The 57671-nt window shown below is 72.1% G+C and carries 42 protein-coding genes and 1 riboswitch (1 of these 43 only partly in view); of the genes, 28 read left to right on the top strand and 14 right to left on the bottom strand.

Annotated features, from left to right (window positions below; genetic code table 11):
- Positions 1 to 101: 101 nt before the first annotated feature.
- On the top strand, positions 102 to 2996 hold the full coding sequence (locus FGW31_RS08325; RefSeq protein ID WP_142192733.1) for a vitamin B12-dependent ribonucleotide reductase: 2895 nt from the start codon (positions 102 to 104) through the stop codon (positions 2994 to 2996).
- Between the two features lie 139 nt (positions 2997 to 3135).
- On the opposite strand, the gene FGW31_RS08320 is transcribed toward FGW31_RS08325, so the two are convergent.
- Positions 3136 to 3669: a TerD family protein gene (locus FGW31_RS08320; protein ID WP_142192732.1), complete on the bottom strand. Its 534-nt coding sequence runs from the start codon at positions 3667 to 3669 to the stop codon at positions 3136 to 3138.
- 157 nt (positions 3670 to 3826) lie between these two features.
- Here FGW31_RS08320 and FGW31_RS08315 point away from each other — a divergent pair, with 157 nt between their 5' ends.
- The 3 genes from FGW31_RS08315 (at position 3827) to FGW31_RS08305 (ending at position 6151) form a co-directional block, all read left to right on the top strand.
- The gene (locus FGW31_RS08315) at positions 3827 to 4432 is read left to right on the top strand and encodes a YdbC family protein (protein WP_142192731.1); all 606 of its coding nucleotides are present in this window, start codon (positions 3827 to 3829) and stop codon (positions 4430 to 4432) included.
- 119 nt (positions 4433 to 4551) lie between these two features.
- Positions 4552 to 5211, top strand: coding sequence for a histidine phosphatase family protein (locus FGW31_RS08310; RefSeq protein WP_142192730.1), 660 nt, complete (start codon positions 4552 to 4554; stop codon positions 5209 to 5211).
- A 31-nt stretch (positions 5212 to 5242) separates the two neighbouring features.
- On the top strand, positions 5243 to 6151 hold the full coding sequence (locus tag FGW31_RS08305) for an ADP-ribosylglycohydrolase family protein (protein ID WP_142192729.1): 909 nt from the start codon (positions 5243 to 5245) through the stop codon (positions 6149 to 6151).
- Between the two features lie 310 nt (positions 6152 to 6461).
- Here FGW31_RS08305 and FGW31_RS08300 read toward each other — a convergent pair whose 3' ends face one another.
- On the bottom strand, positions 6462 to 8009 hold the full coding sequence (locus FGW31_RS08300; RefSeq protein WP_142192728.1) for an MFS transporter: 1548 nt from the start codon (positions 8007 to 8009) through the stop codon (positions 6462 to 6464).
- A gap of 186 nt (positions 8010 to 8195) precedes the next feature.
- Between FGW31_RS08300 and FGW31_RS08295 the strand changes: the two genes are divergently transcribed.
- The 3 genes from FGW31_RS08295 (at position 8196) to FGW31_RS08285 (ending at position 10292) form a co-directional block, all read left to right on the top strand.
- Positions 8196 to 8819, top strand: a complete 624-nt coding sequence (locus FGW31_RS08295) for a TetR/AcrR family transcriptional regulator (RefSeq protein WP_142192727.1) — start codon at positions 8196 to 8198, stop codon at positions 8817 to 8819.
- An 82-nt stretch (positions 8820 to 8901) separates the two neighbouring features.
- The gene (locus FGW31_RS08290) at positions 8902 to 9603 is read left to right on the top strand and encodes a ribonuclease HII (RefSeq protein ID WP_142192726.1); all 702 of its coding nucleotides are present in this window, start codon (positions 8902 to 8904) and stop codon (positions 9601 to 9603) included.
- Between the two features lie 68 nt (positions 9604 to 9671).
- Positions 9672 to 10292 (top strand): hypothetical protein, encoded by a 621-nt coding sequence (locus tag FGW31_RS08285; RefSeq protein ID WP_142192725.1) that lies wholly within the window; start codon positions 9672 to 9674, stop codon positions 10290 to 10292.
- Positions 10293 to 10520: 228 nt separating this feature from the next.
- Here FGW31_RS08285 and FGW31_RS08280 read toward each other — a convergent pair whose 3' ends face one another.
- A complete protein-coding gene (locus tag FGW31_RS08280) occupies positions 10521 to 11135 on the bottom strand; it encodes a hypothetical protein (protein ID WP_142192724.1) in 615 nt (204 codons plus the stop codon).
- A 211-nt stretch (positions 11136 to 11346) separates the two neighbouring features.
- A complete protein-coding gene (locus tag FGW31_RS08275; RefSeq protein WP_142192723.1) occupies positions 11347 to 13512 on the bottom strand; it encodes a RecQ family ATP-dependent DNA helicase in 2166 nt (721 codons plus the stop codon).
- Between the two features lie 162 nt (positions 13513 to 13674).
- Between FGW31_RS08275 and FGW31_RS08270 the strand changes: the two genes are divergently transcribed.
- The 6 genes from FGW31_RS08270 to FGW31_RS08245 all read left to right on the top strand — a co-directional run bounded on the left by FGW31_RS08270 (position 13675) and on the right by FGW31_RS08245 (position 22650).
- Complete coding sequence (locus FGW31_RS08270; protein WP_142192722.1) at positions 13675 to 15474, top strand: DUF4192 domain-containing protein; 1800 nt, start codon at positions 13675 to 13677, stop codon at positions 15472 to 15474.
- A gap of 299 nt (positions 15475 to 15773) precedes the next feature.
- Positions 15774 to 16532, top strand: a complete 759-nt coding sequence (locus FGW31_RS08265) for an NUDIX hydrolase (RefSeq protein ID WP_142192721.1) — start codon at positions 15774 to 15776, stop codon at positions 16530 to 16532.
- A gap of 104 nt (positions 16533 to 16636) precedes the next feature.
- The gene (locus FGW31_RS08260; protein WP_142192720.1) at positions 16637 to 18655 is read left to right on the top strand and encodes an ABC transporter ATP-binding protein; all 2019 of its coding nucleotides are present in this window, start codon (positions 16637 to 16639) and stop codon (positions 18653 to 18655) included.
- A gap of 163 nt (positions 18656 to 18818) precedes the next feature.
- Positions 18819 to 19706: a FadR/GntR family transcriptional regulator gene (locus FGW31_RS08255; RefSeq protein ID WP_142192719.1), complete on the top strand. Its 888-nt coding sequence runs from the start codon at positions 18819 to 18821 to the stop codon at positions 19704 to 19706.
- A 425-nt stretch (positions 19707 to 20131) separates the two neighbouring features.
- Positions 20132 to 21661 (top strand): RNA polymerase sigma factor, encoded by a 1530-nt coding sequence (locus tag FGW31_RS08250; RefSeq protein WP_142192718.1) that lies wholly within the window; start codon positions 20132 to 20134, stop codon positions 21659 to 21661.
- A gap of 155 nt (positions 21662 to 21816) precedes the next feature.
- Entirely contained in the window at positions 21817 to 22650 is an 834-nt protein-coding gene (locus tag FGW31_RS08245; protein WP_142192717.1) for a S1 family peptidase, read from the top strand.
- 398 nt (positions 22651 to 23048) lie between these two features.
- On the opposite strand, the gene FGW31_RS08240 is transcribed toward FGW31_RS08245, so the two are convergent.
- Positions 23049 to 23279: a DUF7455 domain-containing protein gene (locus FGW31_RS08240; protein WP_142192716.1), complete on the bottom strand. Its 231-nt coding sequence runs from the start codon at positions 23277 to 23279 to the stop codon at positions 23049 to 23051.
- Between the two features lie 440 nt (positions 23280 to 23719).
- On the opposite strand from FGW31_RS08240, the gene FGW31_RS08235 reads away from it, so the two are divergent.
- The 3 genes from FGW31_RS08235 to FGW31_RS08225 all read left to right on the top strand — a co-directional run bounded on the left by FGW31_RS08235 (position 23720) and on the right by FGW31_RS08225 (position 27991).
- The gene (locus tag FGW31_RS08235) at positions 23720 to 25843 is read left to right on the top strand and encodes a DNA gyrase/topoisomerase IV subunit B (protein WP_142192715.1); all 2124 of its coding nucleotides are present in this window, start codon (positions 23720 to 23722) and stop codon (positions 25841 to 25843) included.
- Positions 25844 to 25946: 103 nt separating this feature from the next.
- Positions 25947 to 26402 carry a DUF485 domain-containing protein gene (locus FGW31_RS08230; protein ID WP_142192714.1) on the top strand — a complete coding sequence of 152 codons (456 nt, stop codon included), beginning with the start codon at positions 25947 to 25949 and terminating at the stop codon, positions 26400 to 26402.
- The gene (locus FGW31_RS08225; RefSeq protein ID WP_142192713.1) at positions 26399 to 27991 is read left to right on the top strand and encodes a solute symporter family protein; all 1593 of its coding nucleotides are present in this window, start codon (positions 26399 to 26401) and stop codon (positions 27989 to 27991) included. Before FGW31_RS08230 ends, FGW31_RS08225 begins: the two co-directional genes overlap by 4 nt.
- Positions 27992 to 28072: 81 nt before the next feature.
- Here the strand turns inward: FGW31_RS08225 and FGW31_RS08220 are convergent, their stop codons facing one another.
- The 4 genes from FGW31_RS08220 to FGW31_RS08205 form a co-directional block, all read right to left on the bottom strand.
- Entirely contained in the window at positions 28073 to 28753 is a 681-nt protein-coding gene (locus tag FGW31_RS08220) for a response regulator (RefSeq protein WP_142192712.1), read from the bottom strand.
- Positions 28750 to 30441, bottom strand: a complete 1692-nt coding sequence (locus tag FGW31_RS08215; protein ID WP_142192711.1) for a sensor histidine kinase — start codon at positions 30439 to 30441, stop codon at positions 28750 to 28752. The genes FGW31_RS08220 and FGW31_RS08215 overlap by 4 nt, the downstream gene beginning before the upstream one ends.
- Positions 30442 to 30637: 196 nt before the next feature.
- Positions 30638 to 31576 (bottom strand): sucrase ferredoxin, encoded by a 939-nt coding sequence (locus FGW31_RS08210; RefSeq protein WP_142192710.1) that lies wholly within the window; start codon positions 31574 to 31576, stop codon positions 30638 to 30640.
- A 24-nt stretch (positions 31577 to 31600) separates the two neighbouring features.
- Positions 31601 to 32992: a citrate synthase gene (locus FGW31_RS08205; RefSeq protein ID WP_142192709.1), complete on the bottom strand. Its 1392-nt coding sequence runs from the start codon at positions 32990 to 32992 to the stop codon at positions 31601 to 31603.
- A gap of 118 nt (positions 32993 to 33110) precedes the next feature.
- Here FGW31_RS08205 and FGW31_RS08200 point away from each other — a divergent pair, with 118 nt between their 5' ends.
- Together FGW31_RS08200 and FGW31_RS08195 are read left to right on the top strand one after the other, a co-directional pair.
- Complete coding sequence (locus FGW31_RS08200; RefSeq protein ID WP_142192708.1) at positions 33111 to 34277, top strand: citrate synthase; 1167 nt, start codon at positions 33111 to 33113, stop codon at positions 34275 to 34277.
- 320 nt (positions 34278 to 34597) lie between these two features.
- On the top strand, positions 34598 to 35767 hold the full coding sequence (locus FGW31_RS08195) for a CobW family GTP-binding protein (protein ID WP_142192707.1): 1170 nt from the start codon (positions 34598 to 34600) through the stop codon (positions 35765 to 35767).
- A 156-nt stretch (positions 35768 to 35923) separates the two neighbouring features.
- Here the strand turns inward: FGW31_RS08195 and FGW31_RS08190 are convergent, their stop codons facing one another.
- Positions 35924 to 38380: a DNA gyrase/topoisomerase IV subunit A gene (locus FGW31_RS08190; RefSeq protein ID WP_142192706.1), complete on the bottom strand. Its 2457-nt coding sequence runs from the start codon at positions 38378 to 38380 to the stop codon at positions 35924 to 35926.
- 520 nt (positions 38381 to 38900) lie between these two features.
- Here FGW31_RS08190 and FGW31_RS08185 point away from each other — a divergent pair.
- The 4 genes from FGW31_RS08185 to FGW31_RS08170 all read left to right on the top strand — a co-directional run bounded on the left by FGW31_RS08185 (position 38901) and on the right by FGW31_RS08170 (position 43765).
- Complete coding sequence (locus FGW31_RS08185; RefSeq protein WP_182675083.1) at positions 38901 to 40292, top strand: M16 family metallopeptidase; 1392 nt, start codon at positions 38901 to 38903, stop codon at positions 40290 to 40292.
- Complete coding sequence (locus tag FGW31_RS08180) at positions 40289 to 41677, top strand: M16 family metallopeptidase (protein WP_142192704.1); 1389 nt, start codon at positions 40289 to 40291, stop codon at positions 41675 to 41677. Before FGW31_RS08185 ends, FGW31_RS08180 begins: the two co-directional genes overlap by 4 nt.
- Before the next feature lie 203 nt (positions 41678 to 41880).
- Positions 41881 to 42044, top strand: a riboswitch (cyclic di-AMP (ydaO/yuaA leader).
- A gap of 12 nt (positions 42045 to 42056) precedes the next feature.
- Complete coding sequence (locus FGW31_RS08175; protein ID WP_142192703.1) at positions 42057 to 42830, top strand: M23 family metallopeptidase; 774 nt, start codon at positions 42057 to 42059, stop codon at positions 42828 to 42830.
- 239 nt (positions 42831 to 43069) lie between these two features.
- Positions 43070 to 43765 carry a GntR family transcriptional regulator gene (locus FGW31_RS08170; protein WP_142192702.1) on the top strand — a complete coding sequence of 232 codons (696 nt, stop codon included), beginning with the start codon at positions 43070 to 43072 and terminating at the stop codon, positions 43763 to 43765.
- Between the two features lie 171 nt (positions 43766 to 43936).
- Here the strand turns inward: FGW31_RS08170 and FGW31_RS08165 are convergent, their stop codons facing one another.
- Positions 43937 to 44218, bottom strand: a complete 282-nt coding sequence (locus tag FGW31_RS08165) for an HPr family phosphocarrier protein (RefSeq protein WP_014675499.1) — start codon at positions 44216 to 44218, stop codon at positions 43937 to 43939.
- 176 nt (positions 44219 to 44394) lie between these two features.
- On the opposite strand from FGW31_RS08165, the gene FGW31_RS08155 reads away from it, so the two are divergent.
- From FGW31_RS08155 to FGW31_RS08140, 4 genes are all read left to right on the top strand, one after another.
- On the top strand, positions 44395 to 47253 hold the full coding sequence (locus tag FGW31_RS08155; protein ID WP_142192701.1) for a bifunctional acetate--CoA ligase family protein/GNAT family N-acetyltransferase: 2859 nt from the start codon (positions 44395 to 44397) through the stop codon (positions 47251 to 47253).
- Between the two features lie 195 nt (positions 47254 to 47448).
- The gene (locus tag FGW31_RS08150; protein ID WP_161174614.1) at positions 47449 to 48045 is read left to right on the top strand and encodes a DUF5998 family protein; all 597 of its coding nucleotides are present in this window, start codon (positions 47449 to 47451) and stop codon (positions 48043 to 48045) included.
- A 50-nt stretch (positions 48046 to 48095) separates the two neighbouring features.
- A complete protein-coding gene (locus FGW31_RS08145; RefSeq protein WP_142192786.1) occupies positions 48096 to 49307 on the top strand; it encodes an alkaline phosphatase family protein in 1212 nt (403 codons plus the stop codon).
- Between the two features lie 79 nt (positions 49308 to 49386).
- Entirely contained in the window at positions 49387 to 50037 is a 651-nt protein-coding gene (locus FGW31_RS08140) for a thymidine kinase (protein WP_142192699.1), read from the top strand.
- A gap of 10 nt (positions 50038 to 50047) precedes the next feature.
- Here FGW31_RS08140 and FGW31_RS08135 read toward each other — a convergent pair whose 3' ends face one another.
- A complete protein-coding gene (locus FGW31_RS08135) occupies positions 50048 to 50923 on the bottom strand; it encodes a PhzF family phenazine biosynthesis protein (RefSeq protein ID WP_142192698.1) in 876 nt (291 codons plus the stop codon).
- Positions 50924 to 51066: 143 nt separating this feature from the next.
- Complete coding sequence (locus FGW31_RS08130) at positions 51067 to 52080, bottom strand: EcsC family protein (protein ID WP_142192697.1); 1014 nt, start codon at positions 52078 to 52080, stop codon at positions 51067 to 51069.
- 325 nt (positions 52081 to 52405) lie between these two features.
- On the opposite strand from FGW31_RS08130, the gene FGW31_RS08125 reads away from it, so the two are divergent.
- On the top strand, positions 52406 to 55825 hold the full coding sequence (locus FGW31_RS08125; protein ID WP_142192696.1) for a HelD family protein: 3420 nt from the start codon (positions 52406 to 52408) through the stop codon (positions 55823 to 55825).
- A gap of 112 nt (positions 55826 to 55937) precedes the next feature.
- Here the strand turns inward: FGW31_RS08125 and FGW31_RS08120 are convergent, their stop codons facing one another.
- Positions 55938 to 56741 (bottom strand): VOC family protein, encoded by an 804-nt coding sequence (locus FGW31_RS08120; RefSeq protein WP_142192695.1) that lies wholly within the window; start codon positions 56739 to 56741, stop codon positions 55938 to 55940.
- A gap of 206 nt (positions 56742 to 56947) precedes the next feature.
- Here FGW31_RS08120 and FGW31_RS08115 point away from each other — a divergent pair, with 206 nt between their 5' ends.
- Positions 56948 to 57671, top strand: partial view of a sulfurtransferase gene (locus FGW31_RS08115; protein ID WP_142192694.1) — the 5' portion only. The gene runs 128 nt beyond the window's last position; 724 of the gene's 852 nt are visible here — the first part of the coding sequence; it begins with the start codon at positions 56948 to 56950; its stop codon lies beyond the right edge, outside the window.

Below are 57671 nucleotides of genomic sequence, written 5' to 3'. Positions count from 1 at the left end.
GTTGCGGGCAGGCGAGTGGGCGCCCGCAGCATCAGACAGAACACCGTGTCTCGGGAACATCGGGGCACTTCAGGGCGTTTTCGCCCGTACAGGGAGGCGGCATGACAGAGACGGCGAGCGGTCCGGCACGGAGTTCCCGAGCCAAGAGCAACAAGGCCGGCAAGGGACTGCGTGTCGAGCGCGTCCACACCACTCCCGGAGTCCACCCCTACGACGAGGTGGCCTGGGAGCGCCGTGACGTCGTCATGACCAACTGGCGCGACGGCTCGGTCAACTTCGAGCAGCGCGGCGTCGAGTTCCCCGACTTCTGGTCGGTGAACGCGGTCAACATCGTCACCAGCAAGTACTTCCGCGGTGCCGTGGGCACCCCGCAGCGCGAGACCAGCCTCAAGCAGCTGATCGACCGCATCGTGAAGACGTACCGGAAGGCCGGTGAGGACAACAAGTACTTCGCCTCGCCCGCCGACGCCGAGATCTTCGAGCACGAGCTGGCGTACGCCCTCCTGCACCAGATCTTCAGCTTCAACAGCCCCGTGTGGTTCAACGTGGGCACGCCTCAGCCCCAGCAGGTGTCCGCCTGCTTCATCCTGTCCGTCGACGACTCCATGGAGTCGATCCTCGACTGGTACAAGGAAGAGGGCATGATCTTCAAGGGCGGCTCCGGCGCCGGCCTGAACCTGTCCCGGATCCGCTCCTCCAAGGAACTGCTGTCCTCCGGCGGCAACGCCTCCGGTCCGGTCTCCTTCATGCGCGGAGCCGACGCCTCCGCCGGAACGATCAAGTCCGGTGGTGCCACCCGCCGCGCCGCCAAGATGGTCGTCCTCGACGTGGACCACCCGGACATCGAGGACTTCATCGAGACCAAGGTCAAGGAAGAGGAGAAGATCCGCGTCCTGCGTGACGCGGGCTTCGACATGGACCTGGGCGGCGACGACATCACGTCCGTCCAGTACCAGAACGCCAACAACTCGGTCCGCGTCAACGACGAGTTCATGCAGGCGGTCGAGCAGGGCGGCAAGTTCGGCCTGCGCGCCCGGATGACCGGCGAGGTCATCGAGGAGGTCGACGCCAAGGCGCTCTTCCGCAAGATCGCCGAGGCCGCCTGGGCCTGCGCCGACCCCGGCATCCAGTACGACGGCGTCATCAACAACTGGCACACCTGCCCCGAGTCCGGCCGGATCACCGCGTCGAACCCGTGCAGCGAGTACATGCACCTGGACAACACGTCCTGCAACCTGGCCTCGCTGAACCTGATGAAGTTCCTCAAGGACGACGGCAAGGGCAACCAGTCGTTCGAGACCGAGCGCTTCCAGAAGGTCGTCGAGCTGGTCATCACCGCGATGGACATCTCGATCTGCTTCGCGGACTTCCCGACCCAGAAGATCGGCGAGAACACCCGCGCCTTCCGCCAGCTCGGCATCGGCTACGCCAACCTCGGCGCCCTGCTGATGGCGACCGGCCACGCCTACGACTCCGACGGCGGCCGCGCCCTCGCCGGTGCCATCACCTCCCTGATGACCGGCACGGCCTACCGGCGCTCCGCCGAACTCGCCGCGATCGTCGGCCCGTACGACGGTTACGCCCGCAACGCCGACGCCCACAAGCGCGTCATGCAGCAGCACGCCGACGCCAACGGCACCGCCGTCCGCATGGACGACCTGGACACCCCGGTGTGGGCGGCCGCCACCGAGGCCTGGCAGGACGTGGTCCGCCTCGGCGAGAAGAACGGCTTCCGCAACTCCCAGGCGTCCGTGCTCGCCCCGACCGGCACCATCGGTCTGGCGATGTCCTGCGACACCACCGGTGTCGAGCCCGACCTGGCGCTGGTGAAGTTCAAGAAGCTCGTCGGCGGCGGCTCGATGCAGATCGTCAACGGCACCGTCCCGCAGGCCCTGCGCCGCCTGGGCTACCAGGAGGAGCAGATCGAGGCGATCGTCGCCCACATCGCCGACCACGGCAATGTGATCGACGCCCCCGGTCTCAAGCAGGAGCACTACGAGGTGTTCGACTGCGCCATGGGCGAGCGCGCCATCTCCCCGATGGGCCACGTCCGCATGATGGCCGCGATCCAGCCCTGGATCTCCGGTGCCATCTCCAAGACGGTCAACATGCCGGAGACGGCGACCGTCGAGGAGGTCGAGGAGATCTACTTCGAGGCCTGGAAGCTGGGCGTCAAGGCGCTCGCCATCTACCGCGACAACTGCAAGGTCGGCCAGCCGCTCTCCGCCAAGACCAAGGAGAAGGAGAAGGCCGAGATCACCGAGAAGGCCGAGGAGACGATCCGTACCGCGGTCGAGAAGGTGGTCGAGTACCGCCCGGTCCGCAAGCGTCTCCCGAAGGGTCGTCCCGGCATCACCACTTCCTTCACGGTCGGCGGCGCCGAGGGCTACATGACCGCCAACTCCTACCCGGACGACGGTCTCGGCGAGGTCTTCCTGAAGATGTCCAAGCAGGGCTCCACCCTCGCGGGCATGATGGACGCCTTCTCCATCGCCGTCTCGGTCGGCCTCCAGTACGGCGTGCCGCTGGAGACGTACGTCTCGAAGTTCACCAACATGCGCTTCGAGCCGGCCGGCATGACGGACGACCCGGACGTGCGGATGGCGCAGTCGATCGTCGACTACATCTTCCGCCGCCTGGCGCTGGACTTCCTGCCCTTCGAGACGCGCTCCGCGCTCGGCATCCACTCCGCCGAGGAGCGCCAGCGCCACCTGGAGACCGGCTCGTACGAGCCGGCGGACGACGAGGTCGACGTCGAGGGTCTGGCCCAGTCGGCGCCGCGTGCCCAGGAGCTGAAGGCGGTCGCCACGCCGAAGGCCGAGGCCGAGGCGGCCAAGCCCGCCCCGAAGCAGGCGCACACCAGCGCCGAGCTGGTGGAGATGCAGCTGGGCATCCAGGCCGACGCCCCGCTGTGCTTCTCCTGCGGTACGAAGATGCAGCGGGCCGGTTCCTGCTACATCTGCGAGGGCTGCGGCTCGACGAGCGGCTGCAGCTGACGCCTCCGGGCGGCGACGCCCGGTGCGCGGTGCGTGAATGAATGAGGGCGGTGGTGCCGGTCAACGGCACCACCGCCCTCGACGTCGCTCGACGTCCGGCACCGGCGTCAGGCGAAGGCCCGGCGGCGCCCGTCCGGTGTCACGACCGGCGCGCCGCACCCATCGCGCGCGGGAACTCCGCCGGATCGCCCTCGAAGCCCTGGACCCCGGAGCGGAACTCCCAGGCACCCGAACCGTCCCGGACGAACTCGGCGACCGTCGCCGCCGTGGCCCCGGGGACCCCGCCGAAGTCGTCCTCGGCCAGGACCGTGTAGCCCTCGCGGATGCGCAGACCGGGGTTGCCCACACCGGAGAACGTCCGCTCCGCCTGGTGCTGCTGTATGACGACACCGACCACCACACGCGTGTACCGCCGGTCGAGCCGGTCCAGCTCCAGGATCATGACCTCGTCATAGCCGAAGCCCTTGCCGTCCTGGCTGTCCCGGCTGAGCGTGATGGTGCCGTCCGGGGAGCGACTGTCGAAGTGCACCACATAGGCGGGATCGCCATGCGGGTCGTCCGCCGTATAGGGCGCTGCCACAAGGTCCAGGTCGGTGGAGGGCTGCCCCGCCGGACTCGGGTCCCACCTCAGCGCGATCTCGACCTTGCGGATGCCCTTGTTCAGGCCGTTCACCAGTCTTCCCCTTCCCCGTGACCGTACTGTCGGCACACCCCAACTGCCGGAGCACCCCGGCAGGTTGTCCATCCTGCCACGCGCAAGGTCCGGGGCGCCGGGAAGCAGTCCGGCCGAGGGCGACCGGCGCCGCGCTCCCTGGCCTTACGATGGCGCGGTGCTGGTCAAGTGGATTCGCTGCACCGTGGTGAACCGCCGCGGGTTCGAGCGGGGGCAGCGAAAGTGGGCGGGGCTTCTGGGGGAGCCGGGGTTTCGCGGGCAGGGCGGAGGATGGAGCCGGGGGCGGCCGGACGTGGCGCACATCTTCTCGTTCTGGGAGAGCCGCGCCTTCTACGACTCCTTCATGGCACGCTCCCACGACCGGCTGGCCTCGGCGCAGGCGGGCACTTTCAAGGACGCCCAGGTCAGACTGTTCGACCACCGTTTCGACGTGAAGACCGGCTTCGAACCGCGCTTCACGGACGCCGACCTGCTCAGGGTGGCGCTGTGCCGGGTCCACGAGGAGCGGGCCGAGCACTTCGTGCGGATGCAGGAGAAGGTCTGGAACCCGGCCATGGCGGGCTCACCGGGCATGATCAGAGGGCTGTTCGGCGAGGCGCCGGGAAACGAGTTCCTGGTGCTGTCGATGTGGCGATCGGCCGCAGAGCACGGCAAGTACCGCACCGAGCGGGTCGAACGCCTCGCCCTGCGGGCCCAGACGGAGGCCGACATCGCGGCGCTCGCCGGGGACGTCGTGGACATGGAAGCGGCCTGGACGGTGTGACTGCCGGACGCGCAGATCGTGCGCCCACGGGTGGCATCCGGTGCGGGAGATGTGTGACCTACGCCGTACGAGGCCCGCGCGAGTGCTCGCCGGGCCGTCACCCGATCTAGGGTTTCGGCATGGCACGACCACGGCGCATCGTCCTTGTCCGGCACGGCGAATCGACGGGCAATGTCGACGACTCCGTCTACGAACGCGAACCCGATCACGCGCTGGCCCTGACCGAACGGGGCAGGCGGCAGGCGGAGGAGACGGGGGAGCGGCTGCGGGCACTGTTCGGCCGCGAGCGCGTCAGCGTCTACGTCTCTCCCTACCGCCGCACGCACCAGACGCTCACCGCCTTCGGCCTCGACCCGGCGCTGATACGCGTGCGTGAGGAGCCCAGGCTGCGCGAGCAGGACTGGGGCAACTGGCAGGACCGCGAGGACGTGCGCCTGCAGAAGGCCTACCGTGACGCGTACGGGCACTTCTTCTACCGCTTCGCCCAGGGCGAGTCCGGAGCGGATGTCTACGACCGGGTCGGCGGCTTCCTGGAAAGCCTGTTCCGCAGCTTCGAGGCCCCCGATCACCCGCCGAACGTCCTGATCGTCACCCACGGCCTGGCGATGCGGCTGTTCTGCATGCGGTGGTTCCACTGGACCGTGGCGGAGTTCGAGTCGCTGTCCAACCCGGGGAACGCCGAGATGCGGATGCTCGTCCTGGGGGATGACGGCAAGTACACCCTCGACCGGCCCTTCCAACGCTGGCGGGATCCGGAACCGTACGGAATCACCGGGTAGACCGCGGGCCACCGGATAGAGTGGCAGGGCGATGACCGCTGATTCCTCTTCCGCCGGGCGCCTGGACCGCGCCCTGGCCAGCCTGCGCGGACTGTCGGTGGGTGACGCGCTCGGCTCACAGTTCTTCGTTCCCGTGAACTACCCGTTGCTCAAGCGACGCGAGCTGCCGTCCGGCACCTGGCAGTGGACCGACGACACGGAAATGGCGTGCTCGGTCGTCGCCGTCCTGGCCACGCACCACCGGATCGACCAGGACGCCCTCGCCCGCTCCTTCGCCGAGCACCACGACTTCGACCGCGGCTACGGACCCGCGGTGGGCCGGCTGCTGCGCCTGGTCCGCGAGGGCGGTGACTGGCGGGAACTCGCCGCGGCGCTGTTCAACGGGCAGGGGTCGTGGGGCAACGGAGCGGCGATGCGGATCGCGCCGCTCGGCGCCTGGTACGCGGACGATCCCGAGCAGGCCATCCACCAGGCCGAGATCTCCGCCTACTGCACCCATCAGCACCGCGAGGCCGTGGTCGGCGCCATGGCCGTCGCCGCGGCGGCCGCGCTCGCCGCCGGACCCGACGGACCGCCCCCGGCCAAGGCCCTGCTCGACGGCGTCATCGCGCTGGTGCCCGCGAGGAGCGCGGTCGGTGCCGGGCTGCGCCGGGCCCGGGACATGCTCGACTACGGTGACGCCGGCACCGTGGCGGCCGTACTGGGCTGCGGACGGCGTACGACGGCGCACGACACCGTGCCCTTCGCTCTCTGGTCGGCCGCCCGGTCCCTCGGTGACTACGAGCGGGCCTTCTGGACCACCGCGCAGGTGGGCGGGGACGTGGACACGAACTGCGCGATCGTGGGCGGGGTGATCGCGGCCGGCACGGCGGGGACGCCGCCCGTCGAGTGGGCCGACCGGGTCGAGCCGCTCCCGGGCTGGATGACCGCCGCGCTCTGAGGAAACCCGGTTCGGAACTCTCCGTACATCCCGGGAACTCTGCGTGACCACCCGTCCGTTGTCGAAGCATCCACCGCCTGGATCATGAGGCGTGACACGTGTACACGCGGTGGGGAGTCGGGCGGGACTTTTGTGAGAGAGGGGGACCGCGGTGGGAGTGGTGGCGACGCTGTCCCTGCTGGCGCTCGTACTGGCGATGCTCGTGCTGCGGGTTCCGGTGTTGCGGCTCGCAGGGCGGCCCGGTGCGCCCCTGGCGACGCCTGGGACGTCGGCCGGAGGGCTGCCGGGCCGCACCTGCGGAATCCGCTTGTCAGCCGATACCCGGTCCGGCAGAGCCGGACAGCGCCTCCAGGTCGCTCTTGCGGACCCGGATGACCAACCATGCCGTGGCCAGGGCGAGTACGGCCATCGCGGCGGCCGGGACGAAGGCCGTCGAGATGCCCTGCGCGAGCACCTCGTGCCCCCAGGGAGCGGGCAGCTGGTGCGTCTGGGCGAACTCCGCCTTCTGCTCCGGCGTCGCCTCGGCGAGGAAGTGCGCCACCTGCTTCTCGCCCTCGTCCCTGCTGGCCGTCCCGAACACCGTCGTCAGCAGGGCCAGGCCCACCGAGCCGCCCACCTGCTGGGTGGCGTTGAGCAGCCCGGACGCGGCACCGGCCTCGTGCTGGGCCACCCCGGAGACCGCGGTGAGCGTCAGCGTCACGAAGTTCAGGCCCATGCCGAAGCCGAAGACCAGCATCGGGCCCAGGATGCCGCTGACGTAGGAGCTGTCGGAGCTGATCAGCGTCTGCCAGGCCAGTCCGACCGCGGCGAGCGTCGAACCGATGAGCATGAACGGCTTGGGACCGAAGACGGGCAGGAACCGCTGCGACAGCCCCGCTCCCAGGGCGATCACGACCGTCACCGGAAGGAAGGCCAGGCCGGCCTCGATCGGGCTGTATCCGAGCACGTTCTGCACGAAGAGGACGATGTAGAAGAACATGCCGAACATCGCCGCGGCCAGGCTGAGCATGATCACATACGTGCCCGAGCGGTTGCGGTCGGCGAACATCCGCAGCGGGGTGATCGGCTCCTTGGCCCGGGACTCGATCAGCGCGAAAGCCGCGAGCAGCACCACGGCGGCCGCGAAGGAACCGATGGTCAGGCTGTCCCGCCAGCCCTCCTCCGCCGCCCGGATGAAGCCGTAGACGAGCGAGGCCATACCGGCCGTCGAGGTCACCGCGCCCGCGATGTCGAATCGGCCGGTGTGGCGCTCGGACTCGTTGATGTACATCGGCGTCAGCACGGCGATCAGCAGGCCGATCGGCACATTGACGAAGAGCACCCACCGCCAGTCGAGCCACTCGGTGAGCATGCCGCCCGCGAGCAGTCCGATGGCGCCGCCGCCCGCGGAGACGGCGGCGAAGACGCCGAAGGCGCGGTTGCGCTCGGGTCCCTCCGGGAACGTGGTGGTGATGAGTGCCAGGGAGGTGGGCGAGGCGATCGCACCGCCCACGCCCTGGAGGACACGTGCGGCGAGCAGCTGCCACGGCTCCTGGGCGAGCCCGCCGAGCAGCGAGGCGAGGGTGAACAGCAGGATGCCGCTCAGGAAGACGCGGCGGCGGCCGAGGATGTCGCCCGCCCGGCCGCCGAGCAGCAGCAGACCGCCGAACGTCAGGGTGTAGGAGCTGACCACCCAGGTGAGGTCGGTGGTGCTGAACTCGAGAGCGTTCTGGATGTGCGGCAGCGCGATATTCACAATCGTCGCGTCGAGTACCACCATGAGTTGGCAGGCCGCGATGACCGCGAGTGCGATGCCGGGGTGTCCGTCCCGGCGGGCCGCACCTGGCTTTTTGTCCTGGATCAAAGGAGAGGTTGTCACTATGGGTCCCCCACGAGTGCGTCAGTGAACGCTCGCGTTCACTGTTGCGTCAACGGTAGGAGTCCCCGACAGTGAACGCAAGCGTTCACTTATTGGGCCGTCGCCCGGTGCGTCCCCCTCAGTCGCCGCGCGGCAGGTGCTCGATCCCCGAAATGCCCGCTTCCACTGCTCGTTGGAGAGAGTCAGATGGTTACTTCGAGCTGGGTGGCCGCCCACGCTCAGACCGCCGCGTCCCGTCGCCGTGGTCCCGTGCTGGAACGCGCCATCCTGGACGCTGCCCTGGAGCAGCTCAGTACGGTCGGCTGGAACGGTCTGACGATGGAAGGGGTCGCCGCGGGAGCCCAGACCGGGAAGGCCGCGGTCTACCGGCGCTGGCCGTCCAAGGAGGACCTGGTCGCCGACGCCCTGCGGGCCGGCCTGCCCCGTTTCGACGCCGTACCGGACCTGGGCAACGTGCGCGACGATCTGCTGGACCTGTGCCGGCGGGCGCGTGACGCGATGTTCTCGCAGTCGGGACTCGCCGTCCGTTCGGTAATTCACGAATGCGACGCCGCGCAGGCTGAGCGTTTCCACGGCGTCATCTTCGCGGGGGTCGTCGAGCCCACCATCGAGATGCTGCGCCAGGTGATCGAGCGCGGAATCGAGCGGGGAGAGGTGCGCGCCGATGCGGCGAACGGATACGTCTTCGACGCCATCCCGGCGATGATGATGTACCGATCGAAGATGTGCGGCAGCGAATGGTCGGACATTGATCTGGAGGAGATGATCGACCAGTTGATGGTTCCGCTGCTGCGCCGGAGCGCATCCTGAGCCGGGCGGGACACGGACACCGATGTCACTCGGGGAACCGGGGTGTCGCGGGCTGATCCCGGCGGCGTACGCTAAGGGCGCCATGCCGTACGAACCACCTACTCACACCGTCGAGCGCTCTCTTCGCGCCACGACCGGGGCGAAGATCGTTGCAGGTGTCGACGAGGTGGGGCGTGGCGCGTGGGCCGGCCCCGTCACCGTCTGCGCGGCGGTCACCGGACTGCGCCGGCCCCCGGAGGGTCTCACCGACTCCAAGCTCCTCACCGTCAAACGGCGCACCGAACTCGCCGAGGTGCTCCAGGGATGGGTCACCTCCTACGCCCTGGGGCACGCCTCCCCCGAGGAGATCGACGACCTGGGGATGACCGCGGCCCTGCGGCTGGCGGCCGTACGGGCGTTGGAGGAACTGCCGGTCCGTCCGGACGCGGTGATACTCGACGGCAAGCACGACTATCTCGGAACCCCCTGGAAGGTCCGCACGGTGATCAAGGGCGATCAGTCGTGCGTGGCCGTGGCGGCGGCGTCCGTGATCGCCAAGGTTCAGCGCGACAAAATGATGGCCGAACTGGGCATGGACCATGCAGACTTCGGTTTCGCGGACAACGCCGGGTATCCGTCGCCCGTGCACAAGGCCGCACTGGAGGTCCGGGGCCCCACCCCGTACCACCGGTTGTCGTGGGCGTATCTTGATGCGCTGCCCCAGTGGCGGCACCTCAAGAAGGTCCGCAGCTGGACGGGCAGCAGCGTTCCGGAAATCGAAGGTCAGCTCGGCTTCGACTTCTGACCGAACGGCTCGTACTGATGTGCCACCCGGCAGTGCGAGCCGCACCAGCGTTTGATAAAAATCAGCCCATGCCTCTCATTCCCGAGGAGCCTCAGATTCACGAGAGTGCCCAGGGTCCCCGCGCCACGCCGGCCAGCGGCCGCACCGCGCCGACCCCTCGCCCCGTACCCGGTCCCCGCCCCGCGGCTCCGTCGCGTCCCGGTCGTCCCGGCCCGCCGCGGCCCGCGCCGCCGGTGCAGCGCGCGGCGCGTGACGCGGCCGAGCCCGGCCCCTCGGGCCCGTCCGCGCCCGCCAAGGCCACCCCGCAGATCCAGTTGATCCCGGCCTCGGTCCAGGGGGCGCTCGACGCCGCCGAAGAAGCCGTGGACCTGCTGCTGGACTCCGGTCGTTCCCCCGGTGACGTGCTGGTGATCACCACCGGCGAGCCTCACCCGTGGGCCACCCACGAACTGTCCTTCGGCGAAGCCTCCTACTGGGCCCAGCACGACGCCGGCGACGACATCTTCTACGCGGACGCCCAGGTCGCGGACCGCGCCGGTGAGCGGCCCGTCGTCGTGGTCGCCGTCAATGGCGGACCGGAGTCCGTGACCGCATCCGCCCTGGCGGTGGCGCACGCACGGGCCGGCGCCCTGCTGATCGTCTGCGGTGACCCGCAGCGGATCAACTCGGTGCTGGGCGCGGGAGTCTGAGCCGGACTCCTCGGCGTCCGGGCGGACACCAGGGGTGACGTGAGCGCCGCCACCGCGGCGGTCGTCGACTCGGATGCTCCGCGTGCCCGGGACCGGAGGCGCCGGTGTCTCACGCCGTCGCTCCCGTGCCGGGCCGGGTCCGGTGTCGTGCGGACATCTCGTGCCGTCACGCCACCCGGGAGGCACGTCACCGCGAAGCACTAAGGGACCAGCGGCACTTCCGTGACCTCAGCGTGCCGCCGCGCGGCGCAGGACCTCCGATGCGGCGCCACCGGTCCGGGGTATCCGGGGCGGCGCCTCGGACATGGCGAACGGCTCCGGTACGGAGCCGGCGCTGGGATGACGGCCGCCGCGTCCCTCACCGAGGACCTGCCAGCCGTCACGCGTCAGCGTGATGTACGCCCCGCAGCGCAACCCGTGCAGCGTGCAGGCGTCCCGCAGCCCCCACATCCACGCGCCGTCCTCCTCCGTCCAACGCGCCTCGCCGTCACGGCAGTAGAGCAGCACGGCGGTGCGCACCGGCGTGCGGCGCCGCAGGTCGTGCGGGATGACCCGGCGCAGTTGGGCCAGCAGCGCGTTGCGGAACATCCAACCGTCCGCGGGAGTGTCGCGCCGGGTGAACGAAGCGCTCGCCCGCAGGCGTTCGTCCGGGTCGAGCACGGCGACGACCGCGGTCGCGGGCCCGGGGCGATGCCGGGCGTGCAGCCCGCTGACGACCTCGCGCGGACTGCGCAGCAGCGGGATTCCCGCCGCGGCCCACTCCGCGGGTTCGAGCACGCGGCTGGCGGAAGCGGCGGGCGTCGACAACGATGCCGCCGAGGACGGAGCGAATCCGAAGGTCACGGTCCTCCCTTCGGCTACGCCCAGACTGCGGGCGGGGTCGGATTCGGGGGAGCGCGCACGCAGGAGCCCAACCTGATCGACGGGCGGGCCGTGCGGGTGCGGGCTTCAATTCTTCCTGTCGAACTTGGATGCGGCAACGAGCAATTGGGGCAGCACGGCGGTATCGGGCGATCTGCGGCTAATGTCCCACCCGTGCGACGCGCCGGTGCGATCAGCCCTGCACGGCCAGCACCAGGGGCAGCACGTCCTGGGCGCCGGCCCGGCGGAGCAGCCGCGCCGCTACGGCCAGGGTCCAGCCCGTCTCCGTGTAGTCGTCCACCAGGAGCACCGGGCCCTGCGCCTCCGCCAGAGCCGCGGCGAGGTCCGGCGGCACCATGAGCGCCCCGTCGAGGGCCTTCAGACGCTGTGCGCTGTTGCTTCTGGAGGCCGAAGGCGCCTCGTCCGTGCAGGCCACCGTGCCCAGCAGCGGCAGGCGTCCGACCTCCGCGATGCGCACACCCAGCGACTGGATCAGCCGGGGCCTGCTGCGGGAGCCGAGGGTGACCACCCCGACCGGCCGGGGCCGCGCGTCCGCGACCCCGGGAGCCCAGCCGCCCGGTCCCTTGGCCCAGTCGGCCAGCACTCCCACCACGGCCCGGGCCACATCGTCCGGCACGGGCCCGTCCGGCGACTGGGGCGCGAACAGGGGGCGCAGCCGGTTGCCCCAGCCGATGTCCGACAGGCGGCCCAACGCCCGGCCCGAAGCTGCCTGTTCACCGGCCGGAATACGCCCCTTGAGATCCATGCCGACGGCCGCGAGCCCGGTGGGCCACATCCGCCGGGGCTCCACCTCGACGCCCGCCCGGCCCAGGTCCACACGGGCAGCCTCCAGCGAGGCAGCGGAGGCGTCGGCGGTGTGGCGCGCTCCCGCGCAGTTGTCGCAGCGGCCGCAGGGCTTGGCGCCCTCGTCGTCCAACTGGCGCTGGAGGAACTCCATCCGGCAGCCCGTGGTCGTCGCGTACTCGCGCATCGCCTGCTGTTCGGCCTTGCGCTGGCGCGCCACCCACGCGTACCGCTCGGTGTCGTACGTCCACGGCTGTCCGGTCGCGATCCAGCCGCCCTTGACGCGCTTCACCGCCCCGTCCACGTCGAGCACCTTGAGCATCGTCTCCAGTCGGGAGCGGCGCAGCTCCACCAGGGGTTCGAGGGCCGGCAGCGACATGGGCCGCTCCGCGCGGGCGAGCACGTCCAGCGTGCGGCGCACCAACTCCTCCGAGGGGAAGGCCAGCGATGCGAAGTACTCCCAGATCGCCTCGTCCTCCTTGCCCGGCAGGAGCAGCACCTCGGCGTGCCGGACGCCGCGTCCGGCGCGCCCGACCTGCTGGTAGTAGGAGATGGGGGAGGAGGGTGAGCCCAGATGCACCACGAAGCCCAGGTCGGGCTTGTCGAAACCCATGCCGAGCGCGGACGTGGCGACCAGCGCCTTCACCTTGTTGGCGAGCAGGTCCTCCTCGGCCTGCTGGCGCTCGGCGTTCTCCGTCCTGCCGGTGTACGAGGCGACCGTGTGCCCGCGCTGCCTGAGGAAGGCCGTGACCTCCTCGGCGGCGGCCACGGTGAGGGTGTAGATGATTCCGGAGCCCGGGAGGTCGTCCAGGTGGTCGGCGAGCCAGGCCATCCGGTGCGCGGCGTCGGGCAGGTGCAGCGCGCTGAGGCTCAGGCTCTCCCGGTCCAGGGGCCCGCGCAGCACCAGGGCGTCCGACGAGCCACCGGTGCCGAGCTGCTCCGCGACGTCCGCGGTGACGCGCGCGTTGGCGGTGGCGGTGGTGGCGAGGACGGGAACGCCGGCCGGGAGCTCGCCGAGCATGGTGCGCAGGCGCCGGTAGTCGGGGCGGAAGTCGTGTCCCCAGTCGGAGATGCAGTGCGCCTCGTCGACCACGAGGAGGCCGGTGGCGGCGGACAGCTTGGGCAGCACCTGGTCGCGGAAGTCGGGGTTGTTCAGCCGCTCCGGGGACACGAGCAGCACGTCCACGGCACCCGAGGCGATCTCTCCCTGGATGGAGTCCCACTCCTCGCTGTTGGAGGAGTTGATGGTGCGGGCGTGGATGCCGGCTCTGGCCGCGGCCTCCACCTGGTTGCGCATGAGCGCCAGGAGCGGCGAGACGATCACGGTGGGGCCGCTGCCCTGCGACCGCAGCAGCGAGGTGGCCACGAAGTAGACCGCGGACTTGCCCCAGCCCGTGCGCTGGACGACCAGGGCGCGGCGCTTGTCGGCGACCAGCGCCTCGATCGCCCGCCACTGGTCCTCGCGCAGCCGGGCCTCGCCCGAGGGGTCCCCGACGAGGCGGGAGAGGACCGCGTCGGCGGCTTGCCGGAGTTCCGCGTTGTTCGTGTGCTCCATGGGTTCCATACAACAGGACGGCACTGACAAGTGGGCGACCGCGGGGGACGGGCACGGACTCGTACCGGCCCGACCGGGATGAACGGAGAGGGATGACATGTTCCTGATGCCACTTATCCACAGGTTGAAGCGGAATGTCGCACTCCGCGAGATCGTCTTCGCATGACGAACCACAGCGAGACGACCGGATCCTCCGAGAACAGCGACATCTTCGGGTCGGACGGCCCCGAAGAGTCCGGTACCCCGCAGCCGGACACAGCCGTGACCCGCACCGGAACCGCCGACAACCCGTCCGCCGCCTCCCGAACCGGCGACGGCGGGAGGGGCGGCAGTGCGGGCCCCGCGGACCTCACCTGCACCGCGTACGACAGCCACGGTGAGGGCGCACAGCAGGTCACCCTGCGCACCCCCGCCGAGCTGGCCGACGCCCTGCCCTACCTGCTCGGTTACCGCCCCGAGGACAGCATCGTGCTGGTCGCCCTGCACGACAAGGACGGACGGGGCCGGTTCGGTGGCCGCGCCCGCCTCGGCATCCCCGCCAGTGCGGACGACTGGCCCTCCGCCGCCCGGCAACTGGTCCACGGCCTGGTCAAGGGCAGCGAGCGCCGGGGTGCCAGGCCCGAGCAGATGGTCGTCTTCCTCTGCCTCGAGCCGCAGCAGGGCGAGACCGGCCGGCAGGTCAAGGAACGGCTGGGTCCCCTCGCCCACGCCCTCCGGCTGGAGTGCGGCGCCCTGGACATCCCGGTCGTGGAAGCTCTTTGCGTCTCGGACGGCCGCTTCTGGTCCTACTGCTGTGACGACGAGGGCTGCTGTCCGGCCGCGGGGACACCGATGGGCCTGCCCGGCACCTCGGTGCTGGCCGCCGCGGCCACCTATGCCGGGCTCCAGGTCCGCGGCACCCTGCGCGAGCTGCGCGCCAGGCTCCTGCCCTGGGAGCACTCCCGGGTCCTGGATCAGGAGGCGGCGCTGGACGCCGCCAGCATGGCGCTCGTCCCCAGGATCCTCGACGCGGAGGGCCGGCAGCAGGTGGCCCGGGAGACGTTGCGGCTGGCCGAGCGCATCATGGGCCGCCTCGCCGAGGCGCCGCCCGTCCCCGGCATGCTCCCGGCCGACCTGCGGGACGACGAACTGCTCGGGCACGACGAGGCCGCGACCCTGATCCTCGGCCTGCAGGATCGCACCACCCGGGACCGTGCCGCCGAATGGATGGAGGGCGACGCCGCGGCCCCGGCCCTGCGTCTGTGGCGGGCCCTGGCACGCCGCTGCGTCGGCCCCTACCGCGAACACGCGGCGGCGCCCCTCACGCTCGCCGGGTGGGTCGCCTGGTCGGCGGGCGACGAACTGGAAGCCAGGGAAGCACTCGCCATGGCGCTGGCAGCGGACCCCGACTACCTCTTCGCCCGGCTGCTGCACCAGGCGTGCAACGAGGGACTCGACCCCGAGTCGATCCGCCGCTGCCTGCGAGCGGAGCGCGAGGACGGCGGGCGGGCACCGGCTGGCGAACCCGCCACGGTCACGGATCAGGCCACGGGCACGGATGAGGCGGAGGCGGGCGGCCGTGAGCCGCTGGACACCGATCCGGCGCATCCCTGTCCGGGCGCGGTCCTCCCGCCCCGCCGACGCCGGGCACGTACGCCCGGCACCGGCGGCGGTGTCCGCCGCCGTGCGCGGACGGGGGCCGACCGGCCGGGCGGCCGCCTCCCTCATCCGCGTGCGTCGGCGGGAAGCACACACCCCGGGCGCGGTACGGCGGGAGGTTCGCGGCCGGGTGGGGCCGACAAGCACCGGGCACGACCCGGGGGCCCGCGCCCCGGTACAGCGGGTACGGGTGCCGGACGCCGACCGGGTGCCGGGCAGGGAGACGCACACGGCGACACTCGAGGAGGAGCGCAGGGAAGCGTGCCCGACAGCGCACCGGGAGGCGCGCAGACCGGCCGGCAGGACGGTGACGGAGTGGAGTGAGGCGAGCGCGAGGGCGGGCGCGACGCACCGCACGGTCCCTCGGCAGCCGCCGACCGCACCGTCAACCAGGCCCCGTTCGCCGCACGGACCGACAGCCCGCCCCCGCCGCGGCCCGGACGCGCCCGGTGGTCTGCGACCGGGGCCCAGCCCGGTGCCGCGCGGCTCCACCGGACCGGCCGGAACCGCACGGGCCCAGCCGCATGACCACGGCGAAAGCCGTGCGGAACCGAAGTGGATCAGTCATCGATACGACCGGCGAAGGGAGTGTTTATCGTCAGGCAGACGACTATGATCGCGGCATGCCCTACGACCCGTCAGCCTTTCCGCCCTTCGCCGTCACCGTGGACCTGGTCGTGCTGACCGTGCGCCGCCATGCCCTGTGCGCGCTGGCGGTACGCAGGGGCGAAGCACCGTTTCAGGGGCGCTGGGCGCTGCCCGGCGGTTTCGTGCGGGCCGACGAGGATCTGGCGCAGGCGGCGGCCCGGGAACTGGCCGAGGAAACCGGACTGCGGGTGCACGACCCCGCCGTCCCGGCCCAGGACAACGGCGCCCACCTGGAACAGCTCGCCACCTACGGCGACCCCGAGCGGGACCCCCGGATGCGCGTCGTCAGCGTCGCGCACCTCGCCCTCGCCCCCGACCTGCCCGCCCCACGGGCGGGCGGTGACGCCAGCAACGCCCGGTGGGCACCCGTCGAGGAACTGCTGCAACAAGGCGGGTACGGCAGGGACGGCGAACCAGTGGCGCCGCTCGCCTTCGACCACGCCCAGATCCTCTCGGACGGAGTGGAGCGGGCCCGCTCCAAGATCGAGTACTCGTCGCTGGCGACGGCGTTCTGCCCGCCCGAGTTCACCGTCGGCGAGCTGCGCCGTGTCTACGAGGCGGTCTGGGGTGTGGCGCTCGACCCGCGCAACTTCCACCGCAAGGTGACGGGGACGCCCGGCTTCCTCGTTCCCACGGGCGGCACGACCACGCGTCAGGGCGGCCGCCCCGCCCAGCTGTTCCGGGCCGGCGGCGCCACCCTGCTCAACCCGCCGATGCTCAGGCCCGAGGTCTGACACGGCACCCACCGCATCGACGCACGGTCCGGCAGGGCCCACACCCCCGGGCAGCGGGGCACGGATGCCCGAAAAACCCGATATGGCGCGCTATCTTGCTTCGGGTGATCCAGGCCATCGGACTGACCAGTAGCCCTCGCAAAGAGCTCCCGCCCGCCGTCGACGACGTCTCCTTCGAGGCGCACGCGGGCCGCGTCACCGCGTTGCTCGGAGCGCCGGGCGCCGGCAAGACGACGGTGCTCGACCTCATGCTCGAACTGCAACGCGGCCGCGGCATTACCTACTTCAGGGGGCGCCCCCTGCACCGCATCGCCCATCCCGCCCGCGAAGTGGGAGTGCTCCTGGGGGATGTGCCGGGGCATCCCGGCCGCACCGTCCGCGGCCACCTGCGCATGCTGTGCGCCGCCGCAGGTGTCCCGGCCCGCCGCGCCGACGAAGTCCTCGAAGCGGTAGGGCTCGTCAGCCTGCGCGACGAACGCCTCGGCACCCTGTCGCGGAGCATGGACCGCCGCCTGGGTCTGGCGTGCGCACTGCTCCCGGATCCGCACACCCTCGTGCTCGACGAGCCCGCGCGAGGGCTGCCCGCCGCAGAGAACCGGTGGCTGTACGGCATGCTCAGGGCGCACGCCGCCCAGGGCGGCACCGTCCTGTGCACGACGGCCGATCCGAAGGAGGCCGCACGCATCGCGGACCACGTGGTCACGCTGGAACAGGGGAAGGTGGTCGCCGACCAGGAGGCCGCGGACTTCGCGCGTACCCGGCTGCGGCCACGGGTCGCCGTCCGCAGCCCGCACGCCGCCCGCCTCTCCGCCCTGCTCGCGCAGGAGGCCCGTGCCGCACAGCGGTCCGTCGAGGTCGTACGGGAGAGCGGCAACCGGCTCTGCGTCTACGGCAGTACCTGCGCGGACGTCGGCGAGATCGCGTTCCGCAACGGCATCGTCGTACACCAACTGGCGGACGAGACAGGGGACATGGGGCCCGGCGCCGGGGCGACCGACCGGACCGCTGGCGAACGTGCGCCCTCGGCCGACGGGCCCAACGCGGCCGACAGCCCTGACCCGTCCGACGGCCCCGCCCTTGGCCAGGCCCCCGCTTCCGCCCGCGCCCCGGCCACCGCCCCCGCCCCCGCTTGCGCCGACGCTTCCGTTCCCGCCGACGAGGCGGCCCCTGCGGACGCCGAACCCTTGTCGCCCACTCCCCACCCACCCACGATCACCTCCGCGACCGACGCTCCCGAAGCCCCGGAGCGTTCCGCCGCCGAGGACACGCGCCCGGCCCCCCGCCTCCGCAGCCGGAACACGGGCCGCGCCGGATCCGGGCCGGAGCTGCCACCCGCCATCACCGTCCGCCCCGCAGCCAGGCCGCTGCGCCCCCTGCGCTACGAGATCCGCCGTGCTTCCGGCATCCGCACGGGGTACGCGGTCGGCGTGGGCGTGCTGGTGGTGTCCGCTGTCATGGCCGTACTGCTGGCGCGTGTCGGGCACACTCCGCAGCCGCGCCTGCTGGCCGCCTGGCCGAGGGAATTGCCGCTGCCGCCCGCGGCGCTCGGCGCCGGACTGCTCGGCGCGCTGGCCTTCGGCGACGAGTTCCGCCACCCCGCGCTGGCGGCGGACCGCGGCACCGTGCCCCGGCGGCTGGGGCTGTTGACCGCCAAACTCCTCGTCGCCTCCGCCACCGCGCTGCTGCTGGCCGTGCTGACCGTCGCGTGCGACGCCGAAGTGCTCTATCTGCTCTACGGACGGGAGATCGTGGAGGTTCCCGCCGACTGGCTTCCGCTGAGTGCCGGCTGGTTCGGACTCGTGACCGGCTGTGCCTGCGCCGGCGTCCTGGCCGCGGGTGTCTTCCGGTCCACCACCGCGGGTCTTGCCGCGGTCGTCGCCGTACCGCTCCTCGTCGTGCCCCTCGTGCGCGAAGTGACGGACGCGCCGTCCGTGCGCACTCCGGTGCCGCTGTCGGCGCGGTGGCGTGAGGGTGCGCCGCTGTGGTGGCCGTTCGGCGGCGAACGGCATCTGGACGCGGCGCTCCGGCTCGTGGCTCAACCCGTCGGTGGCGCCCTGGCGTTGTCGCTGGCGGTGCTGCTGTGCGCGTACCTGTTCACCGGGCTGCGGAGCAGAGTCCGATAACGACCGTCCGTGCGCACATCGGACCGCCCTTGCTCGCAACTCCCCACGAAAAGTGCATTTCTTTCCGATAAGGCGTCAATTGCGACGGGGTGAGCGATCACCCTTTCGTGTGCTTTTCACCAAAGACCTCAAGGGAGTTGGAAACGAAGCCGACAAAGGATGCGTGAGTACCCTTGCGCACACCATGATGACCGCCGCCCGCTCCGCAGACTCCGGCCTCGCGAACCCGGGCGAACTCGACCGCTACCCCTACGCCGAGGCGCCCGCCGCCGACCGCGTCGGGGCCCCTGCCTGGGAGGGCGCGGATCCGGAACTGGGCCGTGTGAGCCGGCGGGCCGGGGGCAGCCGCGGCCGCGGACTGCACGGCCAACTCGTTCAGCAATTGGGTCAGATGATCGTTTCGGGAGACCTGGGTGCCGACCGCCCGCTGGTGCCCGAGGAGATCGGCCAGCGTTTCGAGGTGTCCCGCACCGTGGTCCGCGAGTCGCTCCGCGTACTGGAGGCCAAGGGCCTGGTCAGCGCCCGCCCGAACGTCGGCACGCGCGTGCGCCCCGTCAGTGACTGGAATCTCCTCGACCCGGACATCATCGAGTGGCGGGCCTTCGGGCCGCAGCGCGACGACCAGCGCCGTGAGCTCAGCGAGCTCCGCTGGACGATCGAGCCGCTCGCCGCGCGCCTCGCGGCCGGGCACGGACGTGAGGACGTCCAGCAGCGCCTGTCCGACATGGTGGAGATCATGGGCCACGCGATGGGGCAGGGCGACGCGCTCACATTCGCCCGCGCGGACGCCGAGTTCCACTCCGTGCTCATCCAGATCGCCGGGAACCGGATGCTGGAGCACCTCTCCGGCATCGTGTCCGCGGCGCTCCAGGTCTCGGGCGGCCCGGCCACGGGCTGTGAGCGGCCGAACGAGACCTCGCTGGCGCACCACGGCCGGATCGTCGACGCCCTCGCCGCCGGCGACGGCGCGGCGGCCGAGACGGCCATGCGCCAACTGCTCACGGTCCACCCCGAGGTGGAACGCGTGGTGCCCGCTCCGCGCGAGCACTGACGGCGTTCCGCGGACGGCGCGGTCCGGCATGCCATCCACCTCCTGTGGCAGCGCCCGACCTGTGAGCCGTCCCTCGTCGGCCCCCGCGGGATCGTCGACGATCCCGCGGGGTCCGACGGCAAACAGGGCAGGGAGGCCGAAGCGCTGACCTCCTCGCCCCCTGGTGACAGGTTTTGTCCGTGTCTGACCGCTTCCGGGCGCTTACGGGGTGTGACTCGGGCCACGTGGATTGGGCGTAACGCTCCTGGGAAGAACGCGATGACCTAAGAGGTGACAGCCGCGGAAGGAATACGGACGCCGTTCACGGCGCTGTGCATCTTCCCGGCACCCGCCCGCGCCGTCGGCCCATCCCCAAGCCGGCGGTCGGCTCCTGTCCCCTGTGGACGGGGCCGGAAGCCGTTTTCCAACGTTCCGAGAGGTTGTTCGTGTCGGCCAGCACATCCCGTACGCTCCCGCCGGAGATCGCCGAGTCCGTCTCTGTCATGGCGCTCATTGAGCGGGGAAAGGCTGAGGGGCAGATCGCCGGCGATGACGTGCGTCGGGCCTTCGAAGCTGACCAGATTCCGGCCACTCAGTGGAAGAACGTACTGCGCAGCCTCAACCAGATCCTCGAGGAAGAGGGTGTGACGCTGATGGTCAGTGCCGCAGAGCCCAAGCGCACCCGAAAGAGCGTCGCAGCGAAGAGTCCCGCCAAGCGCACCGCCACCAAGACGGTCGCGGCCAAGACGGCGACCGCCCGGAAGGCCACCGCCACCGCCACGCCGGCGGCGCCCGCCACCGAACCAGCCGTCGAGGAGGAGGCACCCGCCAAGAAGGCGGCTGCCAAGAAGACCACCGCCAAGAAGGCGACCGCGAAGAAGACGGCGGCCAAGAAGACCACCGCCAAGAAGACCGCGGCCAAGAAGGACGACGCCGAGCTGGTCGACGAGGAGGTCCTCGAGGACGGCAAGGTCGCCGAGGAGCCCGAGGGCGCCGAGAACGCCGGCTTCGTGCTCTCCGACGAGGACGAGGACGACGCTCCCGCCCAGCAGGTCGCCGCCGCCGGTGCCACCGCCGACCCGGTCAAGGACTACCTGAAGCAGATCGGCAAGGTCCCCCTGCTCAACGCCGAGCAGGAGGTCGAGCTCGCCAAGCGCATCGAGGCCGGTCTGTTCGCCGAGGACAAGCTGGCCAACTCCGACAAGCTGGCCCCGAAGCTCAAGCGCGAGCTGGAGATCATCGCCGAGGACGGCCGCCGCGCCAAGAACCACCTCCTGGAGGCCAACCTCCGTCTGGTGGTCTCCCTGGCCAAGCGCTACACCGGCCGCGGCATGCTCTTCCTGGACCTCATCCAGGAGGGCAACCTCGGTCTGATCCGCGCGGTCGAGAAGTTCGACTACACCAAGGGCTACAAGTTCTCCACGTACGCCACCTGGTGGATCCGTCAGGCGATCACCCGCGCGATGGCCGACCAGGCCCGCACCATCCGCATCCCGGTGCACATGGTCGAGGTCATCAACAAGCTCGCGCGCGTGCAGCGCCAGATGCTCCAGGACCTGGGCCGCGAGCCCACCCCGGAGGAGCTGGCCAAGGAACTCGACATGACCCCCGAAAAGGTCATCGAGGTCCAGAAGTACGGCCGCGAGCCCATCTCCCTGCACACCCCGCTCGGCGAGGACGGCGACAGCGAGTTCGGCGACCTCATCGAGGACTCCGAGGCGGTCGTCCCGGCCGACGCGGTCAGCTTCACCCTCCTCCAGGAGCAGCTGCACTCGGTCCTGGACACCCTGTCGGAGCGCGAGGCGGGCGTCGTCTCCATGCGTTTCGGTCTCACCGACGGTCAGCCGAAGACCCTCGACGAGATCGGCAAGGTGTACGGCGTCACGCGTGAGCGCATCCGCCAGATCGAGTCCAAGACCATGTCGAAGCTGCGCCACCCGTCGCGTTCGCAGGTGCTGCGCGACTACCTCGACTAGGCCGGTACAGCGTCGGCGCCACGTCGCGCGCCCGGTGCCTGCAGGCCCGGTTCCCGTTCGCGGGGGCCGGGCCTTCGTGCTGTCGCGCGGGTGCGGGCCCGCGTCGGCTCGCTCACTGTGGGTGTCTCAGGTTCACCCCAGTGTGAGGAGCGTGCATGCGACGCCGTCTTGTCCGGGCCCTTGCCCTGCCGCTGGCACTCGTGGCCGCGGAGGCCGTCATACCACTGGCCTCGGCCGTTCCCGCAGCCGCCGACAGCATCGTCGTCGGCGGCTTCCCCGTCGACGTCTCGGACGGTCCGTGGACCGTGGCGCTGTCCAGCCGTGACCGGTTCGGCGGTACGCGGGCGGGCCAGTTCTGCGGAGGTGTGGCGGTCGGCCGGACCACCGTGCTCACCGCCGCCCACTGCATGGACAAGGAGGTGCTGGGGGCGCCGCCGGAGCGGATGCGCGACCTGAAGGTGATCACGGGGCGCACGGAGTTGCTCTCCGACCGCGGCCAGGAGATCGCCGTACGGGAGACCTGGGTGAATCCCGACTACGACGATGCGACAAAAGCCGGCGACTTCGCGGTGCTCACCCTGGCCGAGCCGCTCCCGTCGAGCTCGGTCATAGCCATGGCGGGAGCGGGGGATCCCGCTTACCGGGCCGGCACGGCCGCCCTGGTCTACGGGTGGGGGGACACCACGGGGTCCGGCACCTACGCCGGGAGCCTGCACGCGGCACGTGTGCGTGTGCAGCCGGACGCGCTGTGCGAGGGGGCCTACCCGGGCGGTTCCGAGGGCACCTACCGCGCCGAAACGATGTTGTGCGCCGGGGAGGTGCAAGGGGGCCGGGACGCCTGTCAGGGGGACAGCGGCGGACCGCTGGTCGCTCAGGGGCGGCTCATAGGGCTGGTGTCCTGGGGGGCGGGATGCGGCTGGGTGGGCAGCCCGGGCGTGTACACGCGCATCTCCGACCTCCTGCGGACCCTCGGGTGGGCGCAGGGCTGAGAACGGCTTGGGAGGCGGTTCTGGGGCTCCGGGGCGGCCCGTAGGGCAGCCCCCGGGCTCCGGGCTCCCCGGATGGGCCGATGGCCGGTCAGGGCTCGGCGAGTCCGTATGTGAGGGTCAGGGGCCCGCTGCGTGGACCCTCCCCGGGAGGCGCCTCTGGCCTGGCCCTTCCCGGCGAGGCCGGGTAGGCATGCGCGCGTGCGGATGTCAGGGGCTCATCGCGCGAGGTCAGCGACGTGTGCGCGTGAAGGATCGTGAACGGAGGGTCGGGTTCGTCTGCGGACCGGTGTCGGTGAGCGGGCCGGTGGCCGACGCGGAATCGGGCGGCCGCCTCCGTGCGGGAGGTGGCCGCCCGATCGCCGGCCGGTGCCGGGCTGCTCGTCGTCGGACGCGAGGTGTCAGCGCTCTTCTTCGGAAGCGGTCGCCGGAGGGGCGGTCAGCCGCTCCGTCTCGTCCTGTATCTCAGCGGCGATCTTCTTGAGTTCCGGCTCGAACTTGCGGCCGTGGTGGGCGCAGAAGAGCAGTTCTCCGCCGCTCAGCAGGACGACGCGCAGGTATGCCTGGGCGCCGCAGCGGTCGCAGCGATCGGCGGCCGTCAGCGGGCTCGCGGGGGTCAGAACAGTAGTCACGTCGCCTCTTCTCTAGCTCGACGAGCTGTCGTACCAGGGTCAACATCCAACCAGCCCCAAAACGTTCCCGCTCGTGGCTTCTCCTCGAAAAAATCTTTCCGAGGTGGGTGGCTGTTGCCGGTTGGCGGCGAATGTGCCGTAGTGCGTTTCTCTGTGTCGTACGGATTCGCGTCGTATCGGTGGTCGGGCCCTCCCGGCCGGGTTGCCGGTTGTTCATGAGGACGTGCCCGGAGCCTAAATGGTTCATGCCTGGAAGGGAACGTGATGTGTGCTTCACTCCATCGAGGGATCGAACAGGCATGCGACTCTCGACTAGGGTGAGCGGAGACGAGGGTGGCGTTACAACGGCTCTACCAGGCCTCGGTACCCTCTCACCGGTGACTGGAGCCACGCCCTTACCCATGAGGGCCCCACATGAAATTCAGCGAGGAGCGAACCGCGTGACCGCCGAGACGTCCGTGCCGTCCACAGCGCTGCTGGCAGGAGCAGACCGGGACGGTTCCAACTACACCGCGCGGCACCTGCTCGTCCTCGAGGGGCTCGAGGCCGTGCGGAAGCGCCCCGGTATGTACATCGGCTCGACGGACAGTCGCGGCCTGATGCACTGCCTCTGGGAGATCATCGACAACTCCGTCGACGAGGCCCTCGGCGGCTACTGCGACCACATCGAGGTGGTGCTGCACGACGACGGCTCGGTGGAGGTCCGGGACAACGGACGCGGCATCCCGGTCGACGTCGAGCCCAAGACCGGCCTCTCCGGCGTCGAGGTCGTCATGACCAAGCTGCACGCCGGCGGCAAGTTCGGCGGCGGCTCGTACGCCGCCTCCGGCGGTCTGCACGGCGTCGGCGCGTCCGTGGTCAACGCCCTCTCCGCCCGGCTGGACGTCGAGGTGGACCGCGGCGGGCACACCCACGCGATCAGCTTCCGGCGCGGTGTCCCCGGCGCCTTCGCCGCGCTCGGCGCCGACGCGAAGTTCGAGGCCGGGAACGGACTGCGCAAGACCAAGAAGATCCCCAAGACCCGCAGCGGCACCCGCGTGCGCTACTGGGCCGACCGGCAGATCTTCCTCAAGGACGCCAAGCTCTCCCTGGAGACGCTGCACCAGCGCGCCCGCCAGACCGCGTTCCTGGTACCCGGCCTGACCATCGTCGTCCGTGACGAGTACGGGCTCGGCGAGGGCGGCAGCAAGGGCGAGGAGTCCTTCCGCTTCGATGGCGGCATCAGCGAGTTCTGCGAGTTCCTGGCCACCGACAGGCCCGTCTGCGACACCCTCCGCTTCACCGGACAGGGCACCTTCAAGGAGACGGTGCCCGTCCTCGACGAGCACGGCCAGATGACGCCCACCGAGGTCACCCGCGAACTCGGCGTCGACGTGGCGATGCGCTGGGGAACCGGCTACGACACCACACTCCGGTCGTTCGTCAACATCATCGCCACGCCCAAGGGCGGCACCCATGTCGCCGGCTTCGAGCAGGCCGTCGCCAAGACGATGAACGAGGTGCTGCGCGCCAAGAAGATGCTGCGCGTGGCCGAGGACGACATCGTCAAGGACGACGCCCTGGAGGGCCTGACGGCGGTGGTCACGGTCCGCCTGGCCGAGCCGCAGTTCGAGGGCCAGACCAAGGAGGTCCTCGGCACCTCGGCGGCCCGCCGCATCGTGAACAACGTGATCTCCAAGGAACTCAAGGCGTTCCTGACCTCCACCAAGCGCGACGCCGCCCAGCAGGCCCGCGTCGTCATGGAGAAGGCCGTCGCCGCGGCCCGCACCCGCATCGCGGCCCGCCAGCACAAGGACGCGCAGCGCCGCAAGACGGCCCTGGAGTCCTCCTCGCTGCCCGCGAAGCTCGCCGACTGCCGCAGCGACGACGTCGACCGCAGCGAGCTGTTCATCGTCGAGGGCGACTCCGCGCTCGGCACGGCGAAGCTCGCGCGGAACTCCGAGTTCCAGGCGCTCCTGCCGATCCGCGGAAAGATCCTCAACGTTCAGAAGTCGTCCGTGACGGACATGCTGAAGAACGCCGAGTGCGGCGCGATCATCCAGGTCATAGGGGCCGGGTCGGGGCGCACCTTCGACATCGACACGGCCCGCTACGGCAAGATCATCATGATGACCGACGCCGATGTCGACGGCTCCCACATCCGCACGCTGCTGCTCACGCTGTTCCACCGCTACATGCGGCCCATGGTCGAGGCCGGCCGGGTCTTCGCGGCGGTGCCGCCGCTGCACCGGATCGAGATCGTCCAGCCGAAGAAGGGCCAGGACAAGTACGTCTACACGTACTCCGACCGGGAGCTGCGCGACAAGCTCATGGAGTTCCAGAGCAAGGGCATCCGGTACAAGGACTCGATCCAGCGCTACAAGGGCCTCGGCGAGATGGACGCCGACCAGCTGGCCGAGACCACCATGGACCCCCGCCACCGCACCCTGCGCCGGATCAACCTCACCGACCTGGAGGCCGCCGAGCAGGTCTTCGACCTCCTCATGGGCAACGACGTCGCTCCGCGCAAGGAGTTCATCTCCAGCTCCGCGGCCACGCTGGACCGGTCGCGCATCGACGCGTAGCGGCCGGGGCCGACGCGACCACCGCGCAGGACACGTCACCTGATGGAGTGAAGGGGAACGGGAAGAAGAGTCACGGATCTTCCCGTTCTGTCCATCCTTGGGCATGCAGCCAAGCAACTCGGGGGACGTGAGGTACGACGATCCCTGGTACGACGCCCTGGCCTCGGGCTGGGGCGAGTCGGCCGGCGGCGAAGTCCCGTCGGCGCGGCGGCGGGACGGTGCCGCGGCACCCGCCGACGTCTACCTGGAAGTCCAGCGCAGCGCGGCCTTCCAGGAGGTGCGCAGCCGCTACCGGCGGTTCGTGGTACCGGCGTTCACGGCCTTCTTCGCCTGGTACGTGGCGTACGTCGTGACCGCCACGAGCGCGCCGGACCTGATGGCACGGCCCGTCGCGGGCGCCGTGAACCTGGGAATGCTGGCGGGGCTCGGCCAGTTCCTCACCACCTTCCTGCTCACCTGGGCCTACGCGCGGCACGCACGGCTGCGCAGGGACCGGGCGGCGCTGGAACTGCGCTGGGACACCCAGGAGTTGACGCGGGGACGGGGCGGTGCGTCATGACGGCCGACCACCGGACCTCCGCGCTGCTGCTGTTCGGCGTGTTCGTCGCGATCACCCTGGCCATCACCACCTGGGCCGGCCGCCACCGGCGGGGCTCGGCCGAGGAGTTCTACGCCGGCGGCCGCCTCTTCACCCCGATGGAGAATGGTTTTGCCATCGCGGGCGACTACATGTCGGCCGCGTCCTTCCTCGGCATCTCCGGACTCATCGCACTCGTCGGCTACGACGGGATGCTGTACTCGGTGGGCTTCCTGGTGGCCTGGCTGGTCGTGCTGTTCCTGGTCGCCGAACTGGTCCGCAACTGCGGCAGGTTCACCCTCGCCGACGTGGTCGCGGCACGCATGCGGGAGCGGCCGGTGCGCATCGCCGCCGGCACCTCGTCGGTCACGGTGTCCGTGCTGTACCTGGTGGCGCAGATGGTGGGCGCGGGCAGCCTGGTCGCGCTGCTGCTCGGCGGCACCGGCGAGGCCGCACGCGCGTGGACCGTCGTGGGCGTCGGCGTACTCATGGTCGTCTACGTGTCGTTGGGAGGGATGCGCGCCACTACCTGGATCCAGATCGTCAAGGCGGTCCTGCTGCTCGGCGGCACGCTCACGCTGACCGTCCTGGTCCTGCTGCGCTTCCACGGCGACATCAACCGGCTGCTGCACACCGCGGCCGAACGCAGCGGACACGGCGAGGCGTTCCTGGCGCCCGGACTCGCCTACGGCGGTGACTGGACCGCGCGCTTCGACGTCATCAGCCTGGGGCTGGCGCTGGTGCTCGGAACGGCCGGACTGCCGCACATCCTGGCCCGGTTCTACACCGTGCCCACGGCCCGCGCGGCACGGCGCTCGGTGATCTGGGCGATCGGACTCATCGGCGGTTTCTACCTGATGACGATCGTGCTCGGCTTCGGCGCCGCCGCCGTCATCGGGCCGGACGCCGTCCGCGCCTCGCACGCCTCCGGCAACACGGCGGTGCCGCTGCTGGCGCTCGACCTCGGCGGCGGCACCGGCTCCACCGGCGGAACGGTCCTGTTCGCGATCGTCGCCGCGGTCGCCTTCGCCACCATCCTCGCCGTCGTCGCCGGGATCACACTCGCCTCCTCGGCATCCGTGGCCCACGACCTGTACGCCTCCCTGCGCCGCCGGCGCGGCGGACCGCGCAGCGAGGTCGCCGTGGCCCGGGTCGCCGCGGTGGGCATCGGGCTGCTCGCCATCGGCCTCGGACTGCTGGCCCGCGACCTCAACGTCGCCTTCCTGGTGGGCCTCGCCTTCGCCGTGGCCGCCTCCGCCAACCTGCCGGTGCTGCTGTACTCGCTGTTCTGGCGGGGCTTCACCACACGCGGTGCCGTGTGGTCGGTCTACGGCGGGCTGGTGCCGGCCGTGGCGCTGGTGGTGCTGTCCCCGGTGGTGTCGGGCAGCCCCGGATCCCTGCTCCCGCACGTCGACTTCCAGCTCTTCCCGCTGCAGAACCCCGGACTGGTCTCCATCCCGCTCGGCTTCCTCGCGGGCTGGCTCGGCACGGTCACCTCAGCCGAGGCCCCCGACGAGGCCCGGCACGCGGAGACCGAGGTGCGCTCACTGACCGGCGCCGGGGCCGTGTGACGCGACCGGCGGAGACGGTCCGCGCCGACATCCGTACGGGTGGGGGGCACGGTTCCTCCCCCGCCCCCATGGGCCGTGCCCTCAGACGCGGGTCGCCCACACATAACGGTGCTCCGGGCGGCCCGCGTCGCCGTACTTCAGGGTCAGCGTGGCCCGTCCCGTGCGCTCCAGGAGCTTCAGATAGCGCTGGGCGGTCTGGCGGCTCACCCCGGTGCGTTCGGCGATCTCCTGGGCCGACAGCGGGCCGTCGGCGTTCATCAGGGACTGCCGTACGAGTTCCGCGGTGGTGGGGGAGTGGCCCTTGGGCAGTTGCGGTTCGGCCGACGCCGACAGGACACCGAAGAGGCGGTCCACCTCCGCCTGCTCCGCCTCGCCGCCGCCGTCGAGGGCGCGCCGCAGCTCCGCGTACGCCTCCAGCTTGACCCGCAGGCCGGCGAAGGCGAACGGCTTGACCAGGTACTGCAGGGCGCCGTGCCGCATCGCCGCCTGCACGGTGGACACGTCGCGCGCCGCCGTCACCATGATCACGTCGGTCTGGTGGCCGCGCCGCCGCATCTCCTGGACGACCTCGAGGCCCGTCTCGTCCGGCAGGTAGTGGTCCATCAGCACGAGATCCAGCCGGGGCAGCCGCTCCAGGCAGCCGAGCGCCTCGGCCGCGTTGTGCGCCTCCGCCGCGACGTGGAAGCCGGGCACCTTCTCGACGTAGGCGGCGTTCACCCGCGCGACCCGCACGTCGTCGTCCACGACCAGGACCTCGATCATCGCGACTCCTCCTTGACGGTCCTCGGCTCCTCGTCGGCAGCCGCGACGGGCGCACCGGTGAGCGTAGGCTGCGCGCCGGGCTCGGTCAGCGCCTCGGGCAGGACCACCGTGAACTCCGCCCCGCCGCCCGGCGCCTCGCCCACCTTCGCGCTGCCTCCCTGCCGCTCGGCGAGCCGCCGCACCAGGGGCAGCCCGATGCCCCGCTCGCGATGCGCCGGCGACTCCTTGGTGGACCAGCCCTCCGTGAAGATCAACTCGCGCTGTTCCGGCGGAATTCCGGGACCGGTGTCACGCACCACGAGCACTGCCGTACGCCCCTCGGCGCGCGCCTCGACCTCCACGCGCGCGTGCGGTGTCCCGGCGACGGCGTCCACGGCGTTGTCCACCAGGTTCCCGACGACGGTGACGAGACCCCGGGGATCGATCAACCGGTCCGGCAGCCGGGTCCGGTCCGACACCCACAGCGCGACGCCGCGTTCCGCCGCGACGGTCGCCTTGCCCACCAGGAGCGCCGCGAGCAGCGGATCCCGGATCTTCTCGGTGACCTGCTCGGACGTGGCCCGGTGGTCGCCGACGACCTCGCCGACGAACTCCACGGCGTCGTCGTACAGCTCGAGCTCAAGCAGTCCCAGCAGCGTGTGCATGCGGTTCGCGTGCTCGTGGTCCTGCGCGCGCAGCGCGTCGATGAGTCCGCGGGTGGAGTCCAGTTCCCGACCGAGCCGGTCCAGCTCCGTACGGTCGCGCAGCGTCGCCACGGCGCCGCCGTCGTCGGTCGGCATGCGGTTGGCGACCAGGACACGCGGACCGCGGACGGTGAGCAGGTCCGTCCCGGCCACCCGCCCGGCCAGCACATCGGCGGTGCGTCCCGCGCCGAGCGCCTCGTCCGGGGAGCGCCCGACGGCCTCCTCGCCCAGCCCCAGCAGCCGCTGCGCCTCGTCGTTGAGGAGGCGGATGCGGCCGGTCCGGTCCAGCGCGACGACGCCCTCCCGGATACCGTGCAGCATCGCCTCGCGCTCCGCGAGCAGCGCCGCGATGTCCGAGAAGGCCAGGTCGCGGGTCTGCCGCTGGACGCGCCGGGAGATCAGCCAGGCCGCGAGCGCGCCGACGGCCAGCGCACCGCCGGCGTAGGCGAACAGGCCGGGGATCGCGTGGATCAGCCGGGCGCGGACACTGTCGTAGGCGATGCCGACCGAGACCGCGCCGACGATCTCGCCGTCGTGGTCACGCAGCGGTACCTTGCCCCGCGCGGAGCGGCCGAGGGTGCCCTCGTCGATCTCCATGACCTCGTGCCCGGCCAGTGCCTCCCCGGGGTCCGTCGAGACCTTCCCGCCGATCCGCTGCGGATCGGTGTGCGACCAGCGCACGCCCCGCCGGTCCAGCACCACGATGTACTCGGCACCGGTGGCCTCGCGGATCCGCTCCGCGTCCCGCTGCACGGGCCCGTCCGGCGTCGGTGCCGTGCTGCTGAGGTCGTGGGCGATCTGCGGCTGCTGTGCGGTGGTCTGGGCGATCGCGAGGGCGCGGCGCATCGCCTGGTCGTCCAGCTGGTCGCCGAGCGGCGCCAGGAACAGCCCGGTGGCGAGCACGGCGACTCCCGCGGCGATCGCCAGCTGCATCAGCAGGACCTGCGAGAACACCCGCCGCGGCAGGCCGAGGCGCAGGCGGCGTGCGGGGGCAGTGGAGCTCATACTCATGACGGTACGTGGGCGGGCGCGGGGCGCCGCAGGGGTGTGGCGGGGATCTCGCGCGCCGGGGCGTGCGCGGGCGGAGGCTGCCGGGACGGGCGGGCACGTCGCGCGGGCGGGCGGGTGGGGGTGCGCCTGCCCGGCCGGCGGTTCGCGGCGGGCCGCTGGTGCTGCCCGGCCCGCCCGTGGTCGTGAGGTGTCAGCTCGCCAGTGCCGTCATGGCGGCCTCGCGGACCGCCACCACGTCCATCCGCGCGGGTGAGCCGAGGACCGATCCGCAGCTCTCCGGCCGGGGCGGAAGGGACGCGCCCTGCGCGACCTCCACCAGCCACCGCCGCCCGTCGGCGTGGGCGACGGTCACTTCCCAGCGGGGAGCCGCGCCGTCGGTCCGTACGACGCTCAGCGCCTGCGCGGCGTACTCGCCCACCGCGCGCCGGACGGCCAGTTCGGCGCTCTGGCCCGGCCGCTCCCACGCGGAACCGCCACGGCAACCCTCCACGACGATCCGGCCCTCCCGCGCGCTGTGCAGCACCTCCTTGACGAGGTGCGCCTCCGCCCGGCCGTAGGCGTAGCCGTACGGCAGCACCAGCACGGTGGGGGAGAAGCGGTGACCGCCCAGGTGGGTGACCTCCCAGACGCCCTCCACCGCGGAGGCGGCCAGTTCGGCGGCGAGGGGCCGGCCGAGCAGCGCGCAGCAGCGGTCGCGTTTGCCGTTGGTGCAGACGAGGGCGAGCGGGTCGCCGTCGTGGGGCCGTCCGCCGAGTGCCCTGTCGAACGACTCGGGCTCGCCCCGGCCGAGCGCCGCGAAGTCGAGGTCGAGCAGGCGCCGGGGGTCGGCGGTCGTGGCGGCGTGCAGCCACACGTTGCCCGGGACCGTGTGGGCCACGTACACCCGCCGCGTGGCGGGCATCCGGCAGTCCGCGTGCCGCCCGGGACGGCGTATGAGCACGACGCGCACCCCGGTGTCCTCGGCGGCCGCCTCCAGGGCGCGGCCCAGTGCCGGGTCGAGGTGGCTCGAGGTGAGCGCCTTGGCACCCCAGGGGCCGGGCTGCTCCAGCAGCAGCCAGGTGCTTGCGGTGGCCGCGGTTCCCGCGATCGGCTCGTCGAGCGAGCGGGAGACGGTTGAGCACGTACTCACAGAGGTGAGCCTAACCTGACTTGGTCATCCGTGGCGTGTCGGCCCACCCGTGTGTGGCTCGGGCAGCGGACGGGGCGGTCGCGGCCCCGTGTACTGACCGCTGGGGCGCATGCGCAGCGGGCGCTCGCCGTACTCCTCCAGCGCATGGGCGATCCATCCGGCCGTACGGGCGACGGCGAAGATCGTCTCGCCCGCGCCGGCCGGCATGCCGGAGGAGGCGGTGAGGACGGCGAGGGCCAGGTCGACGTTGGCGTGCAGAGGAGTGTCGCGGGCGGCGGTGGCCACGATGTCGCGGGCGGCGGCCAGGGCGGGCGCGGCCTGCGGGACCTCGTCCAGCAGGGTGAACAGGGCCCGCGCGCGGGGGTCCTCGCCGGAGTAGAGGCGGTGGCCGAGTCCCGGGATGCGGCGGCCGGCCCGCAGCTCGTCGGCGATCACGGGAGCGGCGTCGCCCTGGTCGAGCACCTCCAGCAGCAGCTTGTGCGCCAGGCCGCTGGCCGCGCCGTGCAGCGGTCCCTCCAGCACGCCCAGGCCCGCCGAGACGGCCGCGTAGACGTGCGCGCGTGCGGACGCGGCGACGCGGACGGCGAGCGTGGAGGCGGCCAGGTCGTGGTCGACGAGCAGCCCGAGGGCCGTGTCGAGGACGCGCAGGTACGCCTCGTCGGCCTCCCGGCCGGTGAGGCGGTTCCAGAGCCGGTGGGCCAGCGGGCCGGTGTCGCGGTGCCGGCCCGGCACCACCGGCGGGAGGGCGGCGACGAGGGTCGGGATGAGCGTGCGGGCCGTGCCGAGCACCGCCTCCTCGGAGAGGTCGAAACGCAGCGGGTCCGCCGTGGCGGCGGCGATGGCCGCGACCCGCAGGCGGTCGGTGGGCGTGGCGTGTTCGGGCAGGGCGTCGACCGCGCGCCGGGCCACGGCGACGGGCGCGTCGGGCGCCACGAACTCGGCACCGGGGCGGAGCCGGGCCGTCCACAGCCACTCGGCGACCTCCTCGTAGGTGTGCCGGGTGGCGAGGTCGACGGCGTCCACGCCCCGGAAGTAGTACCGGTCGCTGCCGATCAGGGTGAGACGGGTCCGTACGGACAACTCGCCACCGAGTCCGCCGGAGCCGCCGGAGCCGACCGATCCGCCGGTGCCGACCGATCCGCCGGAGCTCTCACCGCCTCCGAAGCTGCCGTCACCGGCCGGACGGCCCGCGTCGGCCGAACTGCCGGCTGCCCCGCGCCTGTTGCGGCGCGCGAGTGCCTCCACCTCCGCGGCGTCGAAGGTGCTTCCGCGGCCGCCGGGCGTCCGTCGGCTGCCGAGCAGGCCCCGGCTCACGTACGCGTACACGGTCTCCGGCTTCACGCCGAGCAACTCGGCGGCCTCCCTGGTGCTCAGGCGCCGTTCCGGGCCGACGGGGGAGGGGTCTTGATCGCGCATGGGGTCACGGTATCCGTCCTGCCTCGCACCGACCGAAGCGTTGATTCAATCAATTAAATCAATATTGACAGCTTGATGGTCAACGATGGACAGTCGAATCAAGTTCGAGGAGGACATCATGACTGTCAATGGGGCTGGAGCCGCTCGGATCGAGGTGCCGCGAGGGCTGGCCGGCGTCGTCGTCGCCGACACCCGGATCGGTGACGTCCGGGGAGCCGAGGGCTTTTACCACTACCGCCAGTACTCGGCCGTCGACCTCGCCCGGTCGCGCGGCTTCGAGGACGTGTGGCACCTGCTGGTCCAGGGCGAACTGCCGGACGCCCGCCGCGCCGCGGCGTTCGCCGCCGAGACCGCGGCGCTGCGCGGGCTGCCCGGAGAGGTGCGGGACGCGCTGCCCGCCGTGGCGGCGGCCGGCGGACGCTCGGGCCCGCTCGCCGGCATGCGCACGGCGTTGTCCCTGCTCGGTGCGGCCAAGGGCTTCCGGCCCGTGTACGACATCGACGCCGACCGGCGCACCCGGGACACCCTGGAGGCGACCGCGGCCGTACCCACGCTGCTCACGGCGCTGTACCGGCTGGGCCAGGGGCTGGAGCCGGTCGAGCCGCGCGAGGACCTGTCGTACGCGGCGAACTACCTGTACATGTTGACGGGGACGGAGCCGGACGCCGAGCGGGTGCGGGCGATCGAGCAGTACCTGATCTCCACCATTGACCACGGTTTCAACGCGTCCACGTTCACGGCGCGGGTCATCGCGTCGACGGGGGCGGACGTGGCGGCGTGCCTGGCCGGGGCCGTGGCCGCGTTGTCGGGTCCGCTGCACGGCGGCGCCCCGAGCCGGGCACTGGACACGCTCGACGCGATCGGGACACCGGAGCGCATCGACTCCTGGGTCCGTGAGCACGTCCTCGCGGGCGAGCGGATCATGGGCTTCGGGCATGCGGTCTACCGCACGGAGGACCCCCGGTCACGGATGCTCCGCGAGGTGGCCCAGCGGTTCGGCGGGCCCCGGGTCGCCTTCGCCGTGGAGGTCGAGCGGCGGGTGGAGGCGATCCTGGCGGAGCTGAAGCCGGGCCGTGAGCTGCACACCAACGTGGAGTACTACGCCGGTGTCGTCATGGAACTGTGCGGCGTGCCGCGGGAGATGTTCACGCCGACGTTCGCGGCGGCGCGCGCGGTCGGATGGAGCGCCAACATCCTGGAACAGGCGCAGGACTCGAAGATCATCAGGCCGGTGGCCCGGTACGTCGGCGAGGGAGCCCCGGTGGCGGTGCCGGACGTCGCCTGACCGGAGCGAAGGCCCCTGGAGCGGTCCGCCGGACGATTCCTCGGGGCCTTCCGTGGTTCTTGCGCCTGCCGACCGCCTGCCGACCGCCTGCCGACCACCTGCCGACCACCTGCGGACCGCCTGCCGACGGGGCCGGCGGGCGCAGGTCCGCGCAGGTCCGCACAGGTCGGCGCCTCGCCCAACGGCTGCCGCACGGATGCCGCCCAGGGCCGCGTTCACTCCGACCGTCGTTCCGGTCGCTCGTATCCTGGTGCGTCAGTCAGTCTTCGGTGCGCACGCCGCGAGTGGGCCGGTGTGCGCACAGGTGTGAGAGGGGTCGCGTGTCGGAGCGGAGCAGCGGACGGCAGATTCCGGTGGTGGTCCTGGCCGGATTTCTCGGCTCGGGGAAGACCACCCTGCTCAACCATCTCCTCCACCGCAGCGGCGGCAGCCGCATCGGTGCGATCGTCAACGACTTCGGAGCCATCGAGATCGACGCCATGGCGGTGGCGGGTGCCCTCGGCGACTCGACCGTGTCGCTCGGCAACGGCTGTCTGTGCTGCGCCGTCGACAGCAGCGAACTGGACGTGTACCTCGAACGGCTCGCCAGGCCCTCCGCCGGGATCGACGTCATCGTCATCGAGGCCAGCGGACTGGCCGAACCGCAGGAACTCGTACGCATGCTGCTCGCCAGCGAGCACCCGGGGATCGTGTACGGCGGGCTCGTCGAGGTGGTGGACGCCGCCGAGTTCGACGCCACCCGGGCCCGGCACCCGGAGATCGACCGGCACCTCGGCCTCGCCGACCTGGTGGTCGTCAACAAACTGGACCGGGCGGCGGACGCCGGGCGCGTACTGGGCCTGGTCCGGTCGCTCGTGGACCGTGCGGCCGTGGTGCCCGCCTCGTACGGCCGGATCGACCCGGAGCTGCTCTTCGACTGCCGGCCGAGCGAGGAGCGCATCGGGCAGTTGTCGTTCGACGACCTGCACGACCACGACCACTCGGAGAACGCGGAGACCGCGGAGAATGCGGAGAATCCGGCGGACGGTCACGGCGGGCATCTGCACGCCGCGTACGACAGTCTCTCCTTCGTCTCCAGGCGTCCGTCGGACCCGCGCCGGCTGATGCGGTTCCTGGACAGCCGGCCCGCCGGGCTCTACCGGATCAAGGGCTATGTCGACTTCGGGCCGTACGACGTCCGCAACCGGTACGCCGTGCATGCGGTGGGCCGGTTCCTGCGGTTCTACCCGGAGCCCTGGCCGGCCGGCGAGGAGCGGCTCACGCAGCTCGTGCTCATCGGGGCGGGCATCGACACCGCCGCCCTGCGCACGGAGCTGGAGGCGTGCGGAAGCGACGGCGCCTCGCACACCGACGAGCACGCCATGTGGGGCGTCCTGCGCTACGTCCAGGACCCCGAGGATCCCGCCGACACCGAGGACGTGTCGGCCTTCGAGGACGCCTCGGAGTCCGAGGACCCGTCGGCTCCGGACGTCCACGCCGCCCAGTTCTGAAGGCCCCGGCCACCTCCCGAAGGCCCTCGGACCCCGACGGCTCCTCCGATGCCGAAGAGTCGGAGGAGCCGTCGTAGCAGCAGGAGCCGCGGTAGCCGTGGCAGCCGCGGGAGCGGGCGGAGCCGCAAGACCCCGCGTCCGGACCTGGAGCCAGACCTAGACCGGGCCCGCCACCACCGACACCGTCTTCGCCAGGGACACGCCCGAGCCGTCGCGGCGCGGGTCGGGTTCCGGAAGGTCCACCGCGGCGCCGTTCTTCTGGGCGGCACGGGCCGGGGCCGGGCCCGCCCAGGCCAGGGACAGGCAGTCCTCGCCCTTCAGGAACCGCTGGCAGCGCACACCGCCGGTGGCCCGGCCCTTGCGCGGGAACTGGTCGAACGGGGTCAGCTTGGCCGTCGTCTGCACGGAGTCGTCCAGCGTGCCGCGCGAGCCCGCGACCGTGAACACCACCGCGTCCACCGCCGGGTCGACCGCCGTGAAGGAGATGACCTTCGCGCCGTCGGTGAGCTTGATGCCCGCCATGCCGCCCGCGGGCCGGCCCTGCGGACGCACCTGCGACGCCGGATAGCGCAGCAGTTGCGCGTCGTCGCTGATGAAGACCAGGTCCTCGTCGCCGGTGCGCAGTTCGACCGCGCCGACGATCCGGTCGCCCTCCTTGAGCGTGATGACCTCCAGCTCCTCCTTGTTGGACGGGTAGTCGGGCACCACGCGCTTGACGACGCCCTGTTCGGTGCCGAGCGCCAGTCCGGGCGACGACTCGTCCAGGGTGGTCAGGCACACCACCTCCTCGTCGTCCTCCAGGGACACGAACTCGGCCAGCGGCGCCCCGCCCGAGAGGTTCGGCGTCGGCATGACCTCCGGGAGTTGCGGCAGGTCGACGACGTTCAGCCGGAGCAGCCGGCCGACCGAGGTGACCACGCCGATCTCGCCGCGGGCCGTCGCCGGCACCGCCGAGACGATCACGTCGTGCTTGACGCGCTTGGCGCCGGCGCTGTCGGCGAACGGCTCGTCGGTCGCCGTACGGGCCAGCAGGCCGGTGGAGGACAGCAGCACGCGGCACGGGTCGTCCGCGACCTGCAGCGGAACGGCGGCGGCCGGCGTACCGGCGGACTCCAGCAGGAGCGTACGGCGGTCGTTGCCGAACTTCTTGGCCACCGCGGCCAGTTCGGAGGAGACCAGCTTGCGCAGCTCCGCGTCGGAATCGAGGATCCGGGTCAGCTCCTCGATCTCCGCGTTCAGCCGGTCCTTCTCCGCCTCCAGTTCGATCCGGTCGTACTTGGTGAGGCGGCGCAGCGGCGTGTCCAGGATGTACTGGGTCTGGACGTCGCTGAGCGAGAAGCGCTCGATCAGGCGCTCCTTGGCCTGCGCGGAGTTCTCGCTGGAGCGGATGAGGCGGATCACCTCGTCGATGTCGACCAGGGCCGTGAGCAGGCCCTCCACCAGGTGGAGGCGGTCGCGCCGCTTGCCGCGGCGGAACTCCGAACGCCGCCGTACGACGTTGAAGCGGTGGTCGAGGTAGACCTCCAGGAGTTCCTTGAGGCCCAGGGTGAGGGGCTGGCCGTCCACCAGGGCGACGTTGTTGATGCCGAAGGACTCCTCCATCGGCGTCAGCTTGTACAGCTGTTCCAGCACCGCCTCCGGCACGAAGCCGTTCTTGATCTCGATGACCAGGCGCAGGCCGTGCTCGCGGTCGGTGAGGTCCTTGACGTCGGCGATGCCCTGGAGCTTCTTCGAACCGACCAGGTCCTTGATCTTGGCGATCACCTTCTCCGGGCCGACCGTGAAGGGCAGCTCGGTGACGACCAGGCCCTTGCGGCGCGCCGTCACGTCCTCCACCGTGACCGTCGCGCGGATCTTGAACGTGCCGCGGCCCGACTCGTACGCGTCACGGATGCCGGACAGACCGACGATCCGGCCACCGGTGGGCAGGTCGGGGCCCGGGACGTGCTTCATCAGGGCGTCGAGGTCGGCGCCCGGGTGCCTGATGAGGTGGCGGGCGGCCGCGACGACCTCCCGCAGGTTGTGCGGCGGCATGTTGGTGGCCATACCGACGGCGATGCCCGACGCGCCGTTCACCAGGAGGTTCGGGAACGCGGCGGGCAGCGCCACCGGTTCCTGCTCCTGGCCGTCGTAGTTGGGCGCGAAGTCCACGGTGTCCTCGTCGATGGACTCCGTCATCAGGCTCGTCGCCTCGGCCATCCGGCACTCGGTGTACCGCATGGCGGCCGGCGGGTCGTCGTTGCCCAACGAGCCGAAGTTGCCGTGGCCGTCGACCAGCGGCACCCGCATCGAGAACGGCTGCGCCATGCGCACCAGGGCGTCGTAGATCGACGCGTCGCCGTGCGGGTGCAGCTTGCCCATGACCTCGCCGACGACGCGCGCGCACTTCACGTAGCCGCGCTCGGGCCGCAGGCCCATCTCGTTCATCTGGTAGACGATGCGCCGGTGCACCGGCTTGAGGCCGTCGCGCGCGTCCGGCAGGGCGCGGGAGTAGATGACCGAGTACGCGTACTCGAGGAAGGAGCCCTGCATCTCGTCGACGACGTCGATGTCGAGGATCTTCTCCTCGTACGAGTCGTCGGGCGGCGGGGTCTTCGTGCTGCGGCGGGCCATCGCTGCCGGCTCCTTGCTGAAGCGTGTGACGGGATCTGACGCGGACCATTGTGGACCGTCGCACTGACAAGCGGGACCAGGACCCGGCTCTGGCCGTCCGGCGGGAGCGGCGGGCGTCGGCGGGAGCAGGCTACGCGGGTCCGTGCGACCGGTCCCGCGCGGGGCGGACGGACACCGGGGGGAACCGGGCCGGGGGTTGGGCGCGCGGCGCGGCCCTCGCGGCGGGTGCCTCCCCCGCTCGGGACGGCCCCGGCTCCCGTTCACGCCGCCCACAACCACCGCCGGACAAGCCCCCCCGCGCCGCCCCACCGGCCCTGTCCCACTCCAGGCGCACACACGCCCCCGCTCCGCTCCCGCGCACCACCGCGCACACCGGCACCTCTGGCCCCACCGGGTTCTCGCTCTCGGCGTAGCCACCCCGGGCCGGGAACTTCACCGGCCGTCCGCACGCTTGCATACAGTGGCAGGACCGGCAGAAACGGCGGTCTTGACGACCGCCTCCGCGATCGAAGGGACGTACATGCCCATGGGTCACACGGCCACAGCCCAGGCAGGCTCCGGCGGCCTGACAGCGACCGAGCACCGCCTGGCCAACGGCCTGCGCGTGGTGCTCTCCGAGGACCACCTGACCCCGGTCGCCGCGGTGTGCCTCTGGTACGACGTGGGCTCGCGTCACGAAGTCAAGGGACGTACCGGCCTGGCTCACCTTTTCGAGCACCTGATGTTCCAGGGGTCCGCCCAGGTGAAGGGCAACGGCCACTTCGAGCTGGTCCAGGGCGCCGGCGGCTCCCTCAACGGCACCACCAGCTTCGAGCGCACCAACTACTTCGAGACCATGCCCGCCCACCAGCTGGAGCTCGCCCTCTGGCTGGAGGCCGACCGCATGGGATCCCTGCTGACCGCCCTGGACGAGGAGTCCATGGAGAACCAGCGCGACGTCGTCAAGAACGAGCGCCGCCAGCGCTACGACAACGTCCCCTACGGCACGGCCTTCGAGAAGCTGACCGCGCTCGCCTACCCGGAGGGCCACCCGTACCACCACACGCCCATCGGCTCGATGGCGGACCTGGACGCGGCCACCCTGGAGGACGCGCGCCAGTTCTTCCGCACCTACTACGCGCCGAACAACGCCGTGCTCTCCGTCGTCGGCGACATCGACCCGGAGCAGACGCTCGCCTGGATCGAGAAGTACTTCGGCTCCATCCCGTCCCACGACGGCAAGCCCGCACCGCGCGACGGCTCGCTGCCCGACATCATCGGCGAGCAGCTGCGCGAGGTCGTGGAGGAGGAGGTGCCCGCGCGGGCACTGATGGCCGCCTACCGGCTCCCGCAGGACGGCACCCGCGAGTGCGACGCGGTGGACCTGGCGCTCACCGTCCTCGGCGGCGGCGAGTCCTCCCGGCTCTACAACCGGCTGGTACGGCGCGACCGCACGGCCGTCGCCGCCGGATTCGGCCTGCTGCGGCTGGCCGGGGCGCCCTCCCTGGGCTGGCTGGACGTCAAGACGTCCGGCGACGTGGAGGTGCCGGTCATCGAGGCCGCCATCGACGAGGAGCTCGCCCGGTTCGCCGAGGAGGGCCCCACGGCCGAGGAGATGGAGCGCGCCCAGGCCCAGCTGGAGCGCGAGTGGCTGGACCGGCTCGGCACGGTCGCCGGCCGCGCCGACGAACTCTGCCGGTACGCCGTGCTGTTCGGCGACCCGCAGCTCGCCCTGACCGCCGTACAGCGTGTCCTCGACGTGACGGCGGAGGAGGTCCAGGCGGTCGCCAAGTCCCGTCTGCGCCCCGACAACCGCGCGGTGCTCGTCTACGAGCCCGTCGCCCCCGAGGCCGACGACACCGGGGAAGCCGAGGACACCGAAGCAGCCGCCGCAGTCGCCGGCACCGACGAGAACGAGGAGACGGCGAAGTGACCGAGCTCGCCACGATGGACTTCCACCCGCAGCCCCAGGCGGGCGAGGCAAGGCCCTGGGCCTTCCCGGCCCCCGAGCGCGGCACGCTGGACAACGGCCTGACCGTGCTGCGCTGCCACCGCCCCGGCCAGCAGGTCGTCGCCGTCGAGGTGCTCCTCGACGCGCCGCTGGAGGCCGAGCCGGCCGGGCTCGACGGCGTGGCCACGATCATGGCGCGGGCCTTCTCCGAGGGCACCGACAAGCACTCCGCCGAGGAGTTCGCCGCCGAACTGGAGCGCTGCGGCGCCACCCTGGACGCGCACGCCGACCACCCCGGCGTCCGCCTCAGCCTGGAGGTCCCGGCCTCCCGGCTCGCCAAGGGACTCGGGCTGGTCGCCGACGCCCTCAGGGCACCGGCGTTCGCCGACAGCGAGGTCGAACGGCTGGTCCGCAACCGCCTCGACGAGATCCCGCACGAGCTGGCCAACCCCTCCCGCCGGGCCGCGAAGGAACTCTCCAAGGAGCTGTTCCCGGCGAGCTCGCGCATGTCGCGGCCGCGCCAGGGCACCGAGGAGACGGTCGAGGGCATCGACTCCGCCGCCGTACGCGCCTTCTACGAGAAGCACGTGCGCCCCGCCACGGCGACCGTCGTGGTCGTCGGCGACCTCACCGGCGTCGACCTGGACGCGCTGCTCGGCGACACCCTGGGCGCCTGGACCGGTTCGGCCGGCCGGCCGCGGCCCGTTCCGCCCGTGGTCGCCGACGACACCGGCCGGGTCGTGATCGTGGACCGTCCCGGCGCCGTCCAGACGCAGCTGCTCATCGGCCGCATCGGTCCCGACCGGCACGACCGCGTGTGGCCCGCGCAGGTCCTCGGCACGTACTGCCTCGGCGGCACCCTCACCTCCCGCCTGGACCGCGTCCTGCGCGAGGAGAAGGGCTACACCTACGGCGTACGGTCGTTCGGACAGGTCCTCAGGTCGGCCCCGGACGGCACCGGCGCGGCGATGCTCGCCATCAGCGGCTCCGTCGACACCCCCAACACCGGTCCCGCCCTGGAGGACCTGTGGACGGTGCTGCGCACGCTCGCCGAGGAGGGACTCACCGACGCCGAACGCGACGTCGCCGTGCAGAACCTCGTGGGCGTGGCGCCGCTCAAGTACGAGACCGCCGCGGCCGTCGCGAGCACCTTGGCCGACCAGGTCGAGCAGCACCTGCCCGACCACTACCAGGCCGACCTGTACCGGCAGTTGGCCGCGACGGGCACCGTGGAGGCCACCGCGGCCGTCGTCAACGCCTTCCCGGTGGACCGGCTGGTGACCGTCCTCGTCGGGGACGCCGCGCAGATCAAGGCGCCCGTGGAGGCCCTCGGAATCGGCGCCGTCACCGTCGTGCCGGCCGAGTAGCGGACCGCCGCCGGCACAGCCGGGCGACAGGCCCTGGTGGCACGTACGTCACCAGGGCCCGCTTATGCCCGGATTGAGGCGGAGGCTGCCCGTCTGCCCTGTGGCATGCGCTACAAAAACCCCGATGCGTTTGGGGATTGGAGGACCGCCCGCTTAGCGTCTTCCGGGCTGTTCGTCGGGCAGTGCGCCGCACCCGCGGCACCGGACAGCCATCGCCGAGTCCCCGTACGGCGCGAGCCAGGGGAGCCGGGGACCCACGCAGTCCCTGGGGTGAATCGGACGCCCGCGCGTGTCGCGAGGGGGTCCGTAGGAGACCTTCCTGCTCCGAACCCGTCAGCTAACCCGGTAGGCGAGAGGGAAGGAAAGGACAAGCCTGTTCATGGCGTTCACCCGCGCCACCGGGAAGCACCGCCGCCCCAGCCGCACGCAGCGCGGCACCGCCCGCGCGGCGGGCGTCGCGGCCCTCGCCGGCACCGGCGTCGTCGGCTCCCTCGCGGCCCCCGCGCTCGCCGCCCAGCCGGCCGCCGCGCAGACCGGCCTCACCCCCGTCGTCTCCCTGGGCGACACGGTCGCCGACCGGATCGACGCCCAGGCCGCCGCCCAGCACGAGGCCGCCCGGCAGGCCGCCGAGGCCGCCGCGCGGAAGGCGGCCGAGGAGGCCGCGCGCAAGAAGGCCGCCGAGGAGGCCGCCGAGGCCCGCGCGGAGAAGGAACGCGCCGCGCGCGAGGCCGAGCGCAAGCGCCTCAACACCTTCGTCTCGCCGATCGCCGGCTCCTATGTGTCGACCGGCTACATGAGCGGCGGCGCCGTCTGGTCCTCCGGCAGCCACACCGGTGTCGACTTCCACGCCGCCGCCGGCACCCCCGTCCGGTCCGTCGGCGTCGGCACCGTGGTCGAGGCCGGCTGGGGCGGCGCGTACGGCAACCAGGTCGTCATCAGGATGAACGACGGCACGTACACCCAGTACGGCCACCTGTCGTCCATCGCCGTCTCGGTCGGGCAGCAGGTCACCGCGGGCCACCAGATCGGCCTGTCCGGCGCGACCGGCAACGTCACCGGCGCCCACCTGCACTTCGAGGCCCGTACGACCGCCGAGTACGGCTCCGACATGGACCCCGTCGCCTACCTGCGCGCGCACGGCGTCAGCATCTGACCGCCCGCCGGCCGCCACGGCGGACCGCGCGCACCCCGGCCGCAGAAAGCGGCCGCCCGCACCTCCCGGGATGCCCCGGCTCACCCGAGCCGGGGCATTCGGCGTTCACCGGCACACCGATGTCCAAAAAACAGGCATGAATTCTCGGCCGCCGTCGGAAAACGACGCCGATTGCAATAGAGTCACGGAACACACGTCGATCTTCGACGTTTCACGGGGATGAAAGCCGGAGGTCGGTCATGCGTATTCCCGCGCACTCGGTGTGCACGGCGATCCGGGACGACATCGTCGCGGGCGTCCACGAACGCGGCAGCCGGCTCACCGAGGAACTCCTCGCCCGCCGTTACGGCGTCTCCCGCGTCCCCGTCCGCGAGGCGCTGCGCACCCTGGAGGCCGAGGGCTTCGTGGTGACCCGGCGGCACGCGGGCGCGTGCGTCGCGGAGCCCACCGAGCAGGAGGCGGCCGATCTGCTGGAGATGCGGCTGCTCCTCGAGCCGCTCGGCGCCTCCCGTGCGGCGCAGCGCCGCACGGAGGCCCATCTGAAGGTGCTGCGCGGTCTGGTCCGGCTGGGCCAGGAACGCGCCCGGCAGGGCAACAGCGACGACCTGCGCTCCCTGGGCGGCTGGTTCCACGAGACGCTCGCCCAGGCCTGCGGCAGCCCGGCGCTGACGGCGACGCTGACCCAGCTGCGGCACAAGATCGCCTGGATGTTCGTCGTCGAGGGACCGGCCGACCCGGTCGAGTACTGGGCGGAGCACGGCGCCATCGTGGACGCCGTGGCGCGCGGCGACGCCGACCGCGCCCGTGCCGTCACGGCACAGCACACCGAGCGTGCGAGCGCCGCGCACCGCCCGCGCTCCGCCACCGGCGCCGCCCGCGCGGACCGTGTGAGGAATCCGCAACATCCCGTAAACATTCCGAGCCTGCGCCATTAACACGGGTGCCGTATACAAAAGCGAGCGCAATTGTCGGGCGCTATTTCCTGCTGCCCGTAAAAGCAAAAAGAAAGGCCCGCCCGATGGTCCGGGCGGGCCTTTCACTGCTCTGCGGCGGACATCGGCGATGCGATGGACGCCGCGACCGTCACGAGACGGAAAGCGTGCGGATCAGACGGTCTCGGGAAGTTCCTCGAGGCCCTCGGAGACCAGCTTCGCCAGACGGTCGAGAGCGGCGTCCGCGCCCTCCGCGTCGGAGGCGAGGACGATCTCCTCGCCGCCCTGGGCGCCCAGGCCCAGGACGGCCAGCATGGAGGCCGCGTTGACGGGGTTGCCCCCGGCCTTGGCGATCGTCACCGGGACGCCTGCGGCCGTGGCGGCTCGGACGAAGATGGAGGCGGGGCGGGCGTGGAGACCCTCGGCCCAGCCGACGTTGACGCGGCGCTCAGCCATGTGTTGCTGCCCTTCGCTGTTCAGGGTTGTCTAGACCAGTTTCCCACATCGTGAAGCCTGCCCGGAGCGGCATCCGCCGCACCCGGGAGACCGGCCGGACCGCGGCCTCGGCCCGGCACACGTCCCCCACAGACTGCCTCGCGCCGTTGTCGTACGCGAGCCGTACGCTGGGGCCCATGCAGACCTCGCCGGACCGGCACGAGTATCCCGCCCACTGGGAGGCCGACGTGGTGCTGCGCGACGGCGGCACCGCACGCATCCGCCCCATCACCGTTGATGACGCCGAGCGCCTGGTCAGCTTCTACGAGCAGGTGTCGGACGAGTCGAAGTACTACCGCTTCTTCGCGCCCTACCCTCGCCTGTCCGCCAAGGACGTCCACCGCTTCACGCACCACGACTTCGTGGACCGGGTGGGACTCGCGGCCACCGTCGGCGGCGAGTTCATCGCCACCGTACGCTACGACCGGATCGGCGCCCACGGGACGCCCGCCCCGGCACCCGCCGACGAGGCCGAGGTCGCCTTCCTCGTGCAGGACGCCCACCAGGGCCGGGGCGTCGCCTCCGCCCTGCTGGAACACATCGGCGCCGTCGCGCGGGAGCGCGGCATCCGCCGGTTCGCCGCCGAGGTGCTGCCCGCCAACACCAAGATGATCAAGGTGTTCACGGACGCCGGCTACACCCAGAAGCGCAGCTTCGAGGACGGCGTCGTCCGCCTGGAGTTCGACCTCGAACCCACCGACCGCTCCATGGCCGTGCAGCACGCGCGCGAGCAGCGCGCCGAGGCACGCTCGGTGCACCGGCTGCTCGCCCCCGGCTCGGTCGCCGTCGTCGGCGTCGGACGCAGCCCCGGCGGGGTGGGCCGCAGCATCCTCGACAACCTCCGCAACGCCGGCTTCACCGGGCGGCTCTACGCCGTGAACAAGGCGTTCGGGCAGGACGGCACCGACCTCGACGGGGTGCCCGCGTTCCGCTCCGTCCGTGCCGTCGACGGGCCCGTGGACCTCGCGGTCGTCGCGGTGCCCGCCGAGCACGTCCCCGACGTCGTCACCGAGTGCGGCGAGCACGGCGTGCAGGGCCTCGTCGTCGTCTCCGCCGGCTACGCCGAGTCCGGCCCCGACGGCCGCGAACGCCAGCGCGCCCTCGTACGGCACGCCCGCGCGTACGGCATGCGGATCATCGGCCCGAACGCCTTCGGCGTCATCAACACGTCCCCGGACGTCCGGCTCAACGCCTCGCTCGCGCCCGAGATGCCCCGCCCGGGCCGCATCGGGCTGTTCGCCCAGTCCGGCGCCATCGGCGTCGCCCTGCTGTCACGCCTGCACCGTCGCGGCGGCGGCGTGACCGGCGTCACGGGCGTGTCCACCTTCGTCTCCTCCGGCAACCGCGCCGACGTCTCCGGCAACGACGTCCTGCAGTACTGGTACGAGGACCCGGGCACCGACGTCGCCCTGATGTACCTGGAATCCATCGGCAACCCCCGCAAGTTCACCCGCCTCGCCCGCCGCACCGCCGCGGTGAAGCCGCTGGTCGTGGTCCAGGGCGCACGCCACGGAGCGGGACCGCGCGGCCACGCCGTACGGGCGACGCGGCTGCCGCACGCGACGGTGTCCGCGCTGCTGCGGCAGGCCGGCGTGATCCGCGTGGACACCATCACCGACCTGGTCGACGCGGGACTGCTGCTCGCCCGCCAGCCCCTGCCGGCCGGGCCCCGGGTCGCGATCCTCGGCAACTCCGAGTCCCTGGGCCTGCTCACCTACGACGCCTGCCTCGCCGAGGGCCTGCGCCCGCATCCCCCGCTGGACCTCACCACCGCGGCGTCGGCGGCCGACTTCCACGCCGCGCTCTCCCGCGCCCTGGCCGACGACACGTGCGACGCGGTGGTGGTGACCGCGATCCCGGCGGTGGGCGAGGCGTCGGTCGGCGACGCGGCCCTGGCCCGTGCGCTGCGCTCGGCCGCCGCCGCGACCCCGTCCAAGCCGGTCCTCGTGGTCCACGTGGAACTCGGCGGCCTCGCGGCGGCGCTGTCCGCGGCCGCGAGCACGGCACCGCAGCCGCCGGCCGCAGGCGCTGTCGAACCCGCACCGTCCGCCGACAGCGGCTCGCCGGCTCCCGCGCCGGTCACCCCCGCCCCCGACGGCGGCCCGTCCGCCCCCGCCGCACCCCCCGAGGGCGCCCACCTCATCCCCGCCTATCCCGCCGCCGAGCGCGCCGTCCGCGCCCTCGCGCAGGCCGTCGCCTACGCGCAGTGGCGGCGGGACGCCGCCGACCCCGGCAAGGTGCCCGAGTACGACGACATCGACGTGCGCGCCGCCGCCACCCTCATCGACGGGCTGCTCTCCCGCGGCCTGGGCCTCACCCTCGGCGGCGAGGAGACCTGCGACCTGCTCGGCACGTACGGCATCCCCGTGCACCGGGCCCTGCCCGCCCCCGACCCCGACGCCGCGGCCGAGGCCGCCCGCACCCTCGGCTACCCGGTCGCGCTCAAGGCGACCGCACCGCACCTCAGGCACCGCGCGGACCTCGGCGGCGTACGCCTGGACATCGCGGACGAGGAACAACTGCGCCGCGCCTACACCGAACTGACCGAGCTGTTCGGCGCGCCGCAGGAGCTGCGCCCCGTGGTGCAGCGCATGGCGCCGCGCGGCGTCGACACCGTCGTCCGCGCGGTGATCGATCCGGCGGCCGGGGCCGTGCTGTCCTTCGGTCTCGCCGGGGCCGCCTCGCAGCTCCTCGGAGACATGGCGCACCGGCTGATCCCGGTGACCGACCGGGACGCCACCTCGCTGGTGCGATCGATCCGGACCGCTCCGCTCCTGTTCGGCTGGCGCGGCTCGGCACCCGTCGACACCCCCGCCCTGGAAGAGCTGCTGCTGAGGGTGTCGCGGCTGGTCGACGACCACCCCGAGGTCGTCGCCGTCACCCTGGAACCGGTCGTCGTCGCCCCGCACGGCGTGAGTGTCCTGGGCGCCTCCGTCCGCCTGGCCCCGCCGCCCGCCCGCGACGACCTCGGCCCGCGGACCCTCCCGGCGTACTAGGCCTGCCGTTCGGATCGTCCCGGGGTCGCGGGGTCCGCTCGGGGCGGTCGAGAGGCACCGCACCTCACAGCCGGGCCGATCCGAACGACGGACCCCGGCGGACCCTCCCGGGCGTACTGCAGGGACATGCGGAGCGCAGCGTCCCGCTCGCGGAGTGAGATGAGCGGTGCCTCGCAGTCAGCGGTCCCCCGTAGGATGGGCGTCATGGCCAAGACCAGTACGACGACCCAGGGGCTGCGGGCGGCGATCGAGCGCAGCGGCTACTACCCGGCCCTCGTGGCCGAGGCGGTGGAGGCCGCCGTGGGCGCCGAGCCCGTGCGGTCGTACCTGGTCCATCAGGAGACGACGTTCGACCAGAACGAGGTGCGCCGGCACGTGACCGTGCTGGTCCTCACCGGCAACCGCTTCATCGTCAGCCACACCGACGAGCAGGCCGCGGACAACACCTCCCCGACCCCGTACGCCACCACGTCCACGGAGTCGGTCAAGCTCAGCCGCATCTCGTCGATCGTGGTCAGCCGCGTGGTCGCCAACCCGGAGTCGTACACGCCGGGCACGCTGCCGCGCGAGATCGTCCTCACCATCGGCTGGGGCGCCGTCTCCCGCATCGACCTCGAACCGGCCGCCTGCGGCGACCCGAACTGCGAGGCCGACCACGGCTACACCGGCAACTCGACGGCCGACGACCTGAGCCTGCGCGTCAGCGAGGCCGGTGACGGGCCGGAGACGGTGCGCCAGGCGCTCGACTTCGCCCAGGCGCTCTCCGAGGCGACCGCGGACCCGACGCGCTGATGGCGCAGCCCGCACACTCCGCGCAGTCACCCACCGGCCCCGCGCGCCCCATGGCCACCACGCAGCACGCGGTGCCCGCCCACACCGACGGCTGGGACCCCCAGCCGCTCCCGTTGGCCTCCGCGCCCCTGCCCGAATACGGCACCGGGTCGCTCGCCGACCTGCTGCCCACCCTCGCCGCGGGCCTGGGCGTCCCCGGTACGTCCGCCGCGATCCCCGAGCTGACCCCCGCCGACCGGAACTGCGTGTTCCTGATCGACGGGCTGGGCTGGGAGCAGCTGAAGGCGCACCCGGAGGAAGCACCCTTCATGACGTCCCTGCTGGCCGCCTCGCGCGGCGGCACCGGACGTCCGATCACCACCGGCTACCCGGCGACGACCGCCACCTCCCTGGCCTCCGTGGGCACCGGCCTGCCGCCGGGCGTGCACGGCCTGCCCGGCTACACCGTGCGCAACCCCGACACCGGCGAGCTGATGAACCAGCTGCGCTGGCAGCCCTGGACCCCGCCCGGTGACTGGCAGCCCTACCCCACCGTCTTCGAACTGGCGCACCGCGCCGGGGTGCACGCCGCACAGGTGTCCTCCCCGACCTTCGCCAACACCCCGTTGACCAAGGTCGCGTTGAGCGGTGGCGTCTTCCACGGCCGGCTGTCCGGCGAGGAACGCATGGACCTCGCGGCCGAGCAACTGGCCGCCGCCGACCGGTCCCTGGTCTACACGTACTACGCCGAGGTCGACGGCGCCGGCCACCGCTTCGGTGTCGACTCCGACACCTGGCGCGGGCAGCTCATGTACGTCGACCGCCTGGTGCAGCGCCTGGCGGAGCAACTGCCCGCGCGCAGCGCCCTGTACGTCACGGCCGACCACGGCATGGTCGACATCCCCTTCGACGAGCAGCACCGCATCGACTTCGACGAGGACTGGGAGCTGAGCGCCGGTGTCGCCCTGCTGGGCGGCGAGGGCCGCGCCCGGCACGTGTACGCCGTGCCCGGCGCCGCGAACGACGTGCTGACCTGCTGGCGCGAGGTGCTCGGCGAGCAGTTCTGGGTGGCCTCGCGCGACGAGGCGATCGAGGCCGGCTGGTTCGGGCCGGTGGTCGACGAGCGCGTGTACCCGCGGATCGGCGACGTGGTCGCGGCCGCGCGGGACGACGTCCTGCTGATCGCCTCCGAGCGGGAGCCGAGGGAGTCGGCGATGGTCGGCAACCACGGTTCGATGACCCCTGCCGAGCAACTCGTCCCCCTGCTCGAAGTACGCTCCTGAGGCGCTCGAAGTACGCTCCTGAGGCCCGTTCCGACGAGCCCGCCCTCCGCACTCCCTGCCGAAAGGTGCCCGACCCCCCATGCCCGAGCTGGTCTTCTTCTCCGGAACGATGGACTGCGGGAAGTCGACGCTGGCGCTTCAGATCGAGCACAACCGTTCGGCACGCGGCCTGGTCGGCATGATCTTCACCCGTAACGACCGGGCCGGCGAGGGCAAGCTGTCCTCCCGCCTCGGCCTGGTCACCGACGCGGTGGAGGTCGGCGACGGCGCCGACCTGTACGCGCACCTCGTGGACCACCTCTCCAAGGGCCGGCGCGCGGACTACGTGATCGCCGACGAGGCCCAGTTCCTCGCGCCGGAACAGATCGACCAGCTCGCACGCGTGGTGGACGACCTGGAACTCGACGTGTACGCCTTCGGCATCACCACCGACTTCCGCTCCAAGCTGTTCCCCGGCTCGCAGCGCCTGGTGGAACTGGCCGACCGGGTCGAGGTCCTCCAGGTCGAGGCCCTGTGCTGGTGCGGGGCCCGGGCCACGCACAACGCCCGCACGGTCGGCGGGGTCATGGTCGTGGAGGGCGCACAGGTCGTCGTCGGCGACGTCACCGGCTCCGCGGACGAGGTCGGCTACGAGGTCCTGTGCCGCCGCCACCACCGGCGCCGCATGACGGCCGCGACGGCGCGTGCGGCGGCACTGTCCCCGGACGTCCTCCCGGTGTCGGCCGGCTGACCGGCAGCGGTCAGCCGATGCGGGCTGCCGCCCCGCTGACCCGGACGCGCCGGTCACCCGCGCGCAGCGTCACCGTGAGCTCGCCGGGGCGGCCCAGGTCCTCGCCCTGGTGCAGGGTGAGCACGGCGTCCTCGGGGACCAGGCCGAGCTCACGGGCGTAGGCGCCGAACGCGGCGGCCGCGGCGCCGGTCGCCGGGTCCTCGACGACACCGCCGACGGGGAACGGATCACGGGCGTGGAAGACGGTGGCCGACTCCCGCCACACCAACTGGACCGTCGTCAGGTCCAGGCGGTGCATCAGCGCTTCGAGACGCGCGAAGTCGTACGCGAGGTCCGCGAGGCGAGCGCGGGTCGCGGCCGCGAGCACCAGATGGCGGGCTCCGGCGAAGGCGATCCGGGGCGGGAAGGCCGGATCGAGGTCGGCGGCCGGCCAGCCGAGCGCGGCGAGCGCCTCCGCCAGGTCGTCGTCGGTGATCTCCTCGAGGTGCGGCTCGACGCTGGTGAGCGTGGCCCTGAACCTGCCGCCCTCCTCCGACACCTCCACCGGCACGGTGCCGGCGGGCGTCGCGAACACCAGCTCCCCGGGGCCGATCCGCTCGGCGAGCGCCACGGCGGTCGCGACCGTGGCGTGTCCGCAGAACGGCACCTCCGCCTTGGGACTGAAGAAGCGGATGCGGTACGCCCGCCCCTCCTGGCCGCCGAGGCCCTCCGGAGGCGCGGTCAGGAACGCGGACTCCGAGTATCCGAGGTCGGCGGCGATGGCCAGCATCTCGCTGTCGTCCAGATCGGCGGCGTCCAGCACGACACCGGCGAGGTTTCCACCGGCGGGGTCGCTGGAGAAGGCGGTGTAGCGCAGCACCTCGGGCCGCGGGGCATTCGTCGTCATGCCCCCGCCAACACGGGGGCGGTCAGGGGTATTCCGGCGCCGCGGACAAGCAAGCAGCCGCTGCGGAACGCTCCGACGGGGCACGAGTGCTCGTCAGTGTGCAGAACCCGCAGAGGCCGCATCGTGGATCCGGCGGCTGTCACCTATGGGGCGTCGGTCCGAGCGTCGTCGTCCCGGCCGGTCGCCAGTGCGGCCGGCAGCGGCAGCCCGTACTTCTCGCACAGGAAGCGGGTCTGGCAGTACCGCTGGGCCTCGGCGGCCACCCTGCCGAGGACCGCGGCATTCATGCCGGCACCGATGAGGACACCCACGACCGGCACGACCTTCGCGACGTTCTTGACGGGCACCCTGGAGCCGGCCGGGCCCAGCTGCTGCATCAACTTCTCGAGCGCCGCCAGGAGACGGTGGTCGTTGCGGAGCTTCTGCGACCAGTTCACGCGTCCCTTGACCGCGTCCGCCGTCCGCGCGACGTCACGCAACGGCTTGGCCTTGGCCGCCTGCGCCACGAACGACTGCTGCACCAGGCGTTGGATGAAGTCCTGCTCCTCGGGATCCTTGGCGTCGTAGCCGTAGGAGTACGCGATGCGCGCCGCTATCGACGTGCTCAGGACCTGGACGACCAGGATGTCCGCCGTCATCGCGGTGAGGGTACCGGCGACGGGGACCATGGCCAGCAGGCCCATGGCGCCGCCCTCGACCGCTCCGGTGGTCCGCCACTTGAGGGTGTTGCGGGTCAGCAGCCGGTCGCAGACCTGGAGGTCCTGCTGCCGCAGTTCGGTGAAACAGTCGATGTCGAAGCCTCGCCTGCGGGCGAGCTCCTCCACGTTCTTCGGGTCGTTGAGGTCCATGGCCCAGTCGTTGACCAGTTCGAGCAGGGCCGCCGCGCCGGCGAGCGCCGGGCGCATCGCCGTGTCGGTGACCGCGTCGCCCGCGCGACGGATCGGTTCCGCGACCGCCTCCGGCACGGCGTCCCTGACCCGTCTCGCCGCGTTTCCCGCGACCTCACCGGTGCGACCGAGCGCGGTGCTCGCCCAGTTGGGCAGTCCACGGCGGTCGTTGCGGCGCCGCCAGTGCTCGTTGAGCGTGTCCCACACCTGTTTCTCGTACGCGCTCATCGGGACGGGCCCGTCGACGAGTGGGACGGCGCAAGCGCTCATGGGAGTTCTCCGTTTCGACTGTGATCGCTGGGTTCACAATGCCCTGTCGCCGACATGCAGGTGACGTACTTCGTCCATTGACACCTTCTGGAAAAGGCGGGACGTGCCGGGCGGAGACGGAGCGGTGGTGCCGAGTGGGCGCTGTCCGGGCGACGTGGTCGCCCGCTCCGCCACCGCGCACCGGCGTGCTGAGCGGACGCGCATACCACGGGAGCCGCGGCAACCGGGCCTGACCTGCTGATACCCGGTCCGGCGTGATAGTCCTGTGGAGGGGGTCGGGCGCGCTGCGCCCGACGCGGTCCAGGGACCGTGAGGGAGGGGAACCATGAGCGTGCCCGAGCACGCGGACGTCATCGCCTTCGAGCAGACGAAGGTGGACTTCGCCTACGACTGCTACGAAGCACGGCTGGCCCGGATGAGCGGCGAGTCCGTGGCCGAGGCGTCGGCCACCGGCAAGGACGGCATCGCCAACCGGCACGAGGCCGAGAAACAGGCCGAGGCCTACGGAGGCCTGGGCGGCGAGAGTTTGGTCATCGGCCGTGTCGACGCCGACGACCCGGTCGAGGGGATCGAGACCTGGTACATCGGTCGGCGCGGCGTCTGGGACGACGACCACAACCAGGTGGTGATGAACTGGACCAACGAGCGCGCGAGGAAGTGGTTCGACGCGTCACCGGAGTCGCCGGGGGAGGTGGTGCTGCGACGACGCCTCATCTGCTCCCGGCGGGTCGTCGAGGACTACGCGGACGACATCGCGCAGGCCGTCTCCGCCCCGCCGGCCCCGGGCACCGCCGTTCCCCGGCCGCGCACCGCACCCGAGTCGGCCGATGCGCCGGCGGCCACGCGACGACCGGCCGACCAGGGAGAGCAGGCCGGACAGGGCACTCAGGGACGCCCGGTCCTCACCCCCGGCGACATCGCTCGCATCCAGCGCCGCAAGCCCCAGCAGCCCGACGACTTCCTCCTGCGCGACCTGCAGCGATCACGCAGCGGACGCATGCGGGACATCGTCGAGACCATCCGGCGCGACCAGATGGCCCTCGTCACCGGGGCGCCCTCGGAGATCCTGGTCGTCCAGGGCGGCCCTGGAACCGGAAAGTCCGCGGTCGGCCTGCACCGTGTGACGTGGCTGGTGAACAACGACCACTTCAAGGCGCGGGACATCCTGGTCATCGGCCCGCACCAGCGGTTCCTCGACTACGTCGGTCAGGTCCTGCCCACGCTCGGCACCCGCGACGTCAACGCCGTACAGCTGTCGCACCTGTGGGACGGCGACATCCGGGGCACCGACAGCGCACGTACCCGACTGGTGAAGTCCGACGAGCGCATGGCCGCCGTACTGCGGCGACGCGTCGAGGGCGAGTACCGTCCGGCCGCGCTGGACGACCTGACGACGGCGCCTTCCTACGAGGGGGACGAGCCCGCCTTCGTGGTGACCGTGGGAGGCACGACCCTGCGCGTGGCCCGCCCGGACATCGTCACCGCCCTGGAGACGGTGCAGCGGGGCGGCGGCTCCTACCGGGAACGCCGCGACCGGTTCCGCGGCCTGCTCGTGGACCTGCTGCTGCGTGAACTCGTCGCCGTCGCCCCGCGCCGTAGCCGCGACCGCACGATCCGCCGTGACCTGGAGCGCAACCGGCGGGTCGAGCGCCTCGTCGAGCGGGTCTGGCCGTCCCCGAGCCCTGCGGAGGCCCTCCGCACCCTCTACGACTCGCCCGCACTGCTCCGGGCCTGCGCCGAGGGCGTCCTCGACGAGGCCGAGCAGACCGTCCTGCACCGTTCCCGCGCGGCCAGGGCCGACGAGGAACCGTGGACGCTGGACGACCGGGTGTGCCTCGAGGAACTCCGGCACCTCATCACCGGCGAGACCCCGCGTCACTACGGACACATCATCATCGACGAGGCCCAGGACCTGACGCCCATGCAGGCCCGTTCGCTGCGCCGCCGCCTGGCGGTCAACGGATCCATGACCGTGCTCGGCGACCTGGCCCAGGCCACCGGCCCCCACACCTACGCCGACTGGGACCGCCTCGGCACGCTCCTGTCCGACCACGGGGACTGCACGCTGACCGAGTTGAACACGAGCTACCGGGTGCCGGCCGAGATCATGGACTTCGCCGCCCCGCTCGCTCGTGCGATCGCGCCCGAACTGCCCTGTCCCCGGGCCGTGCGGGACGCCGGAACCGGTGCCGTCCGCGTCGTCGGAACCGAGGCGGACACGCTCATCGCCGAGACGCTGACCCACGTCCGCGGCCTGATCGGTACCACCGACGGCCGCAGCCTGCGCTCCGTGGCGGTCATCGTCCCCGACGACTCCGCGTGGGCCGCCGAGATCGACCGCCTGCTGGCCGAGACCGACGGCCTCACCGCCGAGGAACGCCGGGCCGTCTCCGTACTGCCCGCGTCGCAGGCCAAGGGCATGGAGTTCGACCACGTCCTCGTCGTCGAACCGTCCGCCGTCGCCGGCCCGGAACCGGTCGGCCTGCGCCTGCTGTACATCGCCCTGACCCGCAGCACCCAGAGCCTGACGGTCGTGCACTGTGCGCCTCTGCCTCCGGCTCTGACGGGCGCCGGTGACAGCCGACCCACCGAGACCGGGGCCCACCGGAGCGCGGAGGCCGAAGGGGAGGGGACGCCGCGGATCGGAACCGACCTGCGTGTACGGGTGACGTCCGTCGGCGGCGGCATGTACAGGGCCGATCCCGTCGACGTCACCACGGAACGCCCGCTCTTCGTGGCCGTGCGGAGCGGTGCCGTGCCGCCCGCCGTGGGAACCGAGTTGGACACGTGGGTGCTGCGTCACTCCCCGAACGCCACGTTCGTCACGGCGGACGACTTCGGCCGCAAGCCCATCTCTGCCACCATGGTGCGGCGTTACCTGGGCGCTCTGGACGTCGTGGAGGAACTGACGCACGGGGACGTCCCGGACGACGCCCGTTCCCGGATCTCGGAACTCAAGGGCATGGCCACCCGCTGCCTCAAACTGGACCAGCACGACTGGCTGGACGTGTGGCGTGTCCTCGGATCCCCGGACAAGCCGGGCCTGAACCGGCTGCTGCATCTCACGGTGGTCACCAACCACGCCCTGAAGTCGGGCACGTTCACCCCGGACGTGTTCCGCTCGGAACTGACGCAGAGCGGCTGGTCGCACGCCCTGGCCGCAGCACGGGAAGTCCTGCGGCAGCGGCTCACCGACACCACCGGGCCGAGCGGCCCGCAGCCACCCGACCACCACGGCGGTCCCGCATCCAGCGCACCGCACGAGCCGTCCCGGCAGAACGCGCCGAAGGAGTCCGCCACCATGGCCACGCCCTCTCAGACCACCGATGCCGTCGCGGACCTGCTCCGGCACCTGGAAGCCGCCGTCACCGCCGACCGCACCTGCAAGACCCACGAAGCCGTGCGGTTCGAACTCATGGCGGCTCTGCTGCGGGCCGACCGGCAGCCCGAGAACTCCGCCGTCGTCGACGTCAGTTGCGTCACCGACACGGGCCTGAACCTCTACGAGGTGCTGGGTGCGGGCCGGACGTCCCACGCCGACCTCCGGGCAGGCGCGGCGCGGCTCCTGGAGGTTGACCACGTCCTGTCGAGCAAGGCCGCCCGTCGCTTCCTCGTCCTGTCCGAACCGCCCGCCGAGCCGTGGTCCGCCGATGCCGTCCGCGACGTCTTCACCGTCGACGTGGTGTGGCGCACCGCGGACGGCTGGGAGGGCCGCGCCGCGGAGTCGGCCCTCGGGGCGGGCTGACGGACGACACCGGGGCCCGCCCGCCCGTACGCCCCTGACCGGCGAAGCCGTACACCGTCACGCTGGTGCGCTCACGCGTGCCCGGCGCCCACCGGCCCGGGTGCGGCGCGCGTCAGTGGCCGCCCCGCACCAGTGCGAACCGTGCCCCCTCCGGATCGGTCACCGTGGCGACTCGGCCGCGGTCACCGTCGCGGGCCGGTTCCAGGATCCGGCCGCCCAGGCGGCGGACCCGGTCCACCGCGGCGTCGACGTCGGCCACGGTGAAGTACGTCGTCCAGTGCGGGCCCCGGTCCCGCGGCAGGGCGCTGCCCGCCCCGTGGACGCCGACCGCGGGACGGCCGTCGAGGTACAGCGTCACCCGGTCGGGGCCGGTGCCGACCGACGGCCCGTCCTCGTAACCGAACACGGCCTGGTAGAACTTGGCGGCGCCGGCCGCCTCGTAGGTCGTCAGCTCGTTCCAGACCGGGGTGCCGGGCCGGCCCGGGACCGCGGTCGGGGGGAGCGCGACGGTGTCCCGGATGCCGAACACGGCGCCGCAAGGGTCCGAGGCCATCGCCAGCCGCCCGGCGTCGGCGGCGTCCAGCGGGCCCACGCCGACCGTGCCGCCGCACGACCGCACCGCCTCGGCGCTCAGATCCACGTCGTCCGACGCGAAGGACGGCGTCCAGGCTGGCGGCAGTTGACGGTCCGGCGCAAGGACGCCGATGCCGGCCACCTCACGCCCGTCGAGCAGGGCGCGCACGCACGGGCCGAGCTGCCGGGGCCCGGGCCGGAACTCCCAGCCGAACAGCGCCGCGTAGAAATCCTGTGCCGTGTCCAGTCCGTGCACCATGAGGCTCACCCGGCAGGGTGCGCCGGGTGTGTGCCGAGCGGGTGCCTCGCCGTTCGGGCGGGCGTTCCCCCGTGCGTCGGTCATCGTCACTCTCTTCTCGGCCGCCCGTGCGGTGGCCGTGGTCTGCCTCGCCCCTGCGGGGCCGCGTCGCGTCGCCCGGCGTATCGTTCCCGCGCCGACGCCGACACAGTATGTGGCCGATCCCGCACGCCTCGTGACCGGTCCTGCTCGGCCGAGCAGAGTAGCCGGACCCGGCCGACTCGGCCACCCGGTGCGCGAGGATGGTGGCCATGAACGCCATCATCTCCGCATCCGAACTCGCCGACGCGCTGGCGGGGGCGAACCCGCCGGTGCTGCTCGACGTCCGCTGGCAGCTCAGCACGGCCACGGCGGCCGGCGAGCCGCCGTTCGACGGACGGGCCGCCTACCGGGCCGGCCACCTCCCCGGTGCCGTCTACGTCGACCTGGACCAGGAGTTGGCCTCCGCGCCGGGCGGGCGCGGCCGCCATCCGTTGCCGGACCTGGGGGTGTTCGGCGCCGCGATGCGGCGGGCCGGCGTGTCGGCCGGCACGCCGGTGGTCACGTACGACGGTGGCACGGGCTGGGCGGCCGCCCGCGCGTGGTGGCTGCTGCGCTGGACGGGTCACCCGGACGTGCGGGTCCTCGACGGCGGGTTGCCGTCCTGGGAGGGCCCGTTGGAGACGTCGGAGCCGCGGCCGGCCGAGGGTGACTTCGTGCCGGTGGCGGGGGAGACCGGGGTGCTCGACGCCGACGGTGCGGCGGCGCTGGCGCGTTCGGGGCTGCTGCTGGACGCGCGCGCGGGGGAGCGGTACCGCGGTGAGGTGGAGCCGATCGACCGGGTCGGCGGGCACATCCCGGGCGCGGTCTCGGCGCCCACCACGGAGAACGTCGGCCCCGACGGCCGTTTCCGGCCCGCCGCGGAACTCGCCGCCCGCTTCGAGGGGCTGGGCGTCTCGCCGGGTTCGCCGGTCGGCGTGTACTGCGGCTCCGGCG

The sequence above is a fragment of the Streptomyces calvus genome, from assembly GCF_006782915.1.
GTDB classification, from domain to species: domain Bacteria; phylum Actinomycetota; class Actinomycetes; order Streptomycetales; family Streptomycetaceae; genus Streptomyces; species Streptomyces calvus.
This window is presented reverse-complemented; position numbering and strand designations above follow the sequence as displayed.

What these genes read in the sequence shown, in the direction of transcription:
- FGW31_RS08325 (WP_142192733.1), top strand. Translation starts at nt 102, where the DNA reads ATGACAGAGACGGCGAGCGGTCCGGCACGGAGTTCCCGAGCCAAGAGC.
- FGW31_RS08310 (WP_142192730.1), top strand. Translation starts at nt 4,552, where the DNA reads ATGGCACGACCACGGCGCATCGTCCTTGTCCGGCACGGCGAATCGACG.
- FGW31_RS08305 (WP_142192729.1), top strand. Translation starts at nt 5,243, where the DNA reads ATGACCGCTGATTCCTCTTCCGCCGGGCGCCTGGACCGCGCCCTGGCC.
- FGW31_RS08295 (WP_142192727.1), top strand. Translation starts at nt 8,196, where the DNA reads ATGGTTACTTCGAGCTGGGTGGCCGCCCACGCTCAGACCGCCGCGTCC.
- FGW31_RS08290 (WP_142192726.1), top strand. Translation starts at nt 8,902, where the DNA reads ATGCCGTACGAACCACCTACTCACACCGTCGAGCGCTCTCTTCGCGCC.
- FGW31_RS08285 (WP_142192725.1), top strand. Translation starts at nt 9,672, where the DNA reads ATGCCTCTCATTCCCGAGGAGCCTCAGATTCACGAGAGTGCCCAGGGT.
- FGW31_RS08275 (WP_142192723.1), bottom strand. Translation starts at nt 13,512, where the DNA reads ATGGAGCACACGAACAACGCGGAACTCCGGCAAGCCGCCGACGCGGTC.
- FGW31_RS08270 (WP_142192722.1), top strand. Translation starts at nt 13,675, where the DNA reads ATGACGAACCACAGCGAGACGACCGGATCCTCCGAGAACAGCGACATC.
- FGW31_RS08265 (WP_142192721.1), top strand. Translation starts at nt 15,774, where the DNA reads ATGCCCTACGACCCGTCAGCCTTTCCGCCCTTCGCCGTCACCGTGGAC.
- FGW31_RS08245 (WP_142192717.1), top strand. Translation starts at nt 21,817, where the DNA reads ATGCGACGCCGTCTTGTCCGGGCCCTTGCCCTGCCGCTGGCACTCGTG.
- FGW31_RS08230 (WP_142192714.1), top strand. Translation starts at nt 25,947, where the DNA reads ATGCAGCCAAGCAACTCGGGGGACGTGAGGTACGACGATCCCTGGTAC.
- FGW31_RS08225 (WP_142192713.1), top strand. Translation starts at nt 26,399, where the DNA reads ATGACGGCCGACCACCGGACCTCCGCGCTGCTGCTGTTCGGCGTGTTC.
- FGW31_RS08220 (WP_142192712.1), bottom strand. Translation starts at nt 28,753, where the DNA reads ATGATCGAGGTCCTGGTCGTGGACGACGACGTGCGGGTCGCGCGGGTG.
- FGW31_RS08215 (WP_142192711.1), bottom strand. Translation starts at nt 30,441, where the DNA reads ATGAGCTCCACTGCCCCCGCACGCCGCCTGCGCCTCGGCCTGCCGCGG.
- FGW31_RS08205 (WP_142192709.1), bottom strand. Translation starts at nt 32,992, where the DNA reads ATGCGCGATCAAGACCCCTCCCCCGTCGGCCCGGAACGGCGCCTGAGC.
- FGW31_RS08200 (WP_142192708.1), top strand. Translation starts at nt 33,111, where the DNA reads ATGACTGTCAATGGGGCTGGAGCCGCTCGGATCGAGGTGCCGCGAGGG.
- FGW31_RS08190 (WP_142192706.1), bottom strand. Translation starts at nt 38,380, where the DNA reads ATGGCCCGCCGCAGCACGAAGACCCCGCCGCCCGACGACTCGTACGAG.
- FGW31_RS08185 (WP_182675083.1), top strand. Translation starts at nt 38,901, where the DNA reads ATGCCCATGGGTCACACGGCCACAGCCCAGGCAGGCTCCGGCGGCCTG.
- FGW31_RS08175 (WP_142192703.1), top strand. Translation starts at nt 42,057, where the DNA reads ATGGCGTTCACCCGCGCCACCGGGAAGCACCGCCGCCCCAGCCGCACG.
- FGW31_RS08170 (WP_142192702.1), top strand. Translation starts at nt 43,070, where the DNA reads ATGCGTATTCCCGCGCACTCGGTGTGCACGGCGATCCGGGACGACATC.
- FGW31_RS08165 (WP_014675499.1), bottom strand. Translation starts at nt 44,218, where the DNA reads ATGGCTGAGCGCCGCGTCAACGTCGGCTGGGCCGAGGGTCTCCACGCC.
- FGW31_RS08155 (WP_142192701.1), top strand. Translation starts at nt 44,395, where the DNA reads ATGCAGACCTCGCCGGACCGGCACGAGTATCCCGCCCACTGGGAGGCC.
- FGW31_RS08150 (WP_161174614.1), top strand. Translation starts at nt 47,449, where the DNA reads ATGGGCGTCATGGCCAAGACCAGTACGACGACCCAGGGGCTGCGGGCG.
- FGW31_RS08145 (WP_142192786.1), top strand. Translation starts at nt 48,096, where the DNA reads ATGGCCACCACGCAGCACGCGGTGCCCGCCCACACCGACGGCTGGGAC.
- FGW31_RS08140 (WP_142192699.1), top strand. Translation starts at nt 49,387, where the DNA reads ATGCCCGAGCTGGTCTTCTTCTCCGGAACGATGGACTGCGGGAAGTCG.
- FGW31_RS08135 (WP_142192698.1), bottom strand. Translation starts at nt 50,923, where the DNA reads ATGACGACGAATGCCCCGCGGCCCGAGGTGCTGCGCTACACCGCCTTC.
- FGW31_RS08130 (WP_142192697.1), bottom strand. Translation starts at nt 52,080, where the DNA reads ATGAGCGCTTGCGCCGTCCCACTCGTCGACGGGCCCGTCCCGATGAGC.
- FGW31_RS08125 (WP_142192696.1), top strand. Translation starts at nt 52,406, where the DNA reads ATGAGCGTGCCCGAGCACGCGGACGTCATCGCCTTCGAGCAGACGAAG.
- FGW31_RS08120 (WP_142192695.1), bottom strand. Translation starts at nt 56,741, where the DNA reads ATGACCGACGCACGGGGGAACGCCCGCCCGAACGGCGAGGCACCCGCT.